The sequence below is a fragment of the Kitasatospora sp. NPDC054768 genome, from assembly GCF_053612025.1.
This window is the reverse complement of sequence record NZ_JBSHBN010000054.1, coordinates 1-52251: the sequence shown is the minus strand read 5'-3', so window position 1 is coordinate 52251 and position 52251 is coordinate 1. Positions and strand designations below refer to the sequence as shown.

Annotated in this window: 40 protein-coding genes; 23 read left to right on the top strand and 17 right to left on the bottom strand. The window is 72.0% G+C overall.

What is annotated here, in order from left to right:
- The first annotated feature begins 501 nt into the window (after positions 1–501).
- The gene (locus ACWGKU_RS18430) at positions 502–2598 is read left to right on the top strand and encodes an ATP-binding protein (protein WP_331768408.1); all 2097 of its coding nucleotides are present in this window, start codon (positions 502–504) and stop codon (positions 2596–2598) included.
- Between the two features lie 397 nt (positions 2599–2995).
- Here the strand turns inward: ACWGKU_RS18430 and ACWGKU_RS18425 are convergent, their stop codons facing one another.
- On the bottom strand, positions 2996–3556 hold the full coding sequence (locus ACWGKU_RS18425; RefSeq protein WP_331768407.1) for a helix-turn-helix domain-containing protein: 561 nt from the start codon (positions 3554–3556) through the stop codon (positions 2996–2998).
- Positions 3557–4384: 828 nt separating this feature from the next.
- Between ACWGKU_RS18425 and ACWGKU_RS18420 the strand changes: the two genes are divergently transcribed.
- From ACWGKU_RS18420 to ACWGKU_RS18380, 9 genes are all read left to right on the top strand, one after another.
- Entirely contained in the window at positions 4385–4855 is a 471-nt protein-coding gene (locus ACWGKU_RS18420; RefSeq protein ID WP_452178839.1) for a hypothetical protein, read from the top strand.
- 519 nt (positions 4856–5374) lie between these two features.
- Positions 5375–5986 carry a hypothetical protein gene (locus ACWGKU_RS18415; RefSeq protein WP_331768405.1) on the top strand — a complete coding sequence of 204 codons (612 nt, stop codon included), beginning with the start codon at positions 5375–5377 and terminating at the stop codon, positions 5984–5986.
- 289 nt (positions 5987–6275) lie between these two features.
- The gene (locus ACWGKU_RS18410) at positions 6276–6764 is read left to right on the top strand and encodes a hypothetical protein (protein ID WP_331768404.1); all 489 of its coding nucleotides are present in this window, start codon (positions 6276–6278) and stop codon (positions 6762–6764) included.
- A gap of 484 nt (positions 6765–7248) precedes the next feature.
- On the top strand, positions 7249–7548 hold the full coding sequence (locus tag ACWGKU_RS18405; RefSeq protein ID WP_331768403.1) for a hypothetical protein: 300 nt from the start codon (positions 7249–7251) through the stop codon (positions 7546–7548).
- Positions 7549–7830: 282 nt separating this feature from the next.
- The gene (locus tag ACWGKU_RS18400) at positions 7831–8388 is read left to right on the top strand and encodes a hypothetical protein (RefSeq protein WP_331768402.1); all 558 of its coding nucleotides are present in this window, start codon (positions 7831–7833) and stop codon (positions 8386–8388) included.
- Between the two features lie 137 nt (positions 8389–8525).
- Positions 8526–8936: a hypothetical protein gene (locus ACWGKU_RS18395; protein ID WP_331768401.1), complete on the top strand. Its 411-nt coding sequence runs from the start codon at positions 8526–8528 to the stop codon at positions 8934–8936.
- Positions 8937–9250: 314 nt separating this feature from the next.
- The gene (locus ACWGKU_RS18390; RefSeq protein WP_331768400.1) at positions 9251–9493 is read left to right on the top strand and encodes a hypothetical protein; all 243 of its coding nucleotides are present in this window, start codon (positions 9251–9253) and stop codon (positions 9491–9493) included.
- A gap of 681 nt (positions 9494–10174) precedes the next feature.
- The gene (locus tag ACWGKU_RS18385; protein ID WP_331768399.1) at positions 10175–10591 is read left to right on the top strand and encodes a DUF3085 domain-containing protein; all 417 of its coding nucleotides are present in this window, start codon (positions 10175–10177) and stop codon (positions 10589–10591) included.
- Between the two features lie 912 nt (positions 10592–11503).
- Complete coding sequence (locus tag ACWGKU_RS18380) at positions 11504–12973, top strand: DNA cytosine methyltransferase (protein ID WP_331768398.1); 1470 nt, start codon at positions 11504–11506, stop codon at positions 12971–12973.
- A 544-nt stretch (positions 12974–13517) separates the two neighbouring features.
- On the opposite strand, the gene ACWGKU_RS18375 is transcribed toward ACWGKU_RS18380, so the two are convergent.
- Positions 13518–14072: a hypothetical protein gene (locus ACWGKU_RS18375; protein ID WP_452178840.1), complete on the bottom strand. Its 555-nt coding sequence runs from the start codon at positions 14070–14072 to the stop codon at positions 13518–13520.
- A gap of 372 nt (positions 14073–14444) precedes the next feature.
- Here ACWGKU_RS18375 and mobF point away from each other — a divergent pair, with 372 nt between their 5' ends.
- The 5 genes from mobF (at position 14445) to ACWGKU_RS18350 (ending at position 25091) form a co-directional block, all read left to right on the top strand.
- A complete protein-coding gene (mobF, locus tag ACWGKU_RS18370; RefSeq protein WP_452178841.1) occupies positions 14445–19268 on the top strand; it encodes a MobF family relaxase in 4824 nt (1607 codons plus the stop codon).
- A gap of 178 nt (positions 19269–19446) precedes the next feature.
- Positions 19447–21378 (top strand): hypothetical protein, encoded by a 1932-nt coding sequence (locus ACWGKU_RS18365; protein WP_331768395.1) that lies wholly within the window; start codon positions 19447–19449, stop codon positions 21376–21378.
- Complete coding sequence (locus ACWGKU_RS18360) at positions 21375–21701, top strand: WhiB family transcriptional regulator (RefSeq protein WP_331768394.1); 327 nt, start codon at positions 21375–21377, stop codon at positions 21699–21701. Before ACWGKU_RS18365 ends, ACWGKU_RS18360 begins: the two co-directional genes overlap by 4 nt.
- A 1076-nt stretch (positions 21702–22777) precedes the next feature.
- A complete protein-coding gene (locus ACWGKU_RS18355; RefSeq protein WP_331768393.1) occupies positions 22778–23458 on the top strand; it encodes a hypothetical protein in 681 nt (226 codons plus the stop codon).
- Between the two features lie 568 nt (positions 23459–24026).
- Positions 24027–25091 carry a PhlD gene (locus tag ACWGKU_RS18350; protein ID WP_331768392.1) on the top strand — a complete coding sequence of 355 codons (1065 nt, stop codon included), beginning with the start codon at positions 24027–24029 and terminating at the stop codon, positions 25089–25091.
- A gap of 175 nt (positions 25092–25266) precedes the next feature.
- Here the strand turns inward: ACWGKU_RS18350 and ACWGKU_RS18345 are convergent, their stop codons facing one another.
- From ACWGKU_RS18345 to ACWGKU_RS18335, 3 genes are read right to left on the bottom strand one after another with little or no spacing between them, the layout of a single operon-like run.
- Positions 25267–25914, bottom strand: coding sequence for a hypothetical protein (locus tag ACWGKU_RS18345; RefSeq protein WP_331768391.1), 648 nt, complete (start codon positions 25912–25914; stop codon positions 25267–25269).
- The gene (locus tag ACWGKU_RS18340) at positions 25911–27356 is read right to left on the bottom strand and encodes a DnaB-like helicase N-terminal domain-containing protein (RefSeq protein WP_331768390.1); all 1446 of its coding nucleotides are present in this window, start codon (positions 27354–27356) and stop codon (positions 25911–25913) included. Before ACWGKU_RS18340 ends, ACWGKU_RS18345 begins: the two co-directional genes overlap by 4 nt.
- Positions 27353–27664 carry a hypothetical protein gene (locus ACWGKU_RS18335; protein WP_331768389.1) on the bottom strand — a complete coding sequence of 104 codons (312 nt, stop codon included), beginning with the start codon at positions 27662–27664 and terminating at the stop codon, positions 27353–27355. Before ACWGKU_RS18335 ends, ACWGKU_RS18340 begins: the two co-directional genes overlap by 4 nt.
- Before the next feature lie 920 nt (positions 27665–28584).
- Here ACWGKU_RS18335 and ACWGKU_RS18330 point away from each other — a divergent pair.
- Positions 28585–30123: a hypothetical protein gene (locus ACWGKU_RS18330; protein ID WP_331768387.1), complete on the top strand. Its 1539-nt coding sequence runs from the start codon at positions 28585–28587 to the stop codon at positions 30121–30123.
- Between the two features lie 328 nt (positions 30124–30451).
- Here the strand turns inward: ACWGKU_RS18330 and ACWGKU_RS18325 are convergent, their stop codons facing one another.
- Both ACWGKU_RS18325 and ACWGKU_RS18320 read right to left on the bottom strand, forming a co-directional pair.
- Positions 30452–30859, bottom strand: coding sequence for a helix-turn-helix domain-containing protein (locus ACWGKU_RS18325; RefSeq protein WP_331768386.1), 408 nt, complete (start codon positions 30857–30859; stop codon positions 30452–30454).
- Positions 30860–31946: 1087 nt separating this feature from the next.
- Complete coding sequence (locus tag ACWGKU_RS18320; protein ID WP_331768384.1) at positions 31947–32204, bottom strand: helix-turn-helix transcriptional regulator; 258 nt, start codon at positions 32202–32204, stop codon at positions 31947–31949.
- An 872-nt stretch (positions 32205–33076) separates the two neighbouring features.
- Between ACWGKU_RS18320 and ACWGKU_RS18315 the strand changes: the two genes are divergently transcribed.
- The 5 genes from ACWGKU_RS18315 to ACWGKU_RS18295 all read left to right on the top strand — a co-directional run bounded on the left by ACWGKU_RS18315 (position 33077) and on the right by ACWGKU_RS18295 (position 38087).
- Positions 33077–34969, top strand: coding sequence for a helix-turn-helix domain-containing protein (locus ACWGKU_RS18315; RefSeq protein ID WP_331768383.1), 1893 nt, complete (start codon positions 33077–33079; stop codon positions 34967–34969).
- Between the two features lie 11 nt (positions 34970–34980).
- Positions 34981–35415, top strand: coding sequence for a hypothetical protein (locus tag ACWGKU_RS18310; RefSeq protein WP_331768382.1), 435 nt, complete (start codon positions 34981–34983; stop codon positions 35413–35415).
- A gap of 553 nt (positions 35416–35968) precedes the next feature.
- On the top strand, positions 35969–36238 hold the full coding sequence (locus tag ACWGKU_RS18305; protein WP_401043402.1) for a hypothetical protein: 270 nt from the start codon (positions 35969–35971) through the stop codon (positions 36236–36238).
- Positions 36239–36414: 176 nt separating this feature from the next.
- On the top strand, positions 36415–37533 hold the full coding sequence (locus ACWGKU_RS18300; RefSeq protein ID WP_331768380.1) for a helix-turn-helix domain-containing protein: 1119 nt from the start codon (positions 36415–36417) through the stop codon (positions 37531–37533).
- Between the two features lie 77 nt (positions 37534–37610).
- Positions 37611–38087 (top strand): sigma factor-like helix-turn-helix DNA-binding protein, encoded by a 477-nt coding sequence (locus tag ACWGKU_RS18295; protein ID WP_331768379.1) that lies wholly within the window; start codon positions 37611–37613, stop codon positions 38085–38087.
- Here ACWGKU_RS18295 and ACWGKU_RS18290 read toward each other — a convergent pair whose 3' ends face one another.
- Complete coding sequence (locus tag ACWGKU_RS18290) at positions 38088–38384, bottom strand: hypothetical protein (protein ID WP_331768378.1); 297 nt, start codon at positions 38382–38384, stop codon at positions 38088–38090. It abuts the gene before it with no gap.
- Positions 38385–38540: 156 nt separating this feature from the next.
- Between ACWGKU_RS18290 and ACWGKU_RS18285 the strand changes: the two genes are divergently transcribed.
- Positions 38541–39821, top strand: a complete 1281-nt coding sequence (locus ACWGKU_RS18285) for a trypsin-like serine protease (RefSeq protein ID WP_331768377.1) — start codon at positions 38541–38543, stop codon at positions 39819–39821.
- Between the two features lie 62 nt (positions 39822–39883).
- On the opposite strand, the gene ACWGKU_RS18280 is transcribed toward ACWGKU_RS18285, so the two are convergent.
- A complete protein-coding gene (locus ACWGKU_RS18280; protein ID WP_331768376.1) occupies positions 39884–41356 on the bottom strand; it encodes a PIN domain-containing protein in 1473 nt (490 codons plus the stop codon).
- Between the two features lie 371 nt (positions 41357–41727).
- Entirely contained in the window at positions 41728–41949 is a 222-nt protein-coding gene (locus ACWGKU_RS18275) for a hypothetical protein (protein WP_331768375.1), read from the bottom strand.
- A gap of 500 nt (positions 41950–42449) precedes the next feature.
- On the opposite strand from ACWGKU_RS18275, the gene ACWGKU_RS18270 reads away from it, so the two are divergent.
- The gene (locus tag ACWGKU_RS18270) at positions 42450–42647 is read left to right on the top strand and encodes a hypothetical protein (RefSeq protein WP_331768374.1); all 198 of its coding nucleotides are present in this window, start codon (positions 42450–42452) and stop codon (positions 42645–42647) included.
- Between the two features lie 358 nt (positions 42648–43005).
- Here ACWGKU_RS18270 and ACWGKU_RS18265 read toward each other — a convergent pair whose 3' ends face one another.
- The 7 genes from ACWGKU_RS18265 to ACWGKU_RS18235 all read right to left on the bottom strand — a co-directional run.
- Complete coding sequence (locus ACWGKU_RS18265; RefSeq protein WP_331768373.1) at positions 43006–44217, bottom strand: zeta toxin family protein; 1212 nt, start codon at positions 44215–44217, stop codon at positions 43006–43008.
- Complete coding sequence (locus ACWGKU_RS18260) at positions 44214–44531, bottom strand: hypothetical protein (protein ID WP_331768372.1); 318 nt, start codon at positions 44529–44531, stop codon at positions 44214–44216. Before ACWGKU_RS18260 ends, ACWGKU_RS18265 begins: the two co-directional genes overlap by 4 nt.
- A 253-nt stretch (positions 44532–44784) precedes the next feature.
- Positions 44785–46170, bottom strand: coding sequence for a DUF2399 domain-containing protein (locus ACWGKU_RS18255; RefSeq protein WP_331768371.1), 1386 nt, complete (start codon positions 46168–46170; stop codon positions 44785–44787).
- Entirely contained in the window at positions 46167–47561 is a 1395-nt protein-coding gene (locus tag ACWGKU_RS18250) for an SbcC/MukB-like Walker B domain-containing protein (RefSeq protein WP_452178842.1), read from the bottom strand. Before ACWGKU_RS18250 ends, ACWGKU_RS18255 begins: the two co-directional genes overlap by 4 nt.
- A 32-nt stretch (positions 47562–47593) precedes the next feature.
- Positions 47594–50356 (bottom strand): hypothetical protein, encoded by a 2763-nt coding sequence (locus ACWGKU_RS18245; RefSeq protein ID WP_452178843.1) that lies wholly within the window; start codon positions 50354–50356, stop codon positions 47594–47596.
- An 18-nt stretch (positions 50357–50374) separates the two neighbouring features.
- A complete protein-coding gene (locus ACWGKU_RS18240; RefSeq protein WP_401050078.1) occupies positions 50375–51553 on the bottom strand; it encodes a DUF2398 family protein in 1179 nt (392 codons plus the stop codon).
- Positions 51550–52251 (bottom strand): hypothetical protein (locus ACWGKU_RS18235; RefSeq protein ID WP_452178844.1); only part of this gene is annotated, 702 nt, incomplete at its 5' end. The genes ACWGKU_RS18235 and ACWGKU_RS18240, both read right to left, overlap by 4 nt.

Here is a 52251-nt window from a genome sequence, read left to right as displayed (position 1 = left end):
GCCGGGACACCCTGCTCCGTCTCATCCGCGCACTGCCCGTCCCGTCGCCGGGCCTCGTCCCGCGTCTGGGAGTGGACGAGTTCGCCGTTCGCCGTGGTCGCACCCCACCGGAAACAGTTCTCCCCGCCTCGCCCCGCCTCGCCTCGCCCCGTACCGCGCCGCCCGCCGGCCGCCGGGCACTGGCATCCCGAACCCGGCGCGCCCCGGCCCCCGGGGACGACGGCCGCCTCGCCGGGGCGGGCTTGCCCACCGTGTTCCCGCAGATGGGTTGAGACGTTGAAACGGATGAGATGACCAATTCTCGCCACAGCCCTGTTCTGGGCGAGCTGGTCCCACCTCCTGCATCAGCGCAGAACAGGATCCACAAAAGCTTCAGGAGAGGCGTCACTGAATGGGGTAGATGCTTTTCGAAGCCCACTTGACCGGCATTTTCGAAGCCATACCTTCAGCTCCATCGAAAGCGACCCACGACGGAGTCGCCAAAGACGGAGAGAGCAATACATGAGCATTCCGAAGAACGACCGCGATCTCGGACAAGGAACCATCGTCCCCTTCCCGATCTCGCCGGAATACGTGAAAGGGTGGACCTCGCCCAGGGCGATCGTCGAACTGATCGCCAACGCACTTGACGAGGACTCCAACGCGACTGTGCGCTGGGCCGACGGGCTCCTCACCATCGAGGACAACGGCCCCGGAATCGCACAGGACGCGTTCCTCCTCGGAGCCTCCAAGAAGACCGCCAACCAGATCGGCCAGTTCGGCGAAGGCAAGAAGCTCGCCGCACTTGTCCTGGCACGCGACCCCGACGTCGGCGACGTCTGGTTCGAGACCGTCGGCTACGCCTTCACCCCGACCATCGAGAACCGCAGCCTCCTGGACGGCATCGTCCCGACCCGGGACGGCCAAGCGTCCGCAACCCTGGTCTACACCCTCTACCCCCTGGACCGGACCGCCGGAACGAAGATCACCATCCAGTGCGCCCAGGAGCTCGCGGACGAGGCCATCGCACGCGTCCTGTACCTCACGGAACCCGGCTACACCCCACCCGCACGCAAGGCCCGCATCCTGTTCGGCGGGGTCCCCGGACGGATCTACATCGGCGGAATCCTCGTCACCCACGACCCACGGCTCTCCACCAGCTACGACCTCCCTCTCGCCCTCGCGAAGGGGGACCAGAACCGGGACCGAACCTTCATCGACGGCCGGGCACTGGAATGGCACCTCAAAGAGGCCCTCGCCAGCTGCGCCGAACCGGACGTCATCGAGCACTTCGTGAACAGGGCCCTCACCAAGGAACCCATCGCCGCCCAGGAGCAGTACTTCACCTCCGTCCGCGACTACGATGTCCGACTCGCTTTCCGACGGATCGCCGGGCAGATCCTCCCGGTCGGAAAACGGCTGTACTACCAGGGGAAAGGCGAAGGCGTCGAGGGCATCGAAACCGATGCCTGGCTCATGGACAGCGGCGTACACCTCGTGGAAACCGACCTGCCCAGGGGACAGCACGAAGAGCTCATGAAGCTCCTCGGAGTCGAACGCAGGCACACCGCAGCGCACCGTGAGGTCAACCGGCAAGAGCGCACGACCACCTGGATCAACCACAAGGACCTCACCGAAGCACAGCGGCAGAACCTCGACGACACCGCAACGCTGCTCCGCTCGATCCTCGGGGAAGACAGCGTCGGAAGGACCCGGGCCTACACCGAGAGTCGCCTGGTCGGCTACGGCACCCTCGGTATCTACGACCGGAGGGCCGACACCATCGGCTTCCACCTCGCCACACTGAACAGCCGGGAACAGACCATCAGCACCGCCATCCGCATGGCGGCCCACCGCAAGGCCTACCTCCAGAAGACCGAACACACCGAAGGCGCCGCCGGATTCACGGAGGCCCTCACGGAGATAGCCACAACCTTCCTCGGGGCGTACCTGGCGCTGGCAGACGACGCGACCGCCAGCAGCCACCCCACCGCCGACGGAACCCGGCGAAAGGACGCTGCTCCCGCCGACACCCTGTCCGCCAGTCACAAGACGCCCACCCAGCACACGAAGCCCAACCGGGACGAAATCGCACGGGCCCGGCAACTGCTCGACGCGCCGCCACTGCGCCGCCGCCTGGCCGAACTGCTCCACCGGCGCATGAAGGAGGTCCAGACCGCGACCGGAACCAGGAGCGTCGTCCGCATCCTCCGCACTGTCGCCCTTAGCAAGGTCTACTGGGAGGTGCTCGACAGCCCCCGCCCCGTGGGCTGGCGTCGATCCCAGGGCGTGAGCTGCGTGACCGACTACGACAAGATCACTGCCATCGCCGACCTGGTGGGAGTCAACCCCGCTGTGATCTTCCTCGCCCACATGGCGGAGGAGGCCCCCACCTACAACCGGCGCGGCCGCGACGACAGCCAGAAGCCATGGTCCGGCCGCCTTCAGGAATCGGTCACCCGGGCCATCTCAGACCTCCAGGCCGCCGGGGGCATCTACGCCGAACAGATCCCCAGCATCGAGGCCATGGCCAACGGGCAGACCCCCTGCGACAACGACGGACAGTGGCTGAAGCCGCTCCACACCCTGCTCAAGGCCGAAGAGGAACGCCTCGGCTAAAGCACCAGTGCCGCCCGGCTCACCCCACGGAGAGCCGGGCGGCACACCCATGCCCGTCCATCGATGATGTCGCCCGGTGACAGTGCTTGGCCCGGAGCGTGTTTCTGCCTTTGCGCGTGCGCGCGGTCGGGCATTCCCGTATCCCGGGAGTGCGCCACCCGGCCCCGCACCCCTGCCTGATTTCGTCGGGCCGTATGAGAGCCACCGCTTCGGTGTGAACGAGAGCCTGGTGTAGGCCGTTCGTGGCAGCGATGTCCTCGACCACGGCGGGTGTTCTCCGGGGAGATCGGGAGCCACCGATCGGGTGGCCTCCGGACGTGCTGCCTCGCTGCTGTCACGGCCCGGGAGTCCTACCTCTGGCCCCAGCCGCAAAGTAGACCGAGTTGCTGGCCGATCGTCAGCGCCTGCGGCGGCGGGGAGCCCGCTTGAGCCTCCGCTCCACCATCGCGGCCCACTCCGGGTCGGCCTCGCGGATCCGCTGCCACCGCTCCTCGCGCAGCACCGGCCAGTACTCCTCAGTGTGGCGAAGGGCGGCCCGCACCCGATCGGGATCGGTACCGAAGGCCAGCGCGGCCCAGTCGTCCCAGGCGATCCACTCGTCACGCGCGCGGTCGTAGTGGGCGCGGGTGCCGCGCCGCCCGGTCGTCTCCAGCAGCCGGTAGGTCTCCTCGGCGATGCCGAGCGCCTTGGCCATCTCGGCGCGGCTGCGGCCGGTGAACACGCGCAGGTGGACCAGGCGCTCGTGCTCGACCGTGCACAGGTCCGCCGGGGCGACGCCGACCGCCCTGGCCAGCCGAGGCAGCAGCTCCGGGCGGGGAACCCGGGTGCCAGCGAGGTAGAGGGACACCGCCCGCTCGGTCACGCCGGCCTCGCGGGCGATCCGGGCGACCGAAGCGCCCGCGGCAGTGCGGGCGACCCGCAGCTTCGCCGCGTCGAAGCCGTACGGAAACGTGCTCACACCCGTCTCCTACCCGCCGTCGTACAGGGAAGTCCGTTCACCCTGAACGATCGGCAAGGGGCCCGGGGTGGTGAAGGTCCGTTCAGGGGGGCGGGGGGTGAACGAATCGCGAGGACGGCGACGAGGTCGCGGTTCGTTCACCCCCTGGCGGGCAGCGGTGCCGGTCCGCGTCGCCGCCATCGCGGACCGCCGGGCCGGCGCGACCTGGAGCCAGATCGGCAACGCGCTCGGCATCACGCCCCCGCGGCCCGCGCCCGCTACGGCCACCTCCGCCTGATCACCGAACGCCCGGCCGACACCGGCGCCCCAATGGGGCCGGACGGACCAACACTCTGAACCACGCCGGACGTGCCGCTCCTCACCCGACCGGACGACATGGCTCTAGATCTCGCCGGAGAACCACCGGCTCCCGATCTCACCGAAGTCGTGGCTCCCACAGACCCCGAAGAAGTCACCGCCCGGCCCGGTTCCACTTGCCTGTGTGACTCGGACTCCCCACAGAGCCCACGGAGCCCTGTCCCGTCCTGCCCTCCTCTGCGGTGAAGTCAGGCAGGGAATGCCGGGTGGTGCCGGGGGTTGATCGGCCGTCTGCCGTTCCTACGGTGTCTCCCGTTCCCGCCCGGCGGCCGTGGCCCCGTTCCGGCCGTACAGGCTGGCCCGGTGCGGGTGCCGCCGCCGCGCCGCCCTGCCCCGCACTCCCCGGCCCCGGGTGCCGGCCGCACTCACAGTGCCGCCCACGCGGCCGCGTCCGGCCCGCCAGTCGAGCGCGTGGCCAGTCCCGCCGACGCCGCCCCGGGCCCATACACCCCCGTCCCAAGGAGGCAATCCATGACCGATGCCGATCCTCGCGGCCTGGAAGCCGTCGCCCAGTGCCACCTCACAGAGGTCCGCACCATCGAGGAAGAGATCGAGCGTTTCGCGTCCATCCTCGGATTCAGTGCCGACCTGGACCGCCTCATGCTCCTGCCCGGCACCCACAAGACGATCCCGCACACAGCGTCGCTGCGCCGTCTCCTCGCCATCGTCGGTGATCTGCTAGAGCAGACCGGCGCAGCCCTCTACAAGCTGCACCTGGCCCGGCCGCTGCCGCCCCGCGCGACCGTGATGCTTCTGTCCGCGATCAGCAGCGTCCAGGAGATCGTCCGTGACGCGCACCGGGCGGTGTGCAGCCGCGTGGCCGGTGAGGCCCTCGACCGGCTCTGCGTGGCAGTGACCACGATGTGTCAGATCACTGAGGCCGTGGCGCAGTCGCCGCTGCCGGTCGAACAACGCGGCGCCGGTGGGACCGCGCGGCCGTGACCGGCAAAGTGCCGCGCTGACGACACGGCTGTTCGGGTCGAGCGGGTGTCCCGAGCAGGGACCCCCGCCCGACCGGTCTGCCGCCTTCGTCGGTGGGGATGGGTCAAGGCCCTGATGCCTCCCGCTTCGGTGCGCGACATACACGGTGTCCCCGTGCTCACCGGCATGGTGGACTGACCGCCACCACCCGTCCGCGACCACCGGCAGCGCCCCAAGCTCTGGTCGGACGTCTCGGCCCGCTGACGGCCCACCAGCTGGAGGCCTGCCGCCAGGTACGCGATCACGTGGAGCAGATCTCCTAGAAGCCCCGGACGAACCCGGTACGGCCCAGGCGCATCCCCCTGGACCGCACGCTGCTGGCCCTCGACGCGCTGCACGCCTGGCTCAGTGTCACCCGGCCTCCCGCCACCACTCACTGACCCCGCTGCGCCCCCTGGGGTCGGGCCGACACCGGCCCTGGGGCGCAGCCCGCCCGACACCGCCGGGAGAGCGCCCTGCGCCATCGAAAGGACACCCCCGATGCCTGACCACCTGCACCCCGAGGCGGCGACCATCCTCGCCGCGCTTCACGCCGCCGGGCTCACGGCCACCGTGGAGCCGGCCGACGACGGCGGCCACCAGATCCACGCCCCGGGCCCGTACGGCATGTACGCCCTCATCGGCTGCCCGGAGGCCCTGCCCGCCGCCGACGAGCCGCTGGAGGCCCTGCACTGCGAGCTGTTCGACGCCGACGGAGACTTCCTCATCTTTGTGTTCCACCGGTGCCACAGCACCGCCTGTCCGCTGCGCGGCTGCGGCGCGGACGTGTCCCTGGACCCTGCGCAACTGGTGGCCGCGCTCGCCGACGCCCTCAACTCCCGGCGGCCGGCCTGCATCCCGAACAGTTCCCGCTTCTTCAACGACGAGGGCCTGCGGTACAGCGCCTACTTCAACCCGGTCTTGCACGAGGTCACGATCGTGAAGGACATGCGCTCCGGCATCTCCGATCCGTCCGACACGGACCCGGCAGCCACGCTCGCCGACGCCGAAGCCGTGGTACGTGGACTCGGGTATGCGCGAGCCACGGAGTGGGCGGGTCCGGACGTCCACGGCGGCGGCCTGTACTGCTACCTGCTGCGCCCGCTCGCGTAGGCCCGCTTCAAGTGGCCGCTGCGCCCCGGCCCCCACCCGGTCTGGGCCGGGTTCGGAGTGGTTGACCGGCGGCCTGCCGGTTCTACGGTGTGTCCTGTTCCCGCCTGGCGGCCGTGATCATCCCTGCCCGTGCGGGCTTTCCCGTCGCCTCCCCCCAGGGGGAGGTCTGGGCCGCCACCGACAGCGGGCACTGGCGGCCGTCGCCGCCGTCGCCGTCGCCGGCCTGATCCGGCTTGGCGAACCCGTCCTCGACGACCTGCTCTGACCCGTCTCTCCCGAAGGAGTCCCGATGCGCGAGCCCCATACCCTGACCAGGGCCTGCCCGCACCGCTGGTGTCGGCCCCTGCACCGCGTCCTCACCGCCGAAGGCATCGTCCTCGTCTTGGCGATCTCCATCCACCAACTTGCCTATCTGGCCTACCTGCTGGTGCTTCTCGTCCTCGTGTTCTCCGTTGTTTCCCTCGTCGCCCGGCGCACCGTCGGCGACATGGCGATGGACGACGTCAAGAAGGTCGACCCGATCGATGTGCGTACCGGCTGGGCGAACCTCGCCGTCAGCCTCGACCTGGCCTTCGCAACGGTCGGCCCGCTCGGGATCGCTGGCGTCCTCCAGGCAGGGCACAACACGATGATCACCGCCGCGGTCGGACAAGGTCCCGCCATGACCGTCATCGGCATGGTCGTCGGTTGCGCACCCGCCGTTCTCTGTTTGGCCGTGCACTACCTCGCCACGCGGCCCCGCCGCCGCAAGCGTGCCCTTGCGCCCGCCACCGACTAGCCACCCGCTGCCCGGCGGAGCCGTTCTGGTCGGGTCTGGTCGGGCAGCATCCAGGAAGCCCCCATGAACGGGCAGCCTCGCCCCGCGTCCCGTGCCCCGTGCGGCAGGTGGTCGCGGGGCCCGCACCGCTTCCTGGAGGGGGCAGGCCCGCGCCGAGTACCCGCGTGCTGCCGTCCTGCGGGGCGGTCGTCGGCACCACGAACACAACGTGCGCCGGGCAGCCGCACCAGCCCTGTGTCCCGTGCCCGGCCGGCCACCTGCGCACCCCGGCCCCGTGCGTGCCTGTTGCGGCCCGGGGTTGACCGGCGGTCTTCCACTCCTACGGTGTGTCCTGTCCCGGCCGGTCGCTGTCGAGCGCTGCGCGCTCCAGCGGAGGTACCCCCGCCGCTCCTGCCCCTGTCCTGCGGGGAGGCGAGGTTGTGGGTGCCGCCCTGCGACCGCACCCGACCACCCCGGTTCATCCACCACCATCCGAGGAATCCCCATGTCCCGCTACACCATGCGGCTCTCCAACACCCTGGACCTGCAGTTCGGCTACGACCGCCCGCTGCACAACGTCTTCGCCCAGCTGTGGGAGCGCAACGTCGGCAGGGAGCCCCTCCAGGTACTGGGCCTGGACCCGTTCATCACCACCGTCAGCGAGCTGATACCCGCCGTCGACTCCATGCTCGCGCCGTACCCCGGCGCGGCCCTGAGCGAAGCGGACCGCAACAACATCCGCCGTCAGCTCATCGCCGACGGCGCCGAACCCGGTCACACCAACGGTGGGAGCGTGAAGTCATGACCGGTGAAGGGCCGCGCTGACGGAAGACGAAGTCAGGCCCGAAGTTCGGATCGGGCGGGTGTCCCGCACCAGGGGCACCCGCCTCCTCCCGCACGCCAGTCAGCAGGGTTGACCGGCCCTCTCCCGTTCCTACGGTGTGCACTGTTCCCGCCCGGCGGCCGACGTGAGTTGTTCCGGCTCTGCTGGCTTTCCCCGCATCCTCGTCCCGGCCAGGCCCGCCCCTCGGGCCCCGGCCCGCTGCGGCCCGCTCCGGGCTTCACACCCCTTCGGAAGGACACCTGTATGGCCGTCAACGCCCGTCAGTTCTCGCTTCGAGGCTGGACGATCGTTCTCACCACCGGTCGTGGTTACCTGCACACGGCTGTCACCCGCCCTCACCCGCTGGACCCCGCCCGGTGGGACGGCCCCCAGCCCGCCTACGTCCTCGCCCTGCGCGCGGCCCTGACCGACACCTATGCCACCGACCCCGCCCCCGAGCGGTGCGCCCTGCGCGACTACCCCCGCCGCGTGTGGCGGCGCTGGGTCCACCGCCACCCCGACGCCGCCCTCCAACCGGCAGGCCCCGTCACCACCGGGCCCTGGGACCGCTGCGGGCGCACCCGTACGGTCGGGCCGTGGAGTGCCACCCTCGACCGCTGCGGCGTGAGGGTGCGACGCCTGCCCGAGTTCGACTGCGACTGGCACGCGCCCGTCACCGACGAGGACTGCTTCCCCTCCGGCCGCTACGCCTACGAGCCCGAGGCGGGCTCCCGCCCCGTGTGCACCTGCCCCCGAATCCGGCCCTGGTTGCGCCTGCACCTCACTCGGCCCGAGCGCGTCCCCGCCCAAGCGCCGTTCTGACCCCGGGCCCACGGGAACCGGCCTGGTGAACCGGCCGCCACCACCCGCCCACGACCGCCAGCAGTGCCCCCGGGCCCCGGGACACTGCTGGCCGTCGCGCGCCCCTGCGGCCCGGCACCGACTCATCCCCAGGGCGTGTGGCCCACGGGCCTTGCGCTGCTCCGTGCCAGCGGCGGTACCCGTCCGCGGCCGCGTTCCAGCCCCCGGCCCCGGGGCGGGCCCTGCCGCGCGCCGACTGCTTCGCCAGTGGCGCCTACCCCGCCGACCCCCAGCCCTACGACCTCTCGTGCGGCTGCGGCACCTGCGAGGAGCATTTCCCCGACGGCGCGGTCGTCCTCACGAACGGCTGGCCGTGGGACGTCTGCGACGTCCACCCCGCCGACGTCCCGCTGCTCGTCCTGCCCTACGGCGGCCAGCCCCTCACCTGGAGCGAGGCCGTGAACATCGCCCGCGGCGGAACCCTGCGGATCGACACCGGCTACGAGTCCTTCCAGCAGTACCTCGCCACCGGCAGCTACACGACCATCAGCGAGCCGTCCGCCGCCTGACGGGCTGTGCTCCCGGCGCCCCCGGTCCTGCCGTTCTCCGGCCCCAGCCCGCAACGGCGGGGCCGGGGACGGCAGCCCCTGCCTGCCCTCGCCCCCGTCCCACCGAAGTCCCGTCCCCGCCGCGGCCGTTCACCCCGCACCGCCGGGTTGACCGGCTCGCCACCCGTCCTACGGTGCCTCCTGTTCCGGCCGGGCGGCCGTGACCCTTCCGGCCGTACCGACCCCCGGCACCCGCCCGCAGAGCGGGCCCAGATCCAGACCTCCGCACCTCCCGCCGCCCGCCCGTCTTCAAACCTCACGACAGGAACCCCCCCATGGCCACGAACCGCACCCCGTCCACCCTGCCCGCCACGACCGCCGCCGCTGCCGCCTCCGCGCTGCGCCGCGTCACACAGTGCGAGGGCTGCGAGTTCCCCCCGGCCGACCCTGACGCGTACGAGGCCGGGCAGATCGACGTCGACTGGATTCTCTGTTACCGCCACCAGCGCGAATCCGACATCCTCCAGGCAGGCTCCAACGGCGCCCTGGTAGCCAACGACGGCTACCACTACTTCTGACGCGACATCAGATCGGTCGTGATGCGGCAAGGCCCCGCCGCACGGCTGCGCCCCACCCCCGCCGGCGGAATCGGGGGAACCGAGCGGCACCGTGCCGAGGAGGCTGCGGAGCCGCGCTCACCGCCCGGCCGACCGCCCACCTGACCAACTGCCCCACCCCGCCTGCCCGCCCGTCCAGCGCACCACCCGATCCGCCGCCCAGCCCCGACGGTCTCCGGCCCACGCCGGGACCGGCGTGGGCCGACTCCGGTCGCCCACCAGCGCCCGGTACCAGAGAAGGGGAACGCCCGGCGCGGCGCGGACACCCGCGACCGGCCACCCAGCCGCGGCACGGTCCGGGGCGCAGCACTGCCGTTGCGCCCCGATCGGCCGACCCGCCGGTCCCCGGCCCGGTACGGCACCGCCGCTGCGCCCCAGCTGCTGCGGGCCCCGGGCCTGGCCCGTCCCGGCCCGGGGTTGATCGGCCGCCTGGTGTTCCTACTGTGCGTCCTGTTCCCGCCCGTACGGCCGTGACCCCGCTCCGGCCTGCGGGCTCCCGGCGCCCCGCCCGCCCCGAAGGCGGTCCGCCCCACCGCACCCACCCCCGCGCTGCGCCCCGTCACGGCCGTCCCAGTCCGTGTCCGAAGACCTGCCCCGGGGCCCGCGCTCTCAACTCCACCTCGGAAGAACGGACTCACACCCATGCGTAACTCACCGCTCGTGCTCCGATTCCCGCTGGCCGATATCCTGTCTCTCGCCGAGCACGCGGCCGCAGCCCTCGACCACCGCACGAGCTCCTACTCCGACGCCAGCGGAGCATGCCTCATCTGGGTGAAGGACGACGGCACCTACATCATGTCCAACGGCCTGCCGCACCTGCCCGGCAAGGACGTCGTCCACGCCGACGGTTGGGGCCCCGGCACCGAGAACGAACTGCGCGACACCCCGGTCGGCGGCGACGACTTCGCGGAGTACTTCCCGCTGAACGAGCCGCTGTCCAGTGACGCCGCCACCACCACAACGATGCTGCAGGAGCTTCGCACCGCCGTAACGGACGGACTGCGCTGGCTGGAGCTGAAGGTCAGCACCGACAGCGTCATGCTCACCTACAGCGACTGATTCAGCCCACAACGGTCCCACCGCGCTCGATACCGCCAGCACCACGCCCCTGCCCCCCCCGGGGGGCGCAGCACCGCTGCGCCCCCCGGGGGGCACGCCGTCCGGTTACTCTGCCGCTCCTACCGCGCCCTGCGCACGGACCGCGCGGGGCGCTCCCGGCGCGGTACCGGCGCCACCCGCTCCCTGCGCCGGACCGAATCAGGTCCGGGGCCGGGCGGCCCTGCCTGTGTGTCGTGCTTCGTGCCCGGCCGCCGTCGAGTACCGCCGGTGCTCCGGCGCTCCGGGATGCCCGCTCGGCCACTGGGCCCCACCACACAGGAGTACCGCCCGGTTTGGCTGCGCGTCATGTCCGCCAGCCGACCACGGCCAGGCCGACATCGACCGGCCCGGCCCGGAGGCCGACCGCCTGATCAACAAGATCCTCAGCACGCGGCGGGACATCCGCCTCGGCTGAGGACGACCACCAGCCGAGCCCACACCAGCGCTCGTCCCTCAGGGGCCGTCACCGGGCCGTCACCAGCCCGGTGACGGCCCCTGACCGGGTTTCCGCACCCGTGAACCCGCCAGCCCCCTGCAGGCCCCCGCACACTGCGCCCCTGCTCCGGTCCGTGTCCCACGCGGCCCGCCGTCCTCGACGACTACCCGGCCGTGACCCACGGGGCAGCAGGGCAGGAACGGGTGTGTGCTGCCCGCCAGCGGCAGCGATCAGAAGCGGCGCGCGGCGCGCGCCTGCGGCCCCTCGGCGCCAGCACAGTGCGCCGTTGACCGGCTCCCTCCCACGCCTACTTTTCAGCGCACCGAGACCGGACGGCGCCCCGCCGGGCGAGCACGCCACCCGCCCCGGCCCCGGCCGGTGTTCACCCGCCGGGCGCCCCGCCGCCGGTCCGACCATTCACACAGACCGGGAGCCGCATGCCCATACCCGTCGCCCGCCCCACCGCGCACGAGGACATCCCCCTCTTCGCCCTCGACGCCGACGGCCAAGCCCAGCCGACAGCCGAAGCCCTCCCCGCACACGAGGACCTGTTCGCCCTCGACGGCCCCGAACTCACCGCCCTGCTCGACTCCCTCACCACAGCACAGCGCGACCAACTCGCCGGCCCCTACCCGGCCCGCTGGCTCTACCCGCCGAAGCCCGGCGACGCCCCTCGCGGGGTGAACGTGTGCGCCGGATGCGGCGGAGGCTGTGCGGGACTGCGCCTGGTCCTCGGCGTCGAAGCCGACATGGTGTGCATCGAGCTGAGGAAGGACCCGACCGCCACCAGCACAGCAGCCGGATGCACTGTCATCCGCCAGGACATCAAGACGCTCGACCCCCGCCACCCGGCACTGCGCTGGACCCGCCACGTCATGTGCACGATGCCGTGCACCGACTGGACCCGCGCCGGTCTCGGAGCCGGCCGCGACGCCACGAACCTGGAGATCCTCCTCGACGCGATCGACCAGGTCGGCGCCCACATGGGCAACGTGTGGGTGGACGGGGCGCACGTCTGCACCCACGACGACCCAGGCGACTGCGACGAGGACTGCTACGACCACATGGCCGAGCCCTCCGGCGCCCCCATCACCGAACTGTGGTCGCTGGTCGACGACATGACCGCCCAGACGGCCGGACTCATGCTCGCCCCGGTCATCTGGATCCTGGGCCTGCGCTCCATCGGCGCACCACTCCAGCACATCGTCATCGAGCAGAGCTCGGCCCTGCCCGAAGCCGTCCAGGAGTACATCCAGACCGAACTGTGGACCGCCGGATGCGAGTCCGTGCAGTGGCAGGACCTGGACGCCGCCGACTTCGGCTCCGCCAGCAACCGCAACCGCGCCATCATGTCCGCTCACTGGTACCGCAGCCCCGGCCCCGTCACCGTCCCCGGCATCCGCACCAACGCCGCCCTCGCGCTCGGCTGGCCACTGGACACCCGCATCAACACCCGCGGCGAACGCAAGACCAGCGGCGGCAACGTGTTCGCCCTCAACCGCACCATCACCGCCGTCACCGGCAAGATCCGCGGCTGGTACTGCCAGGAAACCGGACGCCGCTTCACCATCCCCGAAGTCTGCGCACTGGTCGGCCTGCCCGGCGACCACCCGGTCACCGGCTCCCGCACCAGCCAGTGCCAGCAACTCGGCGACATCTTCTCGCCCCTGGTCTGCGCCGCCGTCTGGGGCACCCTTCTGGGCCTGCCCTGGCTCGACATGCTCCGCACCTACCTCGCCCGGATCTACCCGACCGTCCATGCCCGCACCGACCCGGCCACCGTCCTGTTCCACCCCCACCGAGCCCGCCCCGCCCCGCCCGTCCCCGAAGCCGACATCCTGCGCATGTTCGCCCAGAGCGACTACCCGAACTTTCGTATCCGGATCAAGGACCCGACCGCGCACTGACCTCCGCACCTCTCCCGCCCGGCCACCGCCCCACAGGTGGCCGGGCACCGCCACGCCCGGCCACACCCCACTGGCCAAACACATCACCGGCCGCCCGCGGCCGCTCAGCCCGTCGGCGGCCTGCGCATCCACGGCGCCGCCAGAGCACCCGGCCCCGGAACCGGCGGGGGAGCGCCGGGCCCCGGCTGAACCACCGGCCCAGGCCCGGCTACCGGCTGCCCGGGCGGCGGATACCCGCCCGCAGCCGGCTCCCCGTTCCCCGCCCCCGGCAGCCCCCCGACAACCGCCCGTGCCACCACCGCTCCCGTCCACCGACCCGGCACCGCCGCCGCGACATGGAACGCCAGGCGCACCGCCGACCCCACCACCACACTGGTGTTCTCACCCACCAGCACCACCCGCTCCCGCCCCACCACCTTCCGATACGACACCAGCCGCATCCCATGGACCAGCGGACCGTCCCCGCCCTCCTCCACCACCTCGAACACACCCCCCAACCACGTCGGGTCCAGCTCACCCGCCGTCACCTCGGACACCTGGGCCATCACCGCACCCCCCGCACACCATCAGCGGGCCCCGGACCGGACCCCGGCGCTCCACCGTCCGGACCGACCCCCGCCACCGCGCTCACCGCGGGCCGCACCGCTGCTCCCGGCCCGCCGCCCGCCGTCCGCTGCGCCCCACCCGTCGGCGCCGTGCCGCCCGCCGCCTCCACAGCCGCCACGCTTCCGCCACCGGACGCCTTCACGTGCGCGACCATCCGCCGCAGCTCACCCACCTCCACACCCAGCCGATCCGCGACCTCGTCCTCACGAACGGCCACCCCCCGTACCTGAAGGCCACGCATCCGCGCCGCCACCGCAGCGCCCTGCACCCACCCCTCACGCCGCGCCCGCTCCCGCGCCGCCTCCAGCCTTCCGATCTGCTCGTCGATGCCCTCCACCGCCGCAGTGGCCTGTTCCTGAAGCGTCAGGAACTCCTCCGCACCCTCCAACAGCGCCAGATCACGGGCCTCGTACTCGCTGCGCAACTCCCGCGCCCGCCGCCGGGCCGCCACCGACCCCACGGCCTTGCGCGTGACCCCCTTCACCATGCCCATCCCGCCTCTCTCACTCGCCCGTACCGGGGAACCTCCGCCGCCACCCGGCAAGAACGAGCCCGGGTGCCGCGCCACCCCGCCAGGCAACCCGCCACCGCCCACGCGCGCAAAGCCCCGCCCCGCCAGATCCCGCCCGGCGGGAACCGCCGCACCCGGGAAGCTGACACTTCCCATCCGGCGACATGGCCCATCCCACGCCACCACCCCACCCCCGAAACCGCTGCCGTGCCTCGGGCCTGCGACAACGCCACCGAGGGGCGGTCAGCGGCCGAGCCGGGCACCAGAGTGTGCCCGACCGTCAAGGCCCAGGGACAGGGCCAAGTTCCCGACAGGTCTTGCATCCCTGCACGGCAGACGCCGACCCTGGCACCCGTGACGGTGGACTTCGGGAAGATGACGCCGGGAGACGGCTACGTCTACCTGATGCGGCAGGTCGCCAGCGGCGACGACCAACGCCCTCGCAACCGGGCCCTGACCGAATACCAGAAGGCCGGTGGCGTGCCGCCCGGGCAGTGGACGGGCCGGGCCGCCGCCCTCCTCGGCGTCGCGGGCCAAGTGACGGAACCGCAGATGCGAGCCCTGTTCGGAGAGGGGCTCCACCCGCGCGCGGACGAGATCACCGCCGAGCGGCTGCGCGCCGGAGCGACCGTTCGCCAGGCGCAGCGGGCGGCGCGCCTGGGAGCCGCGTTCTACGGGTTCGGGCAGCAACCGACCGCCCTTGCTGTGGCGATCGACGAGCAGACCAAGGACTGGGAACGGCGCGCCGGACGGCCAGCCACCGCGGACGAGCGCCGGGCGGTGCGCCGGCGAGCGGGTGCGCAGGCGTTCCGTGCAGAGTTCGCACGCGATCCCACGGACGGTACCGAGCTGAACCGGTACATCACCCGCTCCACCCGCCCGCCGCGCCAGCCCGTGGCCGCGTTCCATCCGGTGTTCCGCCCGCCCAAGAGCATCAGCCTGCTGTGGGCGCTGGGCGACGAGGCGGCCCGCATCGCTGTGGACAGGGCCCACGAGGAGGCCATCGCGATCACCCTGAGGTGGATCGAGGACAACGCGCTGGCCACCCGCACCGGCCCCGCAGGCGTCGCGCAGCACGACGTCACCACAGGCATGGTGGCCGCGCGGTTTCGGCACTTCGACTCGCGATGCGGCGATGCGCTCCTGCACGACCACGTGCTGATCGCCAACAAGGTGCAGGGCCCGGACGGACGGTGGCGCACCATCGACGGCCGGCTGCTGCTGGCCCAGGCCGTCGCCGCGTCCGAGCTCTACGACGAGGAGGTCCTGCGGCGGGTGTGCACCGCTCTGGACCTTGCGGTGACCGAGCGCCCAAGCGCGGACGGGCGGCGCCCGGTGATGGAGATCGCCGGCATCGGCCAGGGGCTGATCGACGCAAGCTCCGCCAGAGCCGCGGCAGTGCGCGAGCAGATGCCCCGGCTGCTCGCCGCCTACCGCACCACGCACGGCAAGGAACCCTCCCGGCGGGCCCGCCTCGCCATGATGCGCAGCGCCACCCTTCAGACCCGCCCGGCCAAAAAACGGGCCCGCCCGCTCGCGGCGCTGCGCGAGAACTGGCAGCTGGGTGTGGCGGCGGCCTTCGGCCGCCCCCTGGTCGACAACCTGCTGGCTAACGCCCGCACAGCGGCCCGGGACATGCGCCGGGACAAGGGCCCGCCCCACCTGGACGTGGACGCGGCCGCCCGTGAGGTGGTGGCCGCCGTGTCCCTGCACCGTGCCGTGTTCGGCAAGCGTCACCTGCTGGCCGAGGCCCGTCGCCATGTCACCCGCGCCACTATGGGCCGCGGCGGCGAGGGCTGGGCCGAAAAGATCTGCGAGCATGCCCTGGCCCGGTTGTGCCTGGATCTCACCCCGCCCGACATCAACCCGGCCTTCACCCCGCTGCAGCGCGCCGATGGCACCAGCGTCTACCGGCGCCGCGGCGCCGAGCTCTACACCACCGAGCAGATCCTCGCCGCCGAGGACCGCATCGTCGCCGCCGCCCGCCGCCGCACCACCCCCGCCTGCCCGCCACGGACGTTCGAGCGCGCCGCCGCCCGCCACAAGGGCCCCCTCGACACCGGACAGCGCGCCATGGCCAAGGCGTTCGCCACCTCCGAGCGGGCCCTGGTCGCCGCGATCGGACCGGCCGGCGCCGGCAAGACCACGGCCCTGCGCCTGGCCGCGAACGCCATCACCGCCGCCGGCCACGCCACGGTGGCGCTCGCCCCCTCCGCCCGCGCCGCCCACGTCATGGCCGAGGAACTCGGCCGCCCCGCCCACACCCTCCACTCGTGGCTGCGCCGCCAGCGCCTCGCCGACGCCGGGAAACTCGTCCTGCCCCGCGCCGAGCGCCTGCGAAAAGGCGACGTGATCATCGTGGACGAGGCCGGCATGGCCGCCACCACCCAGCTCGCCGCCATCGTGCGCCGCGCAGAACGGGCCGGCTCGCACGTGCGCCTGATCGGCGACCCCGCGCAGCTCGCCGCCGTTGAAGCCGGCGGCGCACTCGCCTTGTTGAAAAGCGAGGTCGGCGCCGTCCACCTCGCCACCGTCCACCGCTTCCGCCACCCCGAGGAGGCCGGCGCCTCCCTCAAGCTGCGCGACGGCGACGCGGGCGAGGCGTTCACCTGGTACCGGCAACAGGGCCGCATCCGGGGCGGCACCACCGACACGATGGCGGACGCCGTCTTCACCGCCTGGCGCACGGATCTCGCCGCCGGGCTCACGCCACTGATGATGGCTCCCGACCGCGTCCTGGTCGCCGCCCTCAACTGCCGCGCGCAGGCCTGGCGCATGGAACGCGGCCAACTCCTGGCACCCTCACGCTGGCGCCCGCGCCCCGTCAAGCTGCGCAACGGCCACAAGGCGCACGTCGGAGACCTGATCGTCACCCGCCGAAACCAGCGCCGACTCACCTGCCGCGCAGGCAAAGACTTCGTCAAGAACGGCGACGTGTGGGCGATCGAGCGCTATAATCCCGCCGGCGACGCGATCGTGCGCCATACCCAGCACCGCGGCCGCCTCACCCTGCCCGCCGACTACCTCAAAGAGCACTGCGAGCTCGGCTACGCCTCCACCATCCACCGCGCCCAGGGCATGACCGTCACCCGCTCCCACGCCCTGCTCACCACCCGCACCCCCCGTGAGGCCGCCTACGTTGCCGCCACCCGCGGCCGCACCGGCAACCACCTCTACATCGCCCTCGAAGCCGACCAGACGCTCGACCAGGCACTGACCCGGATCGCCACCTACTCCTCCTTCGCGCCCTCCGCCCGCCAGACCATCCGCGACACACAGCAACGCGCCTGGGGCATCCGCCAGCTGACCGCCGAGTACGCCGACGCAGCCGAGCGGGCCACCCGCCTGCGCTACGCCGCCGCCGCCCGCACCGCACTGGGCACCGCCGCCGAACCGCTGATCGCCGACGACGCCTTCACCGCCATCGTCAACGCACTCGGCCGCGCAGAGAAAACAGGCTTCACCCCCGAGCGGATCCTGGCCGCCGCCCACGCCGAAGGCCCCCTGGCCGGCACCGACGTGCCCGGCGCCGTCCTGGCCTGGCGCATCGACCGGCGCCTGCGCACCGCCCGCGCCGCCGAAGCCCACGCCGACGCCGACCCCCACCCGAACGCCCGTCTGCTGCGCACCCTGTCCGACGACCAGCTGGAGCGCATCGCCGCCCTCGCGCAGACGCACCGGGTCCGGGCGCTGGACGAACTGCACGCCGCGGACGCGCAGACCGCCGCTGTCCCCAGGCCCGTTACCGCCGACGGCCGCCGCCACCCGCCATGGCCGCACCGCCCGTACGGTACGTTTACCTCCGGCCAGCTCGCTAACAGGCTCCGCGCCGCGCGTCGCGCCTGCCTGCGGGCCGCCGACGAAGGCGACCACCGGGCCGAACTCGCTGCCGTTGAGGACCTGGTGCTCCTGCGTACCGAGCAGGCGCTGCGCCGGGCGATGCCCTGGCGCGAACGCGCCCGGGAGGACTACCAGCGCACCCGGCCCGGCTCCCCGGCCACCGCACCAAACCCTTGCGCCGCGGCTGCCGCCGACGCCGAGCGGGCCCGGATCCGCACCGAGGCCGCCCGCGACGCCTGGCAGCGGGCCGAGGCCGTCACCGCCCGCACAGGCGCCGAGCGACACCTGCGCCGGCTGCTGCCCGACCGGCCGCCCACCGGTGGCGACGCCGCGGATCTGCCCGACTGGCTCACTCCCGCCGCCGCCCTGGGCGACCCGCACACCCCCGAGAATTGGCGGCGCCACCTCACCGCGCGGCGCGACATCGTCGACCGCCACCTCGCCGCCCGCGGCGCCTGGCTCGCCACCGACACCCCCGCCTGGGCCGCACCGCTGGGCCCTCTCCCGCCCCCCGAAGCCGGCCGCGCGCTGCGCATGCAGTGGGAGCGCACTGCCGCCCTCACCGAAGCCTGGCGCACCCTCCACCAGGTCCCCGACCACGTGCCAGGACCGGGCCCCAAACCTGACGCCGAGCAGCATGCCGCCGCCTGGAGCGCCCTCGAAGAGCGCATCCGCGCCCTGCACCACCGCGCCCGAACCGCCCACCAGCCCCACCCCTCGGTGCCACCCGAACAGCTCACCCGCCAGGCCCTCGAGCAACTCGCCCAACTGCGGCTGCTGCGAGGCATCCACCCTCCGCAGCCCGGTACACCGCCCCAAACCAGGGCCACCGCCGCGCCCGCCGTGGCCGTGTCGGCCGACCGCACGCCAGCCGCGTCGGTCCTGCTGCCCCGCGCCGAACGCCTGGCCCAGGACGCCCTCGCCGCCACCCTCGCCGGACAGGGCGCCCCCGAGGAGTGGATCGAGCAGATCCCCGCCCCCGACGAGGACGACACCGCCCAGCAGCACCTCTACCGGCGCCTGGTTGCGGCCGTCGCCGACTGGCGCCAGCGCCAGGAAGTCACCGGCGCCGACCCACTCGGCCCACCCCCCGAGAACGACCTGGCCACCGAGTGGCAGCACCTGTCGAAGGCCCTGGACCTCTACCGCACCGCCCGCATCACCGACCGCCTGCAACTGCTGCGGGTACGCCGCGAAGCCGACCGAGAACGCCTCCAGGCCGCCGCCGAGCAGGCCGCCCAAGCCGGCGCCGGCACTCCATCCAGCCCACCGCCGCGCCGGGTACCCGGCCCCAAACCCACCCGCCCGCGCCGCCCCGGCGGCCGTCGCCGCCGGTAGGACACCAGCCCGTCGAAGCCTCCCAGCGGCGGCTGATCCCGTCAGATGGGAGAGGCCAACCATCGCTCCCGCCCACCGGGACCAGGACGCTGCCGCAGTTGTCCACGCCTTCTTCGCGCGCGCACGCTCGCCTTCCCGACCCCATCCGATCCCCGCCACCGGAAAGGAAGGCAGCCCGTTGACCGCGCCTTCGCCCCCGTCCGAGCCCGTGCAGTACGCGCTCACCAGCGTCTACACCGACCCCTACCTCGGCGGGACGGACGGGCCCTCGACGCTCACCACCGACCCGGCCGCCGCCGCGCACTTCTTCCTCGACACCGACCGCCCCGGGCACCTGGAGGTCATGGCCCACGCCACCGCCGCCGACGGCGCCCTGGTCCCGATCGGACCGGGCGACATCGTGCACCGGGCACTCGCAGAACTGCCCCGGGACGACGCACGCCGCGACACGCTGCGCACGGCCCAGGCCGACTGGCTCGAGGACCGCCTGTGGGATCGTCAGGACGAGCCGTTCGGCGCCGCGCCCGGCGGCCCGGACTGGACCCGCGCCGGGAGCGACTGGGGTGCCGTATTCACCGCGCTGCCAGGCGCCGATGTGCTCGCCGAGCTCGCCTCGCACTACCCGCAGGCCGAGGAGCCGCACGCGTCGCTGGTGATGGCGGCGTTGCGCACCGCTCGCGCCATCCGTCAGGCTGCCGGCCCCGTCGGCGAGGGGGACCGGCAGCGTCTCGCTGCGAACTGGCGGATCCTGAACACCTCCTGGCCAGCACGCCGGGAGCCGGCATCCCTCGCCGCGGCCACCTGGTACCTGGAGCGCCTGGCCGACCTGGACCCCATCACCGCGCAGCCCCCCGCGAACCTTACCGACGACCAGCGCGCCCGCTGGCGCGAGGAAGCAGTCGACCTGCAGCGTGACCTCCTCGTCCTGGACCCGGCCCGCCACCCGGCCCGGATCGAGGCGTTCACCGCCCGCGTGCGCACCGAACCCGTCGATCAGGCGCCGGCCGGCACCGCCCGAACCGAGGACGCCGACCGCCGGCGCCTGGCCACCGCCCTCGCCGGGGCCTTGGACCACCTGCCGTTGGACGACGAGGTACGCGAGAGAGTGAGAACTGCCACGGCCGGAATCCTCCAGCCTCCCCACCCCATGCCGCTGCCCGGACAGCCCGCCGGTGACGCCGACGCCGCTCTCGACTGGCGCCGCCGGGTGCCCTCCGCGCAGCGAGCGGCCGAGAACGCCGACGCCGACCTCGCCCAGGCGTACGCCTACGTCGCCCGGGCCCGCCGCGAGGCCGCCGAGGGCCGCTGGTCCTCCGCAGATCAGGGCAGCACCGCTCTCGCACACACGCTGGCCGCCGAGACCCGCGGGCATCACGCCGTCCTCGGACGCCTGCTCGCCCTCGATGCCGCCGAACGCGCCGCCGCCGCCCACGAGCCGCACCTGCACGAAGCGGCGGGCGATGCAGCCCGGGCTGCCCGTGCCAAGGCCCAGGCCCTGGGCCTGCGCCCGATGGAGGTCCACTTCGCGGAGCAGGCCGCCTACACGGCGACCTTCGACGCCGCCCGCCGCCTGCTGGACGAAGCCCTCACCGAGCAGCGCGCTGCGGTGCTGGCCACCATTGCCGCACACTACCCTCGACCCCGCCGCCTGGCCGACCAGCTCGCCGCCGGCATCGACAACCAGGCCGCCACCCGCGCGCAGAACGCCGCCGCCATCCTCGGCCGGGAGCTCGACGACCTCCTCGCCCAGGAACGCGACCCGGCCGCACGACTTCGGCCCACTGCCGAACAGATCACCTGGGCGCGCTCCCGCTCCGAGGCCGCCCGCCAGCGCCTCGACGACATCGTCACCAAGGACAGACCCGCCACCGTGGCCGCGCTGAAGGCCCTGCGCGCGGTGATGGATCTGCCCGCACCGCCCCCGCGCGACGACGGCGTCGAGCGCCTGACCCGCCACCATCGGCAGCTCACCGAACGTCTCACCGGCGTCCCCCGGGTCACCGCCACCACCACGTCGTCCCTACCCACCGCAGCACCGAGGCCGCGCCCGGCACGGGAACTGCCCCGGCAGGAGACCCGCCCCACCACCATGAACCGAGGAGTGCGATGACCCGCCGCGAAGAAGCCCAGCCCCCGCGGCGCGACTGGCGAGAGCACGCCCTGTGTCGCGAAGAGGACCCGGAGCTGTTCTTCCCCGTCGGTACCCGGGGCCCGGCCCTGCGGCAGATCGCACACGCCAAGGCCGTGTGCAACCGCTGCCCGGTACGCACCGAATGCCTGCAGTGGGCCCTGGCCACCAAGCAGGAAGCCGGGGTGTGGGGAGGCGCCAGCCAGAACGAACTGCGCGCCGCCCGCCGCAAGCACACCAAGGACCTCGGCCGCCGGGGGCGCCCGAACCAGCCCGCTCCCAATCCCACGATCGCCAGGGCATAAGTCCGCAGCGGGACCGTACGGCAGATTCCAATCGGTACGGTTGCGACCTGCCATCCGTTGCACGCGAGGCGTCAGCGCACCGCGGCTCCCGGCCGGTGCCGAGCACCGCGATGCGCTGGTCGGCCCGCAGGTCGAGCCGGCGGCCAGGGCGAGGGCCTCCTGCGCGTCCGGTCGGCATCGTGCAGCAGCGCGCCAGCAGCCACCGTGCCGTGCAGGCACCGGCCAACGGACACCTGGCGGTGCGGTCGGCCAGGCCGACAGCTCCCCCGGACGCCACGCCAGGCCGAAGCCGGGCAGGTGCCGGTGCTCCGGATCGCCGTAGCGGGGGCGCACGGTGCGCTGGGGAAGGCGAGCCGGTGTCAGACCGAACGACGGGTCCCACAGGAGCGGTTGTCGATCGCCGTCACCCAGATCGCGAGCCGCCCTCCGTACAGAGGGATCGCTGTCCAGCACCATCCGGCCACCGGGGCCCGTCTCATCAGGGCCCGAGCCAGGACCAGGCACCTGGATCGACTCCGCCCCGACCGAGCCGCGCCTCGTGGCAGGCCACCAGTGAAGGCCAGCCCCTCCAACCCCCGGCCGGCCGACCACAAGACCCCGGCCGATCCCGACCACCCGGCCGTCGGCATCGGCTACCCGGCCGGATCCCTCTCTTCTCGCGGTCTGGCCGAAGCGGCCCGCGACAAGACCCGTCCTCAACAAGGCGGCCGACAGCGCCACCCCGCTCCGGCCCCTGCGCCTGCCCCGCATCACCGAGCAGATCGCGATGCATCACGTCGCCACCGCCCACGTCGAACCCCGGCCGGGCGGCACCGCGACCCCGGCCCCGCCCGGCCAAAGGCTGCACCGGGCCCCTTCCGCACAGCCGGTTTCGGGGCCAAGTCCGCCGACCCACACCCCCACACCGCCGTGCTCAGATTCTCCGCCCGAGGTGCGACGGGCCACGGACGCCAGGGCGAATCCGACATGTTCGCCCCGCAGTGGTACTCCTTGAATACCGGTCAACGCCGGCACCCACCAAGCCGATTGCCGGACACCCCCGTTCGGGCCGTCCAGCCACACCACCGGAGAACGCCGTGCCCAGCGACCCCTACCGGCACCTCTACGAGGACAGCGAGATCTTCGCGCTGGACCTCGTCCGCCGGGCCGCCGACCCAGCGAGCACCACCAACATCGAGCACGCGGTGCGCGATCTGGCACGCCGCCACCCGACCCTGGCCGAGTACGACGCCGCGATCGCCCTCACGGCGGCCCTCGCTCGCCTGTCCTGCACGGCACTGCGCGCGGCCTCCCTGCGACACCACCCGCTGACCGTCCGACTCCTGGAGAACCAGCCGATCCCGAGTGCCGCACATGTCCACGAGATCACCGACGTCCTCGACCAGCTGGACGCCTACCTGCTCAGCACCGACCCCACCCGTCTAGGGCACTGCTTCATCGAACTCACCCGCCTCGCACTGGCCGAACAGATGCCCGGCGCCCGCCCCCTGCACGAGAGCGCCGCCGAACCCCTCGGCTACGCCTTGGCCTGTGCGCAAGCGCCCGCCGACGCCCTGCTGCCGCTTGTCGCCCGCGCCACACAACTCACACTCGCCTGCCTGCACCACCTGCTCGACCTCGGCCTCTCCCCCGAACCGGACAGCGACGCCGCCACCGCGGACACCACGAGCCCGGACGGCGGCGCACTTGACCAAGTCCTGGACGGCTTCGAGCTCCACAAGATCACGCAGCAGGCGGCTGGAGCCGACGCGCCGTAACAACCACGGCCTCACGCGCAGAACAAGGGACCAAGCGTCAACCCCTCAGCCACACAAGGCGAGATACGGCGCCTGCTTCTGATCGGCCCGATGGCAGATCCAGTGCCGCCAGGTAGCGTGATCGCCATCAGAACCCGCCGACGGGGGGAAAGATGTCATGGCGCTCAGCTGTCACACCGCTGCGCACAACGCCGTGGAGACACCAAGGACCAGAAGGCCCCACCGCGGTCCGGCCGTGCTGTGCGCACCCTCCCGGCCGGACGCCGCGACCACGCTGCCATGCGATCCGGCATCGGCGGCCGCCCGGGCTACCGCAGGAATGAAGAACCGGTACAGCACACCGGCCCCACAATCCCGGCCCGTCCCCGGTACCAGCTGTCCAGGTACGCCCATCCCGATCACCTGGCCAGGAAGCACCCGCGAACCCTCCCGCCGCCCCGCCAGCGCACCCTAAGGCTGCCCGCCCACGCCTGGTCTCACGCCAGTCCAGCAGGCCGGACGCGGGCCCGCAGGGGCTCGACCGCACCCATCAGGCCCGCTGCCGCGGCCACACCGGAAGGACGTCGAGTTGAACACCACCACGGCCTACGTCAGTCGCCCCGCCCTCGTCCTCGGCGAGCACGTCGTCGACGCCTACCGGGTCCGCGACGACATCCTTGCCTGGAACCCTGACCACCCTCAGCTCGACCTCGCCCGCAAAGCACTGACCAACCTCCCCGGGACCCGGCGCTACCTGCGCCCCTACGAGGAGATAGTCGCCGAGCGCGGTCCCACGCAGCGCAAGGACGACGTCTTCGACGTCATCCTCGAAGCCGCCCAGCAAGCAGCCCGGGCCGCCATGGACTACGCCGGCATCACCGCCACCGACATCGACTGCATCATCACCACCTCCTCCACCGGCGACCGCATGCCCGGACTCGACGTCCACCTGCAAAACACCCTCCCGCTGCGCCCCGATATCCGGCGCCGTCCCATGACGCAGCTCGCGTGTGCAGGCGGAGCCCAGGCACTGATCATGGCGGAGGAGCACCTGGCCCGGTACCCGGACGACAAGGTGCTCGTCGTCGCAGGGGAGTACCTGAGCTCGTTGTACCAGCAGTCGCTGGTGTCGATCGAGGACCTCATCTACAAAGCGTTGTGGGGTGATCTGGTGGCGGCAACCGTCGTCTGCGCCCGCCCGCTCGGGCCGGACGGCTGCCTGAGAATCGACCACACCCTGGAGTACGTGATCCCCCACACCGCCGACCGCTACCACAAGGACACGGACGAGCGCGGCGACCGCTTCTCCTCCACCCGCGCCTCCCTGCACTCGGTCACCAACCTGGCCCCGGCCTTGCTGAAGTGGCTCGGCAAGAACACTGACACCCCCCTGGACTTCGGGATCCTTCACCCGGGCGGGCCCAGGATCCTGGCCAAACTCGCCACCGTCCTGGACGTCGACGACGAGTTCACCAAGCACTCGCGCGATGTCCTCGCGGAGGAGGGCAACCTGGGCGGGCCCACCATCTTCTCCGTCCTGGAACGTACCTACCGCACCCCACCGGCCCACGGCGGGCGCGGCCTGGTCTTCGGACTGGGCCCGGGAGTCGCACTGGGCGCGCTCCTGGTGACCTGGATCGACCCTCGGTCCTGAGCCCCCACCGGACACCGCCCAGGACACATGCCCTGGGCGATGTCCGGTGCGCCTGCGCTGTTGCAGACCCCCTCGCGCTGGCCGACTGCGGCAGCGGCCGCCAGGAGGATCCGCCCGGACGGGGCCAGCGGACCAGGACCGGCGACGTGGGGGAGAGCGACACGAAACCGGCCCGTCAGTAGAGTTGGGCGAGCCGCTCGTCGGCGGCCACCACCACCCGGGCGACTGCGTTGTTGTCGGCCCAGACGAGGACCGCGCGAACCAGACCGCGGGTCGCCTGCCCGTCGCGCCCGCCGGCCAGCGACCCCACCTCCGCCCACGGCCCGCGCAGAACCCTGGCATCACGGCGCAGCCGCACACCCGCACCGGCGGCTCGGACGAGGGAGGCGAGCTGCCACAGCAGCAGAGCCGCGACCAGGAGCAGCACCGCGGTCATCGCGTACCGGCCGCCAGCCAGCCCCGCAACAAGGCCGCCGACGACGGCGCCCACCAGGGCGGCCGGGGTGAGTACCACCACGAACGCGACCATGGCGCAGGGCAGGAGCAGCAGGCTCTGCAGGGCGGTCCGCGTCCAGGGCTGAGGCCGTCGCAGGACGAGCGTTGCCGGGCCCCACGACATCACCCGGCCCGCGCAGCGGTGGACGGTCGTTTCGATCAGCCAGAACGGGGCGAACACGGCACGCAGCCACACGGGGCGGGCTGCGACGGGCGCGAAGGCTTGCGTAAGGACACCGGCGAGCTGCGGCAGACGGCCCCACGGCGCGAGCAGGCCGTCCGGCGTGCGGACCGCCGCGCTGGCGTCCGCGCCGGCCCGGAACCTCACCGTGCTCCCGGGCCGGTACGCGCGGTGGACCAGGTGGCCTGGGTGAGGCGGGCGGCCTGGGCGGAGGCGTACTGCAGGTGTCCGCGGGCGGTGCCGATGACCATGCCCGGAGCGGCGGTGGGATCGCCGACGGCGGTGTTGATCGCCGACGTCGCGGAGCGCACATGGTGCACGATACTGGCCTCCACCAGCAGGCGGCCCCCACCGTGGGCGATGCCGGGCCGCCCTTCCTGATACATCGCCCAGACCTGCTCGGGGGCCAGCGATCCGGGCCCGGAGACGCCGCGCCGGTGGGCGTCCCACACCAGCAGCGCGGGGTCGACGGCGCCGCGGTGGGTGACCGCCTCCTGCAACGAGGTGAACAACTGCGCCCGGCCCGGCTGAGTGAAGTCCTCGGCGCGCAGCCAGCGGCCCACCTGCTCGAGCTGGCCAGGGTCGCGCAGCAGGGACGACAGCACGGCGTCTTCGGTGAACGTCATCTCCGGGCGCGGGACTGTCTGCGGCGCCAAGGCCGCGCCGACCGCCTCGACACGCCCCATGGCTTGCTCCCAACGGTCCTCCAACTGCTGGAGGGCGCCGAGCATGGTGTTGATCTGCATCTCGGCGGCGGGCGCGCCCGGTACCTGCAGGGTGTTCTCCACGCGCCACGACCCCTGCGCGACCTGCTGCTGAATACTGGTCTGCAGGACCCGCTGGCCGAGCTGGGCGGCATGTTCGGGGTGGGGGACCTGCTGGGTGGTGGTGAGCGCGTGGATCTGCTGCGCGACGGACGGCCAGGCGGAGACGGGGACGATCCAGCGCTCGTCGGCGGCTGTGCGCTGCAGCTGCTCGTAGAGCATCCGGGCCAGCACCTGCTGCCGTTCGGCGGGGGAGGCCCGGATGGTGACGGCGGGGTGGGCATACAGCTTCTCCTCGACCAGGGCCCTGAACATCTGCCCCAGCCACGGGTCCTGGAAGTCGGCGGCTTTGAGCCAGCCGGCCAGCCTCGCACCCTCCTCAGGGCGGGCCAGGACGGCGGCCAGCACCGCCTGTTCGGCAAACTGCCCCTGCGCACCGACGGTGCGCTCCAGGCTCGCCTGGGCCACCACCCGTCCGTACTGGGCGGCGTTGGCGGCGTTGGGCACGCTGGCGGACAGGCCCGTGACGTAGGCGGCGACCTGCTGCCAGTCGGTGGTGCTCGCCCAACCGTCGGCGATGGCTCTCGCGTGCAGGTTCTCCAGGACCAGGCGGCCGAGTACCTGGGCCTGATGCCGGGACGCCGCGGCGAGAACCGCCGGATGGGCGTAGAGGTGGTGGTCCACCAGCATGCGGTAGATCTCCCGGCGCCACGGGTCCGCGAAGTCCGCGGCCCGCAGCCAGTCGCGTACCTCCAGGGCCCGGCGGGGATTTTGAAGGACCGAACCCAGCAGGGCCTCTTCCGAGTACGCCTCCGGGCCGCTCACTGAGGCCCCGCTGGACCCGGATCCTGTTGCGTGAAGACGGCCTGCTGGGACCGGGCCCAGCGCTGGGCTGCCTCGTCCAGAGCCGCGACGGATGCCTCCTCCAGAGGTTCCCACCACGCCTCACCCACGCGCCACCACCGGTCCACGAAGCGCACCGGCGCTCCCGGGAAGTCGCCCAGCAGTACGGCGTCGCCCGCATCCATGTGCTGGCGCATCGCCTCGATGCTGACCGGCCCGGAACGCAGCCGCTCCGCCCGGGCGGTGGCGAAGTCCGCCAAGGAGGAAAGCTGCCCGTCGCTCAAGGCCATGGCGCCCGCCCCTTCCCGTCGTCGATGCACGCCCGCCCGCCGAACAAGCACGCGGGGCCGTTCCTGCTCTGCCATGAAAGCCCCGCATGCGGCATCCCGAGCAGCTGACAAAGCATCCGATCCCGCCAGGAGGGAACTGCGAACGAGATGTCCCGTCGGGCGGGAAGCCCCGCGCGGCGGACTGCGCCGAGAGCCCACGACGGGGCACCGTGGTGGAGACCCGGCCCATCCGGACCGGCCACCTGGGACGGCGAGCCCCCCATGAGGCTCGCCGTCCCGGCACACCCGTACGCCAGACCACGAGGAGTCCCGTTGGAGCGCGACATGGTGAGCGACGAGGAGTGGGAGCGGGCGATGGGCCGCGAGATCGAGCATGCCTTCGGCCCCGACGACGAGGGCTACGAAAGCCGGGCGGACTGACCACACTGCGTCAGCCGGCACCACGGAGAACGGCAGCGAGCCGACATCCTGGACATCCACGCCGCACGGCCGGCTGGAACCTGCACGGCCGGTCGGCCGTCGGGAAGCGGCGGCCGTGGATGAGGCGGAGGTGTGAAGGGGCGGCCCGCCACATCCAGCAGCAACCGGACCTTCCAGAACTGCCCGAAGCCGACCTCCGAGTGCAGTGCGACGCTTCCGTGCACAGTACGCGGAGATCGGCCGGGACCTCACCGACCAGACCTGCTTCGGCGCGCTCATCGCCATCGACGGCCACAGGAATGGGTCTGGAACCCAACCCGACAAGAGTCCCGACCTCGACGACCCGGTGAAGACGGCCTCGTCACACACACGCCTGCATTCACCAGGGAAGCATCCCGACCGAGGTGTTCCTCAGCCTGTCCGGTGCCCGTCGATACGGGGCTTCACCACCGTCGGCCCCAACCCGTTACCCCGCAGCCGGGCAAGAGAGGACGTGCGCAGTGCACCCCGACTGGTGGACGGAACAGGAGCAGTGGGCAGGCCCGGCATGGCTGCGGATCCCATCGGAGGAACGCACCGTCGCGCAGGACGATCCCATCGGTCGCCAGGTCGAGGAGGAGCTCACCAGCATCGGCCCGTCCTGGCAGGTCGGGCACACTCTCTACACCCTCGTCGATCACGACGCCGAGACTGGTACCCGTGCCCTGTACGCCCTGCGTTCCTCCGGCACCCTGCACCGCCTGCTGGAAGGCGTCCACCCGGAATACCTCTACGGCGCCTGGCTGCTCCTCACCTCCCCGTCGGCGCCCCACGAACCGCTTGAGCAACTCGTCTTCGAGTACCTCCTTGAGGAGAACTGCACCATGGGTGCGCCCGAGGAAATCCTGGACACTATCGAGCGGCGCCGCTACCTCCAGGCCCGTGACCTCGAAGTCTGGGGCCGTGAGCAGGGCATCGTCCCCACCGCCCCGGATCCGGACTCCGATGTGCCGGACAGCCTGCGCCTGGAGGCCTGCACCGCCCAGGAACGGGCCACGGTCGAGCGATGGCTGCACGCCCTGGAAGCCGAACTCGACCTCCCCGCGATTCCCGAGCAACCCGGTCCAAGGCCCGCTGCCCCGGAGCTGGAGAACGCTTTCAACCTCCAGCCTCCCACCGGCTGGACCCCTGAACCGGTTGCCGCTGGGAACGACAACGACAGTTGGCCGGATGCTGTGGGCACCGCGCCGCGCCCCCACGGCCACCGCGATGACGACGATCTCACCCACGCCCTCCTGCGCGCCGAGTGGGCGATGTGGCAGGCCGACCAGCGCGCCCGTGCCGCATCCTTCGGCGCCAGCGGGTTGCGCGCGGAGGCCTTGTCCGGGCGTGGACCGCAGTCCACGGCCCTGGAGCGGCGCCGCCGCCGGCTGGCCACCGCTGCCGCGTGGATGTGGCGGGCCCAGGAAGCCGACAAGAGCCGCTCCCGGACCGCCCAGGACGCGGCCAGCTGCCGACAGGCGGCCGCGGCCTTCGACGCCCAGGTCCAGCGTCCCTGGTGGAGCGTCGCACTTCGAGGGACCTGGCCGCCCGCCCACCGGCGCTGGCTACGCGGGTGCGCTCAGGCCGAGCACGCCCACGCCCAGGCGCTGGACACCCTGGCCCGGGAGTGCGGCGAGAATGTGCTTCGCTACCTGGACGAAGCCCGCCGAGCAGCTCCCGAATCGCGGGACCCGCTCGGCGACGAGGACCTCCTTGAGGAGGCACTGCCCCGCCTGAAGCAGGAGGCGGTGGCGGCCGACTGCCTGACCGTGCCGCAGTGCAGTGAAACGCTCAGGAGGGAGGTGCAGTCGGCACGCAGCCTGTGGCAGTGGCACTGGTACGGTGCTTGGCACATCCGGCAGGAGATGCGGCAGCGTCGCCACGTTGCCGGGCGCCTTCCGATGCCGCCGGTGGAGGGCTTCGCCGGTCCGATCGTGGAAGACCTGCGCTACTGCGAGCGGCTGCTGGGGCCGTGGCCGGGATCTGCCACGCTGCCTGAGGACAACGACCCGCAGTGACGTCCGCGCATGGGCGGTGATGGATCAGACGGCCGGAAACCTAGAAGACCAATTCGTACATCGGGCTTTCCGGCGGCGCCCATCTGCGGCGGGCCGGGCAACCCGCCCCAGCACACGATCGGGGTCTCCTCGGAACCGTGGCCTGTGCTGCCGGTACGTGGCGGCCTGGACACGCGCCACGTTCTGGCGGTGGTCTCTTGTACTGCCGAGCGGATCAAGGTTTGCGAGGTCGCATCCCGTACGAGCGCACCATGACGACGGCCGCAACCTCGGCGGGCACCCACTGCGCGCCCGCCCAACGTCCCGGAGCACGCCTCCGGCAGCCTCTTCAGCTGTCGTCCTCGTCGGGCAGTAGCCGATCCACCCGCTCGAGTTCGTCCGAGGACAGCCGCCCCAGCCGCATGCACAGACGGCGCACCTGCGGGCTCTGCAGAGCATTGGCCAAGGCCAGGTGTTCCTCAGGCCCCCAGACGGAACCTGGGAAGAAGAAGCCGGGGGAGACCTGGAAGTGGTCGGCCAGCGCTTTAAGCACCTTCATGCTCGGGTTGGCGGTCCGGCCGGTGCGAAGTCTGTAGAGAGTGTTCTCGTCGACGAGCGAAGCACCGGCCCGGGCGGCTATCGCCATGGCGACAGCCGCATCGGACGGCAGCCGCTTCCCGGCCGGGGTCGCGGCACGCCGTAGGGCCTCGATCCTCTCTGCCAGGCTCTGCCCGGGCTCACCGTCGTCGTAGGTCACAGCAGCTTTGCCTCCACGTCAGGTCTCGGCAAGACCGCAAGGGGCAGCAGCTCCGCTGGCGCCCTGTCACTTCTAGTCACGGCCGACCGCATTTCTTCCTATGATCGCCACTCGTGTTCTCGGGACGCCACACACTTTGGATGCCCCGGCAGCTCTGTCGCACGTCCCAGCACACGTAGCGGATGGAGCCGAAGCCACGGGTTCCACTCTGGAGGGAGGCCAGGCTTATGTCCACGCCCAATTTCGTCACCAGTGTGCCTGATGCAAGGAGTCGTTCCGTGGACGGCCTCCAAGTAGGCCTGTTCACCACCGGCTTCACCACGTCCGCCCCGGACCTCGCAGCGGCCCGCGGAATCCTTCAAGCCCAGGCACCATCGCTGCCATCGTACGTGCCCTGACCTGCCTGCCGCACATGGCATCACCTCCACCGATCGTTCCTTCAGCGCCGGTTCACTCGCAGCGACGCACCCTCAACCTGCACGGACGCACCCCGGCCGCCACCGCGGCGACCGGGCCATCCGACCCGTGCACGGGAACCGCGGCCGCGCGCCGCCCGGTCCCGGACGTGCGGCCTGCTGCCATTGCGGTGCCCGCCCACCTGCGGCAGGTCGGCCCGACTCGCAGCGGACCGCGGACAGTGCCGCCGTGACGGAGGCGCGTCCGGCCGAAGTCCCGTCCGAGGCGTCCGACCCAGTGGGCGACCGGAACCGCCGGGTCGAGGAGATGCCGACCCTGCGCCAGACCGCGCTCGCAGCCGGCCTGTCGGCTCCCCGGCGATGCGGCCCACCTCAGGCAGGAGGTGAGGTGTCGCAGTCCGGCCGCCTGGGCCTGGTGGCGGCGCACCCTCGACGACGACCTGGCGCTGCGCCGGCCGCAACGGCACCGGGTCCGTCGTGGCGCCGCCGCTGTCCGCCAACCCGCTCCAGGACGCGGTCCCGGGCCCGGGCTTCTACCAGCGCATCGGGTCCCGGTCCGGCGGCGGGCCCACGGCGGATGCGGCGCCCTGCCGCTCAGACCGGACGCCGGTACCGGATCACGTCGGCGGCAGCACGTGCAGGGGTGTACGGCCCGTTTGGTGTGTGGACGCTCAGGCCGTGGGCAGAACGTCGAGGAGGGAGCGCATGCGTGCTTGCTCGTCGCGGCTCATCTTCAGCACCTCGGCGACCCGTGTGAGCAGTACGGGGTTGGGCCGGCGCACCCGTCCGCGCTCGAGGTCGCCGTAGTGACGGCCCGACACTCCCACGGCGATGGCCACCCGTTCCTGCGAGACCTGGATGCGGCCGCGACAGGTCACCAGCAGGTCGCGGAGCGCGTCGGACGTTGCTGGCGTGGCGGCGGTGGGCATGGCAGAGCCTCCTTCGTGGGACACGGAGTCGCCCGTGCGGTACCGAGCGGCTGCGCGCTGCGGGCTGCGCGCTGGGCGCGCGCTGGGCGGTGTGCTCTGAACGAAATCAGACTTCGGCTGGTGGCGGTACTGTACGAGAGCACCATGAACATGATGAAAACCTCGACCAGCGCACACCTGAGCGGGGCGTTCGCGCCGTTGTGCGCCCCCTGGTGGCGACGCGCTTGGACAGGGCTGCGCCGTCGGTTGCTGCTGGAAGCCACCGGCCGGCGCCTTGGACTCGGGCGGCCTCCTGTACGGCCTCAGGCCCGCGTGTCGGCTGAGCACCCGGCAGCAGCGGGGACAGGTACGTGACCCGCTGCCCCCGCCCGGGGCCTCCAACCGGCCTGCTCCTGATCCCGGCTGGGGCCCGCTCAGCGGGGACGAGGAGCGACAGGAGCCCGCGGCCCGGTCGCGGTCCATGTCGGCCAGTTGACAGGACGAGATGCCAGGAACTCGCCCGAGCATCGTGGCCGCCATGCACCAGCATCCGTCCGGACTGCGCGACCTCGGCGTCAAAGAGGCCCGGTTCCCGGAACGCCCCGGCCCGTCGGAGCTCTCGATCCCCCTCGCCAGGTGATCGCGATCCCGCCCCCAGTGGGTCACGGCCGCGTCCTCGAAGAGCACTTGAGTCTCGGTGAAGGCAGTGGCGCCCGCCGCCGTCCTGTCAGCGGAGCCGCCTATCGTACGGTCAACGTTCAACTACATTTCCAAAGCCACAACCGCGGTCACTGAATGCGTTCAGACGCCCCGCCCGGTCCTGAACCGGATACCCGGACACGTGGTACAAGGCGTCCCGGGGCGGGACGCCCCGTTCCCGGGGAGGGGCAGAGTTGCCCACGCTTCGATTCGCGACCGGTCTGCCACAAGGGCTGCGCTTCGCAGAGGAGACCAAGAGCGACGCTGACCGGCCGCTGCGCGGGGTCCACCCTCTGTCCCCGGACAAGGCGCTCGACGACGGGCAGGTCCGCCACCACCTGGTCGTCGTGCGAAGATGCGACCCAAGATTGGGCGAACGCGACCGACTGAACCGGTTCCTGGCCCGCCTCACCGCAACAGGTGCAGCGGCACTGGCCATCGCCCTGCCCCCAGGAACGGAGACGCAACCGTCCGTTCGCGCGGCGGCACGCCATCACGGGATGCCGTTGCTGACCGTCGGGGACGATCCCCCCACATGGTTTCAGTTGCACAGTGCCATCGTCGACGAATACCACGCCCGGACACTGCGCACCGCCACCCTCCATCGCCAACTCCTGGAACAGATCCACCATCTCGGTGGGCCGGAAGGCATCCAGCGCCTGGTCACCTGGCTCGCGGGCTTCGCCGGCGCCCAAGTTGCCGTGGTACCACCCCTGGGATCGACCTGCACCGTCGCGCCCGCCGGCGCAGGCCTCCTGCTCGACCCCGCCCGCGAGAAGGTCGCCCAACTCTCCAGCGCAGGCCAAGGATGGGCCTCTCTCGAACTTGCCGACCTGGATCCGACACCCGGCACCGCAGACCTTCAGATCCGACTGTTCAGGATCGGGGCCGCCCGGCCCGCCCCAGTACTTGCCGTCGGCGCCCCCGCCTTCAGCCCCGACACCAACATCGCCATCGCAAGGACCCTGGACCTCCTGGCGGTGCAGACCGCTGCCGAAGCCGCCGCCCGAGGAAACGAACGCCTCAGACGCGCCGAGGAATCGGTGAGACAGGCGATCCTGCAACTACTGATGACCGGCAACGTGACCGAGGCCCAGCGCACCGCCCGCTGCCTCATCCCAGGGATCCTCGACGTCGACGAATGCCAGGTGTTCATCCTCAAATCCCGTCGGACCGAGCGCACCAGTGTCATTCAGGACTGCCTGGAGGCTGTAGGGAGCGCCACCATCGTCAGTGCATGCCCGGCCTTCTCCGACCAGGTGGTCGTCATTGCCCCGGGCCCCAGCACGGAATACGAGGCCATGGACGGCCTTACCGCCGTCGTACGCGCCGCGCCGCACCGCTATCTCGGCGCCAGCACCACACGCCAGCTTGCCGACACCGCCCAGGCATACGGCGATGCCAGCCGGGCCCTGGTCGTAGCCCAGCGAACTTCCACCCGTATCCACCAATACACAGCCGACGTCCAGCTCGCCCACATCCTCGACGAGCGCGCCGACACGTGGGCGCATGCCCGCCTGGCCCCGCTGCTGGGCTTGCCCGAAAGCCGCCGCGAGCAGCTCCTCGCCACGCTGCGCCTGGGTCTGGACTTCACTCCGGCCGCGGCCGCCAGAATCCTGGGGACGCATCGCAACACGGTCGCCCGCCGTCTGAGCGCGGCCGCTGGACTGTTGGAGGCCGACTTGCAGGACATCATCCAGCGCGCCGTGCTCGGCCTCGCGCTCGAACTCGGAACACGTGCGGAGCGTGCACCCGCCCTGCATGAGCCGACCGGCATCGCACAGGTGCTGGACACGGACGAAGTCCGTTGCTGGGCAAGCGAGTTCCTCGAGCCGTTGAGCAGGGGGCGACGCCACCTGATCGACACGCTGTCAGCATGGATCGAGGCAAACACCCATATTGAGACCACCGCCGCAGCGCTCGATCTGAATCCGGCAACGGTCCGCTCGCACCTGCGGCAGGCCCAGAACCTAATTCAGCGTCGTCTGGTCAGCGGGTCAACAGCCGACGAGGATTTGGATCTCCCCGGCGCCCACGACGTCGTCCTGGCCCTGGCCGTTCTCCCGGAGATGCCCATTCGGCTCTGACCAGTGTCCACGTGCTGGCCGACGACGTGAACGCCCGCATTCGCTGCCGGGCCGGCGGACTGCCCCTGTCCGAGATCGACCGGACCCTGCACGCCGAACAGCACCGCCAGGACATCGCCGATCGCGCGGCCGAGGAGGCTGCCGCGCCCGCCGGAATGCCGACCTCGCAAGCCGGGACCTGGCCGGCACCGCAGCTCAGCCCCTCTGCACCGCCCTGGAACGCGCAGGGTTTATTCGAGGGCGTGTTGGAGCTGGCCGCGGGTCGTGGTGGAGCGGTGGGGGATGCCGAGGTCGGTGGCGCGCTGGTAGAGGATGTTGGCGGTCCAGGCCGTCAGGGTGGGCCGGCGCAGGCCCCGGATCCGTTCGGCGAGCTGTGGGCCGCTCTTCTTGACCGCTCGGCGCGTGCGTTGCGGGCGCGGGTGAAGCCGGCCGGGGCGAGGGGGTAGAGCGTGTCGGAGAGCACGTCGAACTCGGACGGGGCAGCCGCGCTTCGGACTCTACGGGCAGCGCGGACTCCGGACCCCTCAGGCCGGCGGGGCCGATGCCGCACGCGGGCGGGGCCCTCCTGCGTCCGACCAAGGTGTGCTGTTGTCCGGGAGTCTGCTGATGGCGTTGGCAACGGTGCGTTCGGTGTGTTGCCGGGGATCGTCGGGCACCGGCGCCAAAGTGCCTGAGGTGTACGAAGGCGCTCCCGGGGGAGCGGGCGAGTCCTGAGCACCGAAGATTACGTTTCGTTGACCCTGCCGGACTCAAGGCGTCAACCGACCCGGAAGAAATTCGATGGGATTCGGAACCGGCCGCACCGCCGGGCGATCGATCCCTTTCGCTTCTGATCGCTTTGTTCGAATTCTTGCCAGTGGGCGGCAACTAAGAAGATGACCCGTTAACGCGGTGGGGTGATCGCGTTGTAATGTCGCGAATACGGAGAGCCCCGGCGGGCCTGAGAAACCAATCATGCCGGGGCTCTGCGCAACAACACGACTCGATCGAGGAGCCCTTGTGAGTCCTGACCGGATCCGGCACCTGACCGCCCTGCGGCAGTTCGTCCGTGGCACCGAACCTAACATGCCTCTGCAGTTGGCCGGGGAAACCTCCGACGTCATTGCCATGTGGGTACATGTGAAAGGCGGCCTTCTCGTGGCCGTGCCGAGCGCGCTCGCCGCCCTCCTCACGGGGGCCGGCCCCGGGCTCGGACTGTCGGCCCTGCTGTATGCCGCCGGGTCCGTTGCCAACGCCTCCCACGTCAGCTACCTGCGCCGTCGCATCTGACGCCCCGGGCGCCGCCCGCCCGCCTCGGCCGAGCTTCGAGGAGGGCGGGCAGCCGCAGCGCCCGCGCCGGGCTGAAATGCAATCCGTACGCGCTGTTCTGGATCACCGGGTGTTCGCGAACGAAAACCCCAGGAGAGGCTCACTCGTTCGCGGTATCCCGAATTGAGGAACGGGACATGACCCAGCCGACAGGGCCGAGCCAGGCCTGCGACCACTGCCACACGAAATTCGAGCCCAAAGTCCTCGGACGCCGCCGCCGCTTCTGCACCGACAAGTGCCGTTCCGCCCACCACCGCAAGAAGAAGACCGTGCCGCAGGACCCCGCCCCGACGATGGACCCGGCAGTCACCCAGATCGCCACGGGCCTGATGACCACCGCACGGCGCCTGCGGAACGTGGTGAAGTCAGCCAACCCCGCTCTCGGCGACGTCGCCGAGCTCAAAATCCTCGCCGACATCGGCAAGGAGTACGAAGAGCTCGTCAACGCCGTCGTCCTCCAGGCCCGCCAGCGCAAAGTCCCCTGGCCGACCATCGCCAAGATCCTCGGAGTGAGCACCGAAACCGCGCGAACCCGCTGGGAGGAGGAGAAAGCCGCCCGCGTACTGGCACGCCGACGCGAACGCGGACGCAAGACCGCCCGCCCCAGGGGCTCCTCCGCCAGGGAACGCGGCCACCGCAACAGGCGCTCCGCGGTCCACGCCCTCGACGCCCAGTCCCGCCTCGCCAGCGCCCTCTCCCACCTCCTGCGTGCTTCGGGCCGCTACATGAGGGAGGTCGCGGAGGAAGCCGGAGTGTCCACCTCCTACGTCTCCCGGGCGGTGAGCGGAGAACGCATGCCGCGCTGGGACGTGGTCGCCTCCTTCGCGCGCTCCTGCGACGCAGACCCCGAACAGCTGCGCGTGCTGTGGGAGGAAGCCAACGGCAAACCGACGGCCCGGCCGTTCTTCGCCGGCCGCCCCAAGGCGTACGACCATGCCCTCTTTCAGCTCACCTCCGCGATCCAGGGCCTCCACCTCGCCGCCGGCCGCCCCACCGCCGAATTCATCGTCGAACGCTCCACGCTCACCCTGACCACGGCGCAGGCCACCGACGTCCTGCGGCGCCCCGAGCTGGCGCCGTGGCCGGACATCGTGGCGGTCGTCAGCCTTCTCCAGGGGCCGGTCGATCTCATCAGGCCCCTGTGGGAGTGCCTCCAGCTGGCGGCGAATCCGAAGTGGACACCCGAGAGCCCGCCCCCGTCGACCCCCGCCTCGGTCAACCCGGCCACCACCACCTTGCCCGCCGAATCCTTCTGAGACCGTCCGCGGCACGCCGCCGCGACGCGGGCTCACAGCACTGCCCCCGCTCCCACCCCCGTCCCCTGGGAACCGCCATGCCACCGCCCTGGCTCGGGAACCGACCGTGCCGACCGGCCCGACCCGACCGCATCGGGCCCTGGGCCCTGCGCGACCTGCACTACGACCGCTACCTCTCGTACGCGGCCCTCCTCCTGCCCGTCGCCGACGCCTGCAGCGCGATCAAGCAGGCCTTCGACGAACTCGCCGAACGCTGGCCCACCGTCCTGGCCGCGCCCAGCCCGGCCGCGTGCGCCTGGCAGGCGGTCCGCCGACGGGTCCGTTCGATGGCCGGCCCGTTGCCGCCCGTCGCCCACCTGAGCGACCCCGAGCAGGATGTCCTCGTCCTGCACCTCGTTCTCGACCTGCCCGCGGCCGAGATCGCCGACCTCACAGGAACCGACGCGGCGGCCGTCCAGATGCACCTGCGCTCCGTGCGCGCCGCCGACCGACCTCGGCCACCCGGCAGCCACCCGCCCCGGCCCACCGGGGCGACGACCGGAGCTGACGTGTGATCACCCAAGCTTTGTCGAACAATTGTTCCCATCGCCGTCCGCGGCAAGAGGGAAGGCCAGCTGGTTGGTGAGATTGTCGTCCAAGGTGAGTAGTGGCAGCACGTCGTCGGGTACGCGGACGGTCAGGGCGGGGTCGGCCGCCAGCGTCCCGCCCAGGTGCAGACGAGTGGCTTCGAGGCCCTCGTGGCGTTCATGTGTGTCGGCGCCGCCGTTGGACGGAGGCAGCGGCTGGGGCTGGCCGGGCAGGATGCGACACAGAAGATCGTCGAGCGACTGCTGTAGCAGGCTGGTGTTCAACACTTGATCCTCCCCACAAGTACGTATTCCTGACCCAGAGCGTATGCCGCTTGTCCACGGGTGCTACGACAACGCGGAGTCGACGATGGCTTGGTCGGGCGACGCATATGATCAGATAACTCTGTGTAGCGGTTTCTGTGACTCTATGGTGTCTCCATGCGCAGGTCGAAGCTCCTCCTGTACGCGGCAGCGGTCCTGGTCCTGGGGGCCGCGTCGATTGCCGTCGCGCGCGGCACCGAGGGGGAGGCCGCGGAGACGCGCATGGCCCCGACGGTCCTGTTGAGCCGTGAGTACCACGAGAAGTACTTGAGGCCGATCGCCGACGAGGTGCACCGGCTGGTCGACACCGAGCGGGTCGACGGCGCGGGCTTCGCGTCGATCGTGTTCCACGGCGACGAGCACTACCTCGACCTCTTCTGGAAGGGCCCGGTCCCCGCCCAGGTCACCAAAGCCGTCGATGCCTGGCGTGCACGTACCCGTGAGCAGGCCGGCCACGACCCCGCGGGCCCGGCGAGCCCCGACTACGACGTCCGCTACCGGCCGGCCGCGTACTCGCGCGCCGAGATGGACCAGGCCGTCGACCGGTTCATCACGGCGGTCGGCAACGACGCCTCGGAGTGGTCGTCGCTCTCGCCCGCCAACGACGGCAGCGGCCTCCTGCTCACCTACCAGCCGGCAAGCGCCAGGCGCATCGCGCCCGCCGGTGCCCCGGCGCGCGACTACCAGGCCCGGGCCGGGCAGATCGCAGGCATCCCCGTCCAGTCCCGTGCCGGCTCTTCCGAGACACCCACCCATGGCAGCCGCACCAGCGACGCCCCGCCCTGGTATGCCGGAGCCGACCTCACCCTCGGCGACAACTCCCGCTGCTCCACCGGCGTGCCCGGCTGGGTGGACAACAAGCGTGTCCTGCTCACCGCCGCCCACTGCCAGACCAGCGGGAACGTCTACAACGGGCAGCGCGTCGTCGGCGAGGTCACCGCCTACGACAGTGGCCTCGACGTCGCCGTCGTCACGACCGGAAGGGACACCGCGGCCCGTTTCTACAGCAGCTCCTGGAACAGCGGCGACTGGCGGCCGCTGTACGGGCCGGCGCGCCTGGACCCGGGGCAGTCTGCCTGCTTCAGCGGCGCCGTGTCCGGGTTCCACTGCGAGCTGGAGGTCACGCGGCTCGGCGTCCACTCGCCGTCCGGGCGCACCAGCGCGACCGAGGTGAAGTCCCGCAGCGGGGGCGTCGCCGTCGCCCAGGGCGACAGTGGCGGGCCGGCCGTGGCCAACCCCCAGGGCGACTCCATGGCACCGGTCGGCGTCATCATTGCCGGGAACACCGACACCAAGGTCCCGTGCAACAGCACGTCGATTCCGACGACCTGCTTCTCGACCGGCTACTACACGCCACTCGACCCCGTGGCGTCCAAATTCGGATTCTCGGCCTTGTGAGCCCCGCCGCAGGCCCCGGACCCGGCCCAGAACGCGAGGGCGGTCCGGCCGGTTGCGCCAGGTCAGCTGTCGTCCTCGTTCGGCCTTTCCGGTTCCTGTGAACCGGAGAGCTCCTCAAGCGCGTCGATGTCATCGTGCGGCCATGTCCGAACGTACATGGACGGGTTCGTCGGGGACAGAAGGCCGGAGTAGTTGGGCAGGCCGGAGACAAGATCGGCCGCCTCGGTGGCGCTGGCCAGAAGCGCGGAGAGGTTGGTCCGGGACAGCGCTGCCGCCTTGACGGCGTCCGCGACCGGCGCGGTGTAGTTGAAGTTGGTCGACCACGACGCGAAGTCGAACGTCGGCAGTACTGCCGCCCGGACGGCGTCGGCCAGGCCGGGGGCGTAGTTGTACAAAAGGCCGACGTCCGATGGACCGGTCGGCCTGCCGGCCTGGTCTGCGGTGGTTGCTGAATCGGGCTTCCGCTTGGAGATGAGCTCGCGCAGGGCCTCCTTGTGGAGTGCCGCCAGGGCGTCTGTGGTGGGTTTGTCCTGCAGGTCTGGAGCGGACGGGTCGTCAGGCGACAGCAGCGTGGGCGCTCCCTGATCGCCGTCCGCGTCGGCGGAGAACAGGAGCTTGACCGTCCAGATGCACGAGACGCCTTCCAGCCCCTGGCCCACGGCGGCAGCGAGGCCGTACAACAGCCAGGTCGTCTCGGCGGTGTACCAGACCTCCTTGCCGATGCGGTGCCCGGCGGCTTTGCCGCTACTCAGCAGAGTGCTGCGCGGTGGCGTGATCCAGGCGTTCCACTCGATGGGGGCGCCGGTCGTGGTGATCCCCGGAAGGCCCAGTACGGCACGGTGCGAGGCGAAGGCGAGTCCTCCGATCGTCGCGGCGACGGGCTCCGAATCCAGGAAACGCTTCGCGTCGGCGGCGGCGGAGGCGTTGTCGACGGCTACCGTGAAGGCGGTCACGACAGCGTCGAAGTCCTTCAGGCGCTTCAGACGTCCGGCGAGATCCCCCAGGTCCTGGTCCATGGGGAATCGGTAGACGGTGCCGTCACCGAAGTCGGTCGTGTTGTCCGTGACGAAGTGCACGTCCTCGTCCGGATAATTCCGCAGGAACTCGAGGATCGTGAACCAGATCGCGGCGTCCCGCGCGCCCTCCGCCCGCTTCTCGCCCTGCTTGGCCGGGGGCAGCGCGAGTGCTTCACGGGAGAGCGCCTTCAGCGCGGCCTCGCCCGAGGTGGGCACCACCTCGAAGAGCTCCGAGTACACCTTCCGCCAGTACTCCTGGCACTCCTCCAACTCAAGCGGCGGCTCCTCGAACGTCGGCGTCGGCTTCCAGGGCATCATCCGCTGCAACGCATTGAGTGCGGACGCGGCCGTCTCGCGCTGCGCGACGTAGTCCTTCGCTTTGTGAGCGGCCAGCTCCTCAAGGACCGTTCCCGGGATACCGACCCGGTGTTGCCCAGAGGCACGTAGCGCGCGCACGATGTCCGCCCTCGGGCTCCTAGGGTTGATCCTGTTGATGGCGTTCGTGTCGAAGATGATCACGGGAGTCCTCTCGCTTCCTGCCCAGCTTGATTCCCACCCGGAGCAGGCGGTCGGCACCTTGACGGCTACGTCGGGTGCCGTGGCGATACCTTGATGGTCTGGCAGAGAGACGGTAGCTCCGCAGGTCAGAGCATTGGTAGGGGCGGGGCCCGGGTGCCTTCACCGATGTCGAGATTCCGGGGCTGGCCCCGCCGCAGAGCGAGGCTTCCGTCCCTCTGGCTGTGCCCGCTTGCCCTGCCCGGCATGTGGGTGGCTCACCGGCCGGTTCCGCGGCGGCGCCTGGTGGCCCGCTGACCGGCGCCCGCCGCTGCGATTGTTCTGTGCAGGCAGAACGTAGTGATTAACCCTGTGATAAAGACCGGGCCCGGTCGTTACAGCTCCGTCCACCCGTACGGCCGCCGGCCCCGGCTGCTGAACGGGTGCCAGACCGGAGCCGACGGGCCGCGTTGGACCAGGTCCTCGATCCGGGCGGCCCCGGCCGGGACGGCGGTGACCATCTCGGCGACGGCTGGCTGTTCCTCGGCTGCGAGCAGCAGGTCCGCCACCGTCGTTCGCACCCCGGCCGCGCCGGTGCCGGCCAGGACCACGAGCAACTGCGGGAACGCCCTCCAGCGCCGTTCCCACGCTTGCCCCGGCCCTTCCCCGCCGACCTGTTCCCACACCCGGGCGCAGGCCGCGAGCTGCGCCGCGGTCTGCTCGTCGCCGGCGCCAGCGACATGGATCAGGGCGCAGCCTCGATTGCCCGCGGTCGCCGTCTCGGGGCCGCTCGGGATGACAGCCGCAGCAGCAACACGCAGGTAGCCAGGTGGAGGGCGGTGTCCCGGCGCCGCCGCACGCCACCTGGGACGACCGGGTACGAAATCGGACGCCCTGCTACGGCAGACCCGACATGGCTTGTGACCAGCCAGAACACACCGGGAACGCCGAGGAGTGTCCGACCGGTAGGGCGCATTGGCGTCGCCGCGGTGGCACTCGGCGGATCGCCGGCCCGGTTACGTTGGCGCGCATGAACTGCGGCACCGCCCGGGCGATCCGGTCGGAACGCTCCGGGCAGTGCCGCAGCCTGCAGCTCTCAACAAGGAGGGGTCGAGACATGCACAACCACGGCAACGGGTTCAGGCGCCTGGGCGAACTCGCCGTCACGGCGGCCGTCACGGCGATCGTCTCCACGTTGGCCACGCTCGCCGTGACCTCGGGGGTCACGGCCGCGGGGCTCAGCGTGGCCGGGCCCGGCTGCGCCAAGGTGGCCCCGGCTCTCCTGCCGCAGTCGCCGGACCAGATCGGGGGCTAGAGATCCTTTCGGCTGCAGGGCACAGTGGCGTCGTTTCGCGAGCCGGGGCGCGCACCGCCGCGCGGCCGCCGTTTCGACAGTGCACATCTCAGGCGATCGCGGCCGGCCGGGGTCGGCCGCGATCGAAGGGAGTCGCGCCCGCTCCTGCCCATCCCGGCCCTGCTGTGCCTGCGGGATCCAGGGAGGCCCGCCGATAAGGACAGGACAGTGAGCCGCATCACGTGGCAACCCCACCTCCTCGGCCCGGTCGGCGGCTCGGCTGCGGACGTCCTCACCCAGCCACTGGCAGTGGCGCATCGCCACCGAGGGGCGCCCTTGCCCGCGGGCAGGACGCGCGAGGGGGCGGTCCTTGCGCCAGTCACACGACAGGGCCTGTGCCGCAGCGTGGCCCGGCCTGGGGGTGCTGGCCCCGGGCCTGCGGACGGGTGCCCGGGGCGGGGCGTGCGGGTTGCTGTTCGGCGCCGGCGGGCGGTGGGGTGATGCGGGCGATCGCTCCCGCCAGGGAGGTGGTCCAGTTCCCGGCCTTCCCGGCTGCGAGTTCGTCGATTGCGTGCTGGATCGTCAGGGAGAGATGCCGCAGGTAGACATCGTCGGTGCCGGGGAACGGCGCGGGCGGGTGGGCGAGCACGGCGGCGACCGGCACGGCGGCGGGGCGGTCGTCGATGTGCGGCGCGGCCTGCAGGACGGTGTGGGCCAAGTCGTAGAGCAGCACCGGCTCAAGGGGATGCTCGCTGTCGTGGGCGAGCTCGGCCGCGATGCCGGTGAACCGCCCGCTCTCCTGTGCACTCCAGGGCCGGGTGGCCTCGTGCTGGTAGGCGAGCACCGCCCCGGCCGGCTGCTGCCGGGCCCGCGTGATCCGGCCATTCTCCTCACCGGTCCGGACAGCAGTGCTGTGGTGGAGCAGGTGACCGCTCCGGTCGTAGACGTTGACCGTGTCGCTGAGCGCGTGGTCCTCGATCACGGCGAGGCTCTGGGGGACCCGGGCCAGGATCCTGGCCCGCGAGTCCGGCGGCACCGCACGTCCCACGCCGAGTTCACGCCGTTCCTGCTGGCAGCGGTAGAGCGCGGCGATACCGCTGGTGGCCTGCGCGACCGCGATGAACGCGGCCTCGCTGCGGTAGACACCGCTTGCGTCGAACGGGGCGAGGACGTCGCGCACGGTGTCGGGCCGCAGCTCGCCCTCCCGCAGGATGTCGAACCGGTTCGACATCCCGTACTCGACGGCCATGGCGAAGAACCGGGAAGCGTCCACACCCGTGTACCGGCTGAAGCTCACCCCGTGGGCGGCACGGATCTCCTCGAAGCGCGGATGGGAGGAGTGGAAGGCATCCACGTCCAGCCCGAGCCCGGCACCCCGGCCGGCCGCCTCCAACTGAGCCTGGATGCGGTTCTGTGTGTAGGTCTTGCCGGCACCCGGCCCACCTTCGACGACGAACACCAGCGGCTCTTCCTGGCGTCGGGGACCGGCCAGCTTGACCGGAACCACCCAGTCCTCGAACCTTTTGCGGGCCTGATCGGGGGCAAGGGCCCAGTCATCGAAGAGGCTGCTGCCCGGGATCTGAGGGCTCATCGAGCCACCTCGCGGGCCCGCAGTACGGGCTTGTACTGGGTGATCACTCGTTCCGCCTCGACGGCGGCTTGCTCGTCGCTGTCCGCCCGCAGCGCCCGCCGTTCGGCCTGCAGAGTGTTCCGGAACTGGTTGAGCCTCTCGCTTACCTGCCCGTCCGGGTCGGCCCCGCGCTGCGCCGTGTCGAGGTCGCCCTCCGTCAGTCGTTCGAGCTCGTCCAGGATGCTCAGTGCGACCTCAACTCGGATCGAGTCCTTCAGCCGCCAATCGCCCAGGTCCCCGTTTCCGAGAAACGACGAACTATCGCTGCCAGTCATGAAGCAAACTCCTTTCCCTGGTGGATACTTGGCATCCTAATCGCCGACGGCGGGGCTTCCTTCGGGCGCTCGCTTCGTCGGGCACTGAGGTTCATTGCCGGCGCGGGCACGAGAGTGGAGGCTGCCGGCTCAAGCCAGCGACACCTGCTCCCTCGGTGTTCGGAAGGCGCCTGTGACCGGTGCGGCAGCAGCACTACCTGTTTGCTCGTGTCGATGGCGAAGTGCGCGTCGGCGCGTTTGACATCGGCGGTGTTCATTCCAGGCCGGAAGCCGGAGGCAAGTCCGTCTTCGATCTCGCCCCGGCGTCGTCGGGCCCGCGGGATGCTGGTTGGGCACGAGGTGGGACGGCCGGGGCCCCGCGGCGTACGTCGTCGGCCAGTTCGTGGCGGAGGGCTTCCTCGAAGCCAGGGCGGCTGTGCGCGGCCATCGCGTGGGCCAGGGCATGGTCCCACGGGGTGTGGAGTTCGCGAGAGGCCAGGGCGGGGGTCGTATCGGGGAACGGGTAGCGCCTCAGGCAGGTGAGGTAGTCGTCGGTGCTCATGCGCCAGGGGACGGCGCGCGGCTGGGCGGTGAGGATGGAGTTCAGGTGGCGCAGGCCGGCCTCGTCGAAGTCGGCGCGGGCTGCGATGTGCCAGCCCATATCGGCCAGGCGCGCGATGGCCCGGACCTCGGCGCCGGAGGGGGTGCCGTCGGTACACAGCACGCGCAGGGGGACGGGGGAGGGGCCTTGCAGGCGGGCGGCGGCGAGGATGGACGGGTTCTCGGTGACGAAGACCCAGTTGGCGGGGCCGGGGGCCGGGGGCCAGGGGCTGGATTCGAGGAGGTCCTCGGGCAGTACCAGGACGGCGTCGGGGGCGGCGGTGACGGCGGTGGGGTGGATGCCCTGGGCGACCAGGCCTCCGGTGACCTTGTCGCCCTGGATGCCGAGCCGGGCCAGTGCCTGGCGGTGGTGGCCGGGCTCCGGGGTGTGGCCGGCGGCCTCGGTGAGGGCCAGGACGAGGCGGGCCAGGGGGTGGCCGCGGTCGAGGCTCTTGGGATGGCCGGTGGCATCCTGGGCGAGGTGTCGCCGATCGACGACGGAGCCTGCGGTCGGCAAGGACTGCAGAGTGGTGACGGCCTGGCGCAGCAGCAGCTCGCCGTCAGGGCGGAGGCTCAGGCGGGCGATCCAGCCCTTGTACCGCAGGACCTCGACCGCGGCCTGCGGTGACGGTCTGACAGGGCACGAGCGGGGCAGAGCGCCGAGGAGGTCGTTCGCCAGCGCCGTGATCTGCTGGCGGCGCTGCGCTGTGCGTTGGCGTTCGAGGGAGGGTTCGCCGACTCGGCGTTCGAGGGCGTGCGCGGCGACGGCGGCGGGGGTCAGCAGGGGGCCGCGTGTGCGGAGAAGGCCGGTGAGGCGGGGGAGGTCGACACGGATGCGGCGGCCGGCCAGCAGGGGCCGGTTGCTGAGGAGGGTCCCGGCGGCGGCGAGCAGCTCGGGCGAGTCGGGCAGTGTTATTGCCAGTGAGCCGCGGGTGAGGTCGTCGGCGGTGGCGTCGGCGCGAAGGGCGACCCGTTCCCACAGCCACGTCAGCTGCGGGCAGGTCAGGGGCGCGAGTGTCGCCCCCTGGCAGGCACCTGGGCACAGCGGGCACGTGGTCACGGCTGCTCCTCCGTCGTGGAGAGGAGGAGTTCGAGTTCACGGTCGAGGATGTCGACGCGGGTGGCGATGACGGTCTTGTCGGAGCCCTGGGTGAGTTCGAAGGCGCTGATACCGTCCCAGGCGGCGGGAGCTCCGTCCCACTGGTGGCTGGTGCACACGGTGTCGAGGTCGAGGTGGGCGATGAAGCGGGCGAGGGCGTCGCGCCCTTTCTCGTCGACCTCGGCGGGGATCTCGTCGAGCGCGACCAGACGCAGGGCCTGTGGGCCGAGCCTGTCGTACTCGGCGGCCAGTGCGGCGAGCAGGGGGGCCATGACCACCAGGCGGTTCTCTCCGCCGGAGACACCGCAGTCGCGGCTGCCCAGGGCGGTTTCGGCCCGGGCCTTGCCGGTGACGACGTGGCGGATGGCGATCCAGCTGCTGACGTCGAGGATCCGCGCGAGTTCGTCGGCGGTGGCGGTTGCGGCGGCCTTGGCCTGGGTAGCGGCGGTGCGCAGCTGGTGGTGGAGTTCGTCGCGGAGCTGCTGCTCCTGCTCGGGGGTCCGGGTGACGGCGGAGTTCTTGCAGGCCAGGCGCCAGAGCGTGGCCAGGCCCGGGTCCAGGTCGGGCCGCAGGGCGTAGTCCAGCCGCACGCCGACGCCGGAGGAGGCGGCGGCGAGCGGGAGAAGGGCGTTGGTGCGACCGAACCAGTTGACGACGGCGGACCAGGCGGTTCCCAGCGCCTGGGGGAGCTGGCCGAGGACGAGGCCGTCGAGGGCGTCGCCTTCGGCCCGCTTGAGCGATTCCTCGGCTGTCGCGCGGTCCTTCGCAGCGAGGGCGGCTGCTACGGGCAGGGGGTGGGAGGTGTCGTCGCGCACGAGGCGTACGTCCAGGACGGCAGGGTCATCCGGTCCGTACTCGAGGTGCCAGCCGCCGGAGTCCTGGCTGATGAGGTGGGCGTGCAGGGCCTCGGCCGCGCTGGTCACCTCCCCGGGGGTGGCGGGTGCGATGGAGCGGATGGCTTCGGCCACGGCCGCGGGCAGCTCGTGGGCGGGCAGGTCGGTGGGGACGGCGATGACCTGCTCGACGCCCCAGGCAGACAGAACCGCGCGCAGCCCGCCGAGGGCCTCTTGTTGTTCTGGCAGGATGCCCTGGAGGCTGGTGCCGGTTCGGGTGTGCAGCACGACGCACGCGGCCTGCCGCTTGTGTGCGGCGGCTAGGCCGGCGGCGGCTCTACGCCGGTGGTCCTTGGCGGCGGCGCATGCGGCCTTGGCCGCGGTGAGTTGCTGCGCGATGTCCCGGGCTCGCGGGGAGGGGGCCAGCATCGCCTCGTGCACGGCGGCCAGATGGTCGCGGTCGGCGAGCATCTCGGCCAGCTGTAGTGCCTCCACGGTGTCGAGTTCGTCGGTGCGCATCCCCGCCGTGGGTCCTTCGGCGGCCAGCACGCTCACGCGCGTGGCCAGAGCGCGCACCTCCCGTAGGGCGGTCTTAAGGCGGTCGGCGCGCCCGCTGGCATCGGAGACAGTGCCGTGGAGCTGAGGGAGAGCGGCGGGAAGTCCCTGGCCGATGGTCTTGGCGCGCCAGCACGCGAGGGCAACGTCGTGGGCGCGCTCGGCGTCGGTGGCCTTGTCGTGGGTGTCCCGGGCGGCCTCGGCGCTGTCGGCGGCTCTGGCCGCGGCGCGGGCGCGGCGCGGGCGCGGCCGGCCTCGGCGTCGCGCAGGGACTCCGTGTCGGGCAGGGCGTTGACCGCCAGGCCGAGCCGGGCCTGGAAGCTCACCAGCCGGCTCTGGGCACGGCGGTGCCGGATGGCGGTGCCGTGCAGGCGGTCTGCTTCGGTACGGGCGGCGTCGGCGGCTGCCTGGGCGTGGGCGCGGCGCGCCTCAATGCCGATGTGGCGGGCCGGGCCAACGGCGCAGGCCGGCAGGCGGCCGGTGAACGGACCGGCGCGGTAGGAGCCGTCCCGGCCGACCACCAGAGCTGCACCGTCGCCACCGCTGTCATGGCTTTCGGCGCTCGGGCACAGGGCGGTGCGGGCGAGGACCTGGGCGGCGGCGTCGGAGAGGGGGTGGCCGGGGACGGTGGAGAGGACATCGGCGAGGCTGTCAGGCTGCGGCTGGCCGACAGCGCGCACGCTCCAGGCGCCGGCGCGGTCGGCGGCACCATCGGCGGTGAGCGTGGCCGCGAGAAGGCCGGTGGCGCCGATGACGGCTTCGAGCAGGTCCCGTTGCGGTCCCGGCTGCGGTGCGCGCTCGCCCCACTCCAATACCTCGCCGAACAGGACGGCGCCCGCGTTCCCCGCGTGCCCGGGCAGCGACGCCAGCCAGCCGGGCCCGGGCAGCGGATCGAGGTGACCGCCGCTCCACAACGCGGCCCGGCTGCGAGCCCTCTCGGCAGCCGCCTCGCCGGTGAGCGCGATGTGGTGGTGGGCCGCCGAGCGCTCGACCGCGCGGGAGGCGAGGCGGGCAGCGGTGTCCTTGAAACCGGTGAGCCACTGGCGGTGGGTGGTCAGGACGGCGCCGGGTTCTGCCGCCCGGCACTTCACGGCCCACTGGGCGGCGAGGTCCCGCTGGCGACGGCCCAGCGCGGCACACAGAGCACCGTGGTGTTCCGCGACCCAGGCGTCAGCGGCCTCCAGGAAAGCGGCGGCTTGGACGAGGGCGTGCGCGGCAGCCTCCTTGGCCTGCCGACGGTCGGTGTCGGCCGCGGCCCTGGCGGCGTCGGCAATCCTGCGTGCCTGCTCGGCAGCCTGCTCGGCGTCCTGACACGGTTGGTGGGCGTCGATGGCGGCGCGTGCGAGATTGGCGCGTGCGACGGCCTCGGTCCGGCGTTCGGCGACGGCCGCGACGAGGGCATCGGCCCGGTCGCGGCGGGCCTCCACGGCCAGGTGCTCGGACCGGGGGAAAACGATGGTGCTCGCGCGCAGCGCCTCACGGGGCCGTCGCCCGACCGTGACGGGACGGGCGATGCCGTTGAGGGCCAGCTGGTCAGCGGGGTCAAGACCGGCCAGGCGGCTGTCGAAGTCGTCCGCGAGATGCTGGGCGGCCTCGGCCCTGGCCCGGCGCAGGACACCGTCGGCCGCAAGCGCCGAACGCAGCGCCGCTTCGGCCCGGTCCACCCCCTCCTGCGCGCGGTCGCGCCGGTCCTGGGCCTGGGTGATCTGCGTGCCGTCCAGGGCCTCGTCGGCCTCCAGCACCTCCACGTTGGCCTGCAGACGCACACAGGTCGCCTCAGCCCGGGCGAGGCGCTCCTCCGCTTCCCCGGTCGCCTGGTCAGCCTGTGCCACCTGCTCCTGGGCTTGGTCGTGCTCAACGTGGCGGGCTGCGACCGCCTCCGTTCGCCTGGTCAGCACAGCGGCGGCATCGGCGGCGCGCTGGGCGACGTGCCCGGCCCAGGCGAGCGCGAGACGGGACGTGAGATCGGCGATGCCCGTGACGTTCACCAGATGATCCCGGGTGGCCGCAGCGGCGGCCATGGCGTCGCTGGTGGAAGACAGCACCACATAGTTGACCTTGGGCAGAGCCGAGCGCAGCAGCTCCTCCGCTTCACGAGGCTGGAGCTTGTGCAGGCTGTGGGGATCGCGGATGCGGCGGATACTGCGGCACACCTCGACCAGCCGGGCCTGGTCGGTGCCCAGCAACTCGGCCGCGAGGCTCTGGCGGTAGGCAGCCGCGTCCTCGAACACGGCGCCGTCGGCGTCCCGCACCCGCTGCTCGAAGTCCTCGCCGCTCAGTGCCTCACCGAACGCCCCCTGCAGTTCGATGAGGTCCAGAACGGGGCCTGGCAGGCGGAACGCGGTCAGCGTCACCGGTTTCTGGGCGCCCTTGGAGTAGTCCAGGCGCACGCCGAAGGACATGCTGTCGCCAGTTGTACCGGGGGAGTGGGGGAGAGCGGCGGTCAGCCACAGGTAGCCGGCGCGCTTGCTGCCGCGCGCCCCTTCCTCCATGAGCCCGGCCAGCGTGGTCGAACGGTTCTTGCCCACATGCAGTGCCCGTTCGTCGAGGATGAGGAGGAAGGGCACGGTGGACTCCAGGAGCGTGGTCTTGCCGCAGCCGTTGCGGCCGCGCCACAGGATCCGCCCGCACTCGGTACCGAAGACCTCCAGAGCGTAGTTGTGGACGTTGCACACGCCGATCCCCACGAGCGTGCGTCGGCGCTCGTGCCGCCCGGCGGACCGGTCGATCAAAGGCAGGCCAGGACAGGAAACAGACATGAGGTGGTGTCACCTTTCCTAAGCGGGAGGCTGGTTCTGCCCATGGAAGGGCAAGGCATCGACGGGCGTGAGGGGACGGTCCCAGCGCGCACTGACCGGCGACATCCACCACATGGCAGATCCACCGGAACGCACACGTAGCAGGCCCAACCCCTCCCACAGCGCGCGGACCTCGGCCAGCAGACGGGCCGGCCTGGACCGCAGCTCCTGGCTCCACCCGATGTGGACCAGGGCCAGGCGCCGCAGCTCCCCAAGAACATCGCCCTCGCACCGGCCTCTCCACCCGGGCCAGGGCGCGTGCGGCTGCGCCTCGGAGGCCAGAACGAAGTCGCGCACCAGCAAAGCGGCGTGATGGGCCGTCCCCGGGAGAGGGAAGCGGAGCGCCGGCCCCGTCCCGGGAAGCCCCTCTCCGGCCTCGGCGACCAGAGCCACACCCTCGCTGCGCACCTCCAGAACCAGCCCGAGTACCTCCGCAGTCTCGGCGACCCGTGTGTGCAGACATTCGCGCAGCCACTGGGCCTCGACGGCGTCCAGGTCGCCCCACAGCACAGCGGTGTCGTCGACCAGACGACGCAGGACGCGAGTTGCGGCATCCACCGGCCGGTCACAGGCGCCGACCCAGGCTTCAGGGTCGGCGACCGGGTCTTCCCCCCACCGGCCCCAGGCGTCCAGAGGCGGGACGTTCGCCATGACCAACAGCAGCCGCGCGTGGTCCACCCGCAGCCATACCGCGTCCGCCTCCTCACCAGTGAGGTTCTCCAGCCAGTTATGTCTCCCGGAGACGATCCCGCGCCTGCGCAGCTCCCCCAGGGCCTCGCGCAGATGCCTGACCTCGGTAGCCGAGCCGGTCACCGGCTCATCCGCCTGCCCGGCCGCCTGACGGCACGCCGCCACCACATCGCTGGCCCTGATCCACGGGGGCAGCGTGTACAGGGCTGCCACCGCCAGCCAGAACCAGGAGGCCACCGGTGCCTCCATCAACGGGGCCAGCCACTCACGCACCGGCGGCGACTTCTTCAGCCGCACCGCGCCACCCTCCACCGCCACCGGCCACCGTAGCGTCCCCTGGAAGAACGCCCGCACCGCCGCCAGATGCCTCAACACGAGCGCAGCCTGCGCCCCCTCCAGCCACGGCCGCCCCAGCAGCAGGCGGATCGCCTCACCCTCGCCCGCACCCGCGAGCCACCGGGCGTTCACCGGACCACCACCACAGCCGCAGGCACGTCCCCGAGCACGCCGCCACGAGCCCCGGGAGGAGCACACACGCTGCGCCCCGCCAGATGGAAGACCGGCAGCCAGCCCTCCACCCGCGCCGACCACGACACCGCCTCGATCCGCCCTGCGCCGCCCGCTGCGGGAAACAGGCAGCACCACAACGGCCCGCTGCGCCCACGCCGGAGCCCGCTGTCATCCGGATGCGATCCGCACGCGGCCAGGAGGGCGTTCAGTGCCAGGCGAGCCGCAGCGTCCGACCAGGGGCTCGGGGTCGTGAGCACCTCGCCAATCCTCCGGGCGAGCTCCTGCGCGCGCTGCCGGTGGAGGCGTTCGACCTCCACTCTGGACGGCTCGCGGTCGCGGGCCCGGGCGATCACCCCGCCACCGCGTCCGCGCCCGCCTCCTCGCAGGAGACTGGACGGCAGCGCAGCCTTGGCGCCGGCCTCCCAGGACACCCACGCGCCCTGCTCGCCGCTGGCGGCGGTGACACCGGTCAGCTTGCGCCACCCGTGGTCGCCCAGTACCGCTGCGGTCAGCACGCCTGCCTGTTCCCGGTCCCGGCAGGCTCTGGCCAGCAGTAGCGCCCTAAGGCCTGTCTGATAATTGATCTTGTGGCAGGTCGAGGCGAGTTGACGGACGTGGTGTGGGAGCGGATAGAGCCCCTGCTGCCGCAGGTGGAC

Bases quoted from the DNA above. Each gene is read 5' to 3' on its own strand.
- ACWGKU_RS18285 (WP_331768377.1), top strand. From the start codon at position 38,541: ATGCGCAGGTCGAAGCTCCTCCTGTACGCGGCAGCGGTCCTGGTCCTG.
- ACWGKU_RS18250 (WP_452178842.1), bottom strand. From the start codon at position 47,561: ATGCGCACCGACGAACTCGACACCGTGGAGGCACTACAGCTGGCCGAG.
- ACWGKU_RS18360 (WP_331768394.1), top strand. From the start codon at position 21,375: ATGACCCGCCGCGAAGAAGCCCAGCCCCCGCGGCGCGACTGGCGAGAG.
- ACWGKU_RS18335 (WP_331768389.1), bottom strand. From the start codon at position 27,664: ATGGCCTTGAGCGACGGGCAGCTTTCCTCCTTGGCGGACTTCGCCACC.
- ACWGKU_RS18390 (WP_331768400.1), top strand. From the start codon at position 9,251: ATGGCCACGAACCGCACCCCGTCCACCCTGCCCGCCACGACCGCCGCC.
- ACWGKU_RS18265 (WP_331768373.1), bottom strand. From the start codon at position 44,217: ATGAGCCCTCAGATCCCGGGCAGCAGCCTCTTCGATGACTGGGCCCTT.
- ACWGKU_RS18415 (WP_331768405.1), top strand. From the start codon at position 5,375: ATGCCTGACCACCTGCACCCCGAGGCGGCGACCATCCTCGCCGCGCTT.
- ACWGKU_RS18405 (WP_331768403.1), top strand. From the start codon at position 7,249: ATGTCCCGCTACACCATGCGGCTCTCCAACACCCTGGACCTGCAGTTC.
- ACWGKU_RS18385 (WP_331768399.1), top strand. From the start codon at position 10,175: ATGCGTAACTCACCGCTCGTGCTCCGATTCCCGCTGGCCGATATCCTG.
- ACWGKU_RS18430 (WP_331768408.1), top strand. From the start codon at position 502: ATGAGCATTCCGAAGAACGACCGCGATCTCGGACAAGGAACCATCGTC.
- ACWGKU_RS18245 (WP_452178843.1), bottom strand. From the start codon at position 50,356: ATGTCTGTTTCCTGTCCTGGCCTGCCTTTGATCGACCGGTCCGCCGGG.
- ACWGKU_RS18380 (WP_331768398.1), top strand. From the start codon at position 11,504: ATGCCCATACCCGTCGCCCGCCCCACCGCGCACGAGGACATCCCCCTC.
- ACWGKU_RS18420 (WP_452178839.1), top strand. From the start codon at position 4,385: ATGACCGATGCCGATCCTCGCGGCCTGGAAGCCGTCGCCCAGTGCCAC.
- ACWGKU_RS18300 (WP_331768380.1), top strand. From the start codon at position 36,415: ATGACCCAGCCGACAGGGCCGAGCCAGGCCTGCGACCACTGCCACACG.
- ACWGKU_RS18375 (WP_452178840.1), bottom strand. From the start codon at position 14,072: ATGGGCATGGTGAAGGGGGTCACGCGCAAGGCCGTGGGGTCGGTGGCG.
- ACWGKU_RS18400 (WP_331768402.1), top strand. From the start codon at position 7,831: ATGGCCGTCAACGCCCGTCAGTTCTCGCTTCGAGGCTGGACGATCGTT.
- ACWGKU_RS18410 (WP_331768404.1), top strand. From the start codon at position 6,276: ATGCGCGAGCCCCATACCCTGACCAGGGCCTGCCCGCACCGCTGGTGT.
- ACWGKU_RS18320 (WP_331768384.1), bottom strand. From the start codon at position 32,204: ATGCCCACCGCCGCCACGCCAGCAACGTCCGACGCGCTCCGCGACCTG.
- ACWGKU_RS18295 (WP_331768379.1), top strand. From the start codon at position 37,611: ATGCCACCGCCCTGGCTCGGGAACCGACCGTGCCGACCGGCCCGACCC.
- ACWGKU_RS18270 (WP_331768374.1), top strand. From the start codon at position 42,450: ATGCACAACCACGGCAACGGGTTCAGGCGCCTGGGCGAACTCGCCGTC.
- ACWGKU_RS18260 (WP_331768372.1), bottom strand. From the start codon at position 44,531: ATGACTGGCAGCGATAGTTCGTCGTTTCTCGGAAACGGGGACCTGGGC.